Origin of the sequence: Halobacillus sp. Cin3 (genome assembly GCF_947311855.1) — a bacterium.
GTDB lineage: Bacteria > Bacillota > Bacilli > Bacillales > Halobacillaceae > Halobacillus > Halobacillus kuroshimensis.
Map to the genome: position 1 here is coordinate 288,358 of NZ_CAMZMV010000003.1, position 57,671 is coordinate 346,028.

Sequence of the window (57,671 nt, forward strand, 5' to 3'; positions counted from 1 at the left end):
AGGTCTGATTCAGAGCTGCTGTGGCTGGCAGGTGTCCAGCTTCATGATGTCCGTATTCTTAAGGAGTTGAACCGCTGGCAGAAGGTCGTGCCGGAGCATGTCTACCCGAATACCCGGCATGTCCTTGAGGAACTGAAGGCGCGTCTTGAAGAAGTCCGCTACAATGATGAGGATATCATTCTGACCATTAAAGGAAGGTCCATCACTTACGCGGATACCCAGCAGATTCTTGACCTCATCTATTATTATGGCAGTGAATACCCGGTGCACACCCTGGTCCAGATGCTCGCCGGCAAGCCGACGAACAAATTAAGGAGTCTCTATCTTCATGAAACACGCTGGTTTGGTCTGTTATCGAGCTGGCCTGAAAAGCATATTCAGCGGTTGTTCACCCAGCTGGAAAAGCAGGGCTGGCTGATGAAGCAGCAGAAGGGTTATGCAATCAGCGATTATGCAGAGGAAGTTATGTAGAACAACGTTTTTCATAAGAAAGACCTGCTTTTAAGGGCAGGTCTTTCTTTTCTGCATGCATCTGAATCGTAAGCGTTTACTTATGCTATAATTCATGTACAGCCAAGGTTCCGTCTTCCCTATTGTATTCATCACGAGGCACGGGGAGAACAGGAAAACGGATAGTTTAAAGGAGGCCGCATACAAATGAAATCCATCTACCACAAAGCACTCGGGGAGCAGTTCCATAACCTTCATCCCGAGCTGCAGAAAAAATACGGCTTAACGAGTAAGCAGAATCTTATGGTCCTTGGACAGGGCAGAATGACAGAAATCCGAGGAACTCCTGCGCTGGTAAGGCCATTGATGAGTGCGGGAGTGAAGGATCACCTTCTCTTCAGAGAGCGTGGAAAAGATGTGCCTTTTACACTCGAAAATTATGTGTATGAAGATGAAGAGGGTAGAGAAACCATCAGCTGGATCCGCCGCTTCTTTTTCCCTTATGCCATCCGCGGTTTTGATTCTGCTGCGAGATATGATGAAGAAAAACAGTGCCTTGTCGATCATCTTGGCCGTTCGGGCCTGGTGGAGGCAGAATTTGATCTTCACGTTACTCCAGAGGGCGGACTGTATATGGAGTCAAGAACGAATAACGTGGGAGGGGTGCTGGGCATGACCGGCCCTGTGACTTCCGTATATGAACATTATGAAGAAAAAGAAGGGGCGACACGGGTGCACGTCCATACAGAACATCCTGTTCTCGGAACGCTTTTAATGTATGAAGGGCTCGTTCACACAGAGTTCCTTCCGATAACGTTCCGCAATATACCACAGCGTGGAGTACTTGACTAAAGGAGGTCTCACTCTTGACCCAGGAACCGCCGAAAGGCAGTGAAGGCGTGCATACGGATTTTTCCGATCGGATGACTTATGGAGAATATTTACGTTTAGACCAGCTGCTTGATGCGCAGAAGCCGCTTTCTTCCCATCATGATGAAATGCTCTTTATTATGATCCATCAGGTGAGTGAAATATGGATGAAGCTGATGCTGCACGAACTTCAGGCAGCCATCCGGTCGATTCAACATGACGACATGCAGCCGGCTTTTAAAATGCTTGCCAGAGTCTCCAGTATTCAGAAGCAGATCATCCATGCATGGGATGTACTGGCGACGATGACTCCGTCAGAATACATGGAGTTCCGGGATCATCTCGGCCAGGCTTCGGGGTTTCAATCCTACCAGTACCGGATGATTGAGTTTGCCCTTGGGTACAAAACGAATGCCGTATTGAAGATTTACCGGAAAGATAAAGATCTTCACAATCGACTGGAAAAGGCCTATAAAAAGCCCAGCTTGTATGATGTTACACTTGAGCAGCTGTCCAAAGCAGGATTTGATCTCGATCCACAGGTGCTGAACAGAGATTATACCGATTTGTATAAGCAGAACCCTTCGGTTGAAGCCGCCTGGGCAATTGTCTACAAAGATGTGGATCGGTACTGGCATCTGTATCAGCTGGCTGAGAAGCTTGTGGACTTGGAGGACAGCCTCCAGCAGTGGCGTTTTCGTCATATGAAGACAGTGGAACGGATCATTGGCCATAAAAAAGGGACAGGAGGATCTTCAGGGGTCGGCTACTTGAAGAAAGTTTTGGAGCACCGCTTTTTCCCTGAGCTTTGGGACGTCCGCACCCACTTTTAATGTCAGAATAGACTGAATATATCTGATTAATTAAATGATTGTTACATTTGTGTTACAATAGGTTGTGTGACTAATAGATAAAGAGGGAAGAATTATGAGACAACCTATTTTATATATATCACTGCTGGTCGTTTTAGTTGTATCAGGATGCTCATTTATCGCAAAAGCTAATGAAAATGATTCTAAACAATCTGATGAAACAGAACCAATGTACGATATCGATATGAAGACGGAACTTGTGGAGCATAATGAATACCACATAACCATCCACTATCCGCAGACAACCAACAATCAATTGAATCAGACGATTGTCGATTACGTCAATCAACAGAAGGCCGGCTTTAAACAGGCCAGCTATCAGAATAAACAATCCGTGGAGGCTTCTGAATCACATGAGCTTCACGTGGACTTCGAGATGCTCTATCAGGATCACCGATTCTTCGTGGTCCGCTTTATAGAAACGATGGATGTAGGCGGAAACGAGGTTATCCAAAACCAGACCGTCATGAATTTTGATAAGAAGGACGGGCGCAGGCTTGAGCTGGACGAGCTGCTCAACAATGACCCGGAAGTGCTTGATGAACTGGCTGCATTGACAGAAGAAGCACTGAAAGAAGAAGTTTCCACCCGTTACAGCCTACCTCTTCACGTGAACAAGGGGACATTTGAAGATGTGGCCCTTACCAAAGAAGGGGTGAGGGTCTATCTTCAGGCGGAGGACGGCACGTTGGGATATGTGCTGGTCGAACTTGAAGAAGGGCAGGATCTCATTCGGAAAGAATTTGTAGAAGCTTTGGAATCCGCTTCCGACGTATCGGAACCATCCTCTTCGGAGCAGAAGCAAGACCGGGAAGGTCCCGTGGAGGCTGTTTCAACGGATGACCTTGGGGTGGAAACCGGAGAAAAGAGAGCTGCTCTCACTTTTGATGACGGTCCTCATCCAACATGGACAGTGGATATTCTCGACCTTCTGGAGAAGTATGACGCCAAAGGCTCGTTTTTCATGATTGGAAAACGGGTGTCCTATTACCCGGAAACGGCCCGGATGGTGGCTGAGCAGGGTCATGAAATCGGAAATCATACGTGGGATCACCCCCGCCTCGCCCGGTTAAACCCGGAAGAGGTGGATGAGCAGATTCTCGCTGCCCAGGACGTGATCAAGCAGGCTGCTGGAGTAGAAACAGCTGGATTGAGACTGCCGTTTGGCGAGGAGCCTCCAATGGCTTACAAAGGCGATTGGAATACGGTTCCATGGACGCTCTATTCTGAGGAGTGGAGCGAACAGGAGCCGGAGGAAATTGCGGAAGAGATCACTTCACAGGCAGAGGATGGTTCGGTAATTCTTCTCCATGAATTAGAGAGCCGGACCCCTGAAGTTGTGGAGCTTGTGCTGGAACAGTTAACTTCCCAAGGGTTTCAATTTGTGAAAGTCAGTGATCTTCAATCATAAAAAAGACGGGTAGATGGACATCGTGTTCGTCTACCCGTCTTTTTTATGTTTTCTAGTCCTCATTCAGCTCATCTTTGATGAAACGGCCCCATTGTTCGAATTCAACGAGAAAGCCGTCATGACCATAATCCGTAGGGATATGCCTGTGGAAGGCCTTCGGTGCCGCCGATGAAAAAGCGGAAATCAGCTCTTCTGGATACAGCAGGTCGTGTTCAAAACTGAACGTGATCAAGTCTGCTTTATACTGAGCGGCGGCCGTTTTCCATCCTCCCCGGTTCCTCCCGATGTCATGGTTATTCATTGCATCAAGCAGGTACAGGTAGCTGTTCGCGTCAAACCGTTCTTTGATTTTATCTCCCTGATAATCCAGATAGGATTGAATTTCATAGGTGTCTCCTCCATTGGACCGGTCAAACCTCTTTTCAAAAAGAGTGGGGCTTCTGTAAGTCACCATACCGGTCATGCGCGCAATCTCAAACCCCTGCAGGGACTCATTGGTCGTGTAGTTCCCGTCTTGGAACAAAGGGTCATTTTTGATAGCTTTCGCCCCGATATGATTGAAGGCGATGCCGTAATCACTCAAGTAGGGGGTCGCAGCCATAATCAGCAGCTTCTCCATAAAGTCAGGGTAGAGGAGCCCCCATTCATACGCCTGCATACCTCCAAGCGACCCTCCCGCAACAGCCTTGACCTGATGTATGCCCATCTTTTTTAAGGCCTCATACTGGGCGCGCACCATATCCCGGATGGTCACTTTAGGGAACTGCTGGCGGAATGGTCTGCCTGTATCAGGATTCATACTGGCGGGACCCGTAGACCCATGACAGCCTCCCAGAACATTGAACGTAATTACTTGGAACAGGGAGGTGTCGACTGGACACCCCTCACCGATTAATCCTGCCCACCAGCCGGGCTGCTCTTGGGTACCCACAGCTGCCTGGTTCCCGGTTAAAGCGTGGCAGACGATAATGACGGGAGCATGAGAGGGGCCGGTGCGTTCGTAAGCCAGCTCAACAGATTCCAGCCGGCCTCCGGATTCGAAATCGAAGGGTCCCAGTTCAATCGTCTCCAAAGCTGCTGTCTGGCTGGCGGGGTTTTTTAAAGACATGCTTTCATTCTCCTTTCTGGCCATTATACAGTGACGAGTGTATGAGATAAGTTGTGTCCTGATCGGATTGAAACGATCGTCTCGTAAAGACTGGCTCCGGATAGGATTTGTTCATTTTTCAGGGAAGAAGCAGCCTTGGACCAAATGACCAATGGATTCGCTGACTGGGCCAGATCCGTCTGGTTTTCTCCAAGGGTTTCAAAATAAAGAATATCGAAAGCTGGATCGTTCAGTTCCAGCATGTCTTCAGCCTTTGAAAAAGTAGTCACCTCAAAACCGAACCGCTCCAGTTTGGAGGCTTCCTCCTGCAGGCCTCCCGGCTGGTCAGGAATGATGCCGATCGTTTTCCTGCGGATGTTTCCATTGGACCGGTCGAGGGAGGAACGGAGAACGGTCTCCGCTGGATGAGGCTGTTCCTTATAAGGACGGCTGTATCCATTGGCCTTTTCTATGGCTTGGTCCAAGTCCCGTATAAGATCATCCACAGATTCCAGACCAACCGACAAGCGGACAAGTTCTTCGGATACACCGGACTTTTTCAAGTTTTCCTCATTCAACTGCTGGTGGGTGGTGGAGGCCGGATGGATGATCAATGATTTCGCATCCCCGACATTGGCCACATGGGACCAGAGGGTGGAATGGTCAATCAATTTACGACCGGCTTCACGTCCGCCTTTGATACCGAAGACAACCATGGATCCGGCTCCGCCTTTCAAATACTTCCCGGCAAGGTCATAAGTGGGGTGATCCGGCAGCCCGGGATAATTCACCCAATCCACGCCTTCATGGTTCTGCAGGTAGGCAGCAATTTCATATGCCTGCTCTGCATGCTTTTCGATTCTCAGGTGGAGCGTTTCGAGTCCCTGCAGGAGCAGGAACGCGTTCTGCGGGCTCAGGCAGGCACCGATATCTCTCAAAAGCTGAACACGGAGCTTAACCGCATAGCCGGCAGGTCCAGCATCAATACCGAAGCGGATGCCGTTGTAGCTTTCATCAGGCTCTGTAAAACCCGGGAATTTTTCGTGGTTCCAGTCGAACCGGCCGCTGTCTACGACAATACCGCCGATAGCTGTACCATGGCCCCCGATCCACTTCGTTGCGGAGTGGACGACGATATCTGCCCCCCAGGTGATCGGCTTGCATACATAAGGGGTGGCGAAGGTGTTGTCGACAATCAATGGAATGTGATGAGCGTGGGCAATATCCGCCACCGCTTCAAAGTCCAGTACATTCAGGCTTGGATTACCGATGGTTTCAGCGAAAATCGCTTTCGTTTCAGGCGTAATAGCTTCCTCGAAGGCATTAGGATCGTTCCCATCTACGAAAACAACGTTCACACCATAGCGGGGAAGAGTGTGCACGAATAAGTTATACGTACCTCCGTACAAGTTGGAAGAGGTGACGATGGTATCCCCGGCACCGGCAACGTTCAGGACGGCCATCGTAATTGCCGCCATCCCGGAAGCTGTAGCTACAGCGGCAGCACCGTCTTCCAGAAGGGCAACACGCTGCTCAAATACATCGACTGTCGGGTTTGTGATTCTGGAATAGATGTTCCCCGGTTCGGCCAGGGCAAATAGGTTCTGGGCATGATCGGTATCATTAAAAACATATGAAGTCGTCTGATAGATGGGAACGGCACGCGAGCCTGTTGCTGGATCAGCTTCCTGTCCACCGTGAAGCAGCTGTGTTTCATCACCATACACATGATTTGAATAGGTCATTGGTTCATTCCTCCTTATGATTTCCAGGACATCCTGATCCTCGGTGTAGAGGGAATAAGAAAAACCCTCTTCTGTAAGTAAGAAGAGGGTTTTTTATGTATGTTTACCTCCCCTTATCTTTCAGATCATCTGATCTGTAGGATGTAGCACCTTTTCAAGTTTTCCTTGAAGGTTGCCGGGCGTCTCAGGGCCTAGTCCCTCTGCCGCTCTCGATAAGAGTTTTCAATATTTAATTTATCTGACTTGTTTGAAATTATAAAGGGGTCCTGCTCTCTTGTCAATTCTCAGCTTGAAACAAGGGTGTTTAAATCTATATTAGGGCGGGAATGGATAATTAAGTCTATGTTGAAGGAGATGTTTTCATGAAGGAATATAGTGTAGTACCAAATAAAGATGTAACCGGCTGGTTCGTAAAGATTGAGGACGTAGCTCCGACAGATTTATTTGATGAGCGTGATACAGCTGTAGAAAAAGCTGAAGAAATCGCGAAGCAGAACAAACCGAGCCGCTTGTACATCCTTGACCAGAATCACGAAGTTGAAGAAGAGCGTACCTTTTAAAAAATCCCCGCCCAGGGGATTTTTTTATGGCTTCCTATGCTTGTTTTCCTGTGGCAGTAGTTTTTTTACGTGAAACCGATTATGATGGGACACAGGTTGAGAAAGAAAGGAAGGACCGGAATGAATCATACATATGACGTGATCATTACAGGAGCCAGGGCAGCTGGGGCGAGTCTGGCTGTCCTGCTCGGGAAAATGGGGAAGCGTGTTCTGTTGATCGATAAAGCCGCGTTTCCAAGTGACACACTATCCACTCACTTTATGTCCCATACCCGCTTCCTTGAGGAGCTGGGCATCCTTCATAAACTGGAAGAGACTGGTTTGAGGAAAGTGAGTCGGATGCGGACGTATATCGGCCAAAGCTTTATGGAAGGACCGAGAGCGGATTATACGATTATACCTAAACGTGATGTGCTCGACCCGCTTCTGATCGAGCAGGCCGAGGGGTTGAATTCCGTTACCTTCATGCCGCGTACGTCAGCAAGAGGTTTGATCAGGGAGGATGGGCGCGTTACCGGACTTCACCTTGAAACGGAAGGGAAAACGTGGGAGGCCTATGCCGCGTGGGTGGCCGGAGCAGATGGAAAGCACTCGAACATCGCTGCCTGGACGGGAGCAGAGAAGTACCGGGAAACGAAGCCACTCCGTCCTGTGTTATACGGCTATTACACAGGCGTGGAGCCGTTAAGCGAACCTGTAACGGAGATTTTCCTGCATGAAGGACGAATCGGCTTTGTTTTTCCAATGGAGGAAAACCGGAACTGTCTCGGTATTGAAATACACCCTGGGGAGTTTGCAGACATGATGAAAGCGCCACAGGAAACATTTGAACAAACGTTTAATCAATTTTACGGAATGAAGAAGAGGATGGAGGGGGCAGTTCTACAGGGAAAGATTATCGGAACCCCCGGAATGCCGAACTTTTTCAGGAATGCTTATGGAGAGGGCTGGGTCCTCCTTGGAGATGCTGGTCACAGCAAAGATCCAAGTACGGGGCTTGGAATCAATGATGCGTTTCTGCAGTCCTTCCTGCTGGCCGATGCTTTTCAGCAGATGGATGAAGGGGTGGATTGGGAAACGTCCCTGGATCGTTTTCAGAGTCGAAGGGATGAGCAGCTGCTGCCGGGATTTCAGCTGACATTGGATTATATCCAATCGCTCCGGAAGTGGACAGACAACGAAATGGCATTGTTTCAAACCATCGCGGCCAATCCTATGGCGTGGAATAAGCTGATGCCTCATATGGGACGGCATTTGAAAGAAGACACCAAAGATTTCCCTCTTTTTTATCAATCGGTGGAAGGGGAAGCTTCCTCCTTCGGTTTCAGGAAGGATTAACTTCCTTTGAAGGCGAAATGGTTAAGAGAGGTGATGAGAAGATGGAATGGTCGAAAACATCAGCTTTCGAAAAGCTGCAGGAAATTTATACAGATAAAGTGATGCAGGACGAAAAAAGAAGAATCTTTCAAATGGTGTACCGCCATCTGCATGGCCATCTTGACGATCTTGCTGTAGAAACAGGTCTGACAGAAAAAGCTGAAAAACAATTGAAGTTTTTTAAAGAATACACGTTTATGCCGGGCGATAATCTATTTCAGTCGATGCGCTGGGTCTTTTTGGTCGCCCGTGGAGAGAAACCGAAGGAAGCAGAAGAAACAAGGGAGCACTTGAACCGGATTTACCGTTCGTTGTATCAGCCGGCCGGCTTGAAGAATCCGGCCATTCCAGAGACTTTCTGGGAAACGCCTCTCGGTGTCGCCTGTCTGGTGGCAGAAGAAGGAGTCGAGGCGGTTTATCCGATTCTTGATGAAGTTCTTGAAGTCGAAAAAATATAGGATGAATGTGGTTTTCTGAAAAGGAAGCCCAAGAGAAGGGGAGGGTCAAGGATGGAACATTATGAAGTGACGATTATCGGTGCAGGCCTTGCAGGAATAACAGCCGCGCGCCGTCTGATGAAGCAGGGACGTACAAATATCCTGCTTGTCGATAAAGGGAAAAGTGTCGGGGGACGCCTCGCCACCCGCCGGATTGCAGGCGGCAGGGCGGACCACGGGGCCCAGTTTTTTACGGTCCGTACAGAAGAGCTTGAAGAAGAAGTCCAGGACTGGGTAGAGGCCGGATGGGTAAAGGAATGGTTCGGTGACGACCACCCGCGGTATACGGCTGTAGACGGAATGAATGCTTTTGCCAAGCAGCTTGCTGAGGGTATCCCCACCTTATTGGAAACAAGGGTCGAAAAATTATTGGAAAATGACGGGGGATACAGGGTCTACAGTGCAGACGGTTCTGAATGGCAGACGGACAGTCTGTATTTGACGATGCCTGTCCCCCAGGTTCTGGAGCTCTTCAGAAACAGTACCATGAGCATGCCTGAACCTGTGAAAAAACAATTGAAAGGCATCCTGTTTGAGCCAACGTATGTGGGGTTGTTTGAATTCAACAAGCCTACAGAGCTCCCTGAGCATGGCCATTTGGATCAAGACCTTCCCGAAGGTGTGGAACGGATTGTCGATCATAGTAAAAAAGGAATTTCTGAAGACGTGATCGTCAGTGTCTACATGACAGGAGACTGGTCCAGAAAATACTACGGCGAGGATTATGTCATGTCTCTGGTGAAAGAAAAGGCGGAGAACTATCTTCCTTGGGACGACCTGGAGTCGGAGCAGTTGAAGCGGTGGAGGTATGCCCAGGCAAGGAAAGTTGTGAAGGAGTCCTGTCTTGATGTGAATGGAGACGGCAGACTCATCGTCGGAGGAGATGCGTTTCTCCGCCCGAACGATACAGCCGGCCGGACCCGTTTTGAAAGTGCCTATTTGTCAGGGAAAGATGCCGCCGCGCATCTGCGCTGGTAGAAAAAGTTCGTCCTATCCAGTTAGAGTTGTGCGTATGTCATGTTGAGAGGGCACGTTCCGCTTATCGGTGGATGCTTGCCGGGGCACGGCCTCAGCTAACTTGATCAAAAAAAACCATTTCACCAAGTGGATCTTCGGCTCGCCCTTTTCCCGCAGGCGTCACTGCCGCCTGCTTGGGGAAAGTCCTATCCATGACCAAGTATTGGTGATCGCTCCTTTGGGGTCACTAGAAAAAAGGTTTCTCTACAAGCTGAAAGGTGTTCTCTATAGGAGAACACCTTTTTATGTGACTTTCGGTTCGTATTTCTTCATGCGTTTCATGCGAGCCATCGTATAAACGGCAAGTCCTGCCCAGATGAATGTAAAGGCAACGCCATGCACCGATGTGAATGGTTCGTCATAGAGGAATACTCCGATGAACAGCATAATCGTTGGCGCGAAATATTGTAAAAAACCCACCATGGAAAGTGGAATCCGTTTGGCCCCCGCTGAGAATAGAAGTAACGGGACAGCGGTAACGACTCCAGCGCCGAAGACAAGGAGTGCTGTGAGCGATCCCCATTCTACAGATGCCCACTGTCCGCTTTGCTGTTGGAGCAGGAAGAAAAGCGCAGCTGGTGTAACGATGAACGTTTCAATGGTCAGACCAAACATGGCGTTCAACGGCACCAGTTTTTTCAGCAGGCCGTATGTCCCGAAGCTGAAGGCCAGCAGCAGGGCAAGCCAGGGGACGGAGCCGAACTTTAGTGTCATATAAAGCACGCCTGTTCCAGCGAGAGCGAAAGCGAGCCACTGGGCTTTCGAGAAGCGTTCTTGAAGGAAAATCATGCCGAGCAGAATGCTGACCAGCGGATTAATGTAATAGCCGAGACTGGCTTCAACCACGTGATTGGTATTGACAGCAAGTATGTAGGTCACCCAGTTGATACTGATGGTCACAGATGCCAGTGTAATTCCGATCATCTGCCGCTTATTCGTTAAAATGCGGCGGCATTCCTTGAAAAACGCCTTCTGTTTTTGAAGAACCAAAATGATCAGCGTCATAAAGACAAACGACCAGACGATGCGGTGGGCAAGAATCTCATAGGCGGAAATTTCCTGAATCCATTTCCAGTAAATCGGAAGAATGCCCCATAAAATATAGGCCCCGGCTGTATAAATGATTCCTAGTTTTTGATCATTTTCCATCTCTGTCCTCCTTTCTACGAAAAAACTGATCGATGTACGTCCGAATCATTATAGCACCATTTTCAGAACAGGATGGAAGGAAAAGCCCTGAAGTGCATCCTTTTCACTTGAAATCGAAAAGAATGCACTTCAGGGCAACCAATGAAGAAGCGTGGGTTTTTAGATGATTGAAAAGAATAGGCCGGACACTGGTTTCTCCGTAGGATACGTGCGGCTGACCAGTGGATGCGGCCTCCGGTGATCTGGAAGCATGAGAAAAGCTTGTAGATAAACACAGGGTTTCTCTACAAGCGGTGACACGTTTGTCATTGATTATGGCGTATCCTGAGGCCGGTCTGCATCATCAAGGTTTTGAAACGGGAGTTCCGCATGGTTGTCGATCGCTATTCTCAGAAGAGGCTGGTCGGCTGGTCCTTCCATGACAGAACCATCATAGGAAAAGCGCGACCCATGACACGGGCAGTCCCAGGAGTGTTCCGCACTGTTCCATTCGACTTCACATCCAAGGTGGGTACAGGTGGTATCCAGGACGTGAAGCTGCCCCTCCTCATCTCTGAATGCACCAGCTCTCTGGCCTTTCCACTGGACAACCATTCCTTCTCCCTTCTTTAAACGGTTCGGTTTATCTTCCACCAGTTCGACTTTTCCTTCCACCAGGTGGGCGGCTACATCGAAGTTCTGGGAAATGAACTGCTTCATACTTGGATCTGACTTGAAACGGGATGGTTTGAAAAGCTCGTGGAACAAGGAGGTTTCCCCGCATACATAATCGGTAATCAGCTGGGCAGCCAGTGTTCCATTGGTCATGCCCCATTTTCGGAAACCGGTCGCAATAAAAATCCGGTCATTTTTCCGGGTGATCGGTCCGATATAAGGAACCTTATCGAGCGTCGTCAAATCCTGGGCAGACCATTGGAAGAGCTTCTTCCTGATGCCGAACGTCACGGCAGCAAACTCTTCGAGAGCCCGGTAATGGAAGCGGGTATCGATCCCCTGGCCGGTTTTATGACTTTCTCCACCGATGATGAGTACATTCTTTCCGTTGTACTCAGCCGTGCGGATCGAGCGTTTCGGTTCGTCGATGGACAGGTACATGCCCTCAGGAACTTCACGCTCGGGTTCGACAGCGATCACGTAGGATCTTTCCGCATACATGCGGGAAAAGTACAGGCCTTTTCCATCATAAAAAGGGAAATGGCTGCAGGAGACCATCTTCTCGCAGGACACGACGGACCCGCCGCCGGTTTTAATTTCAAGACGGTCTTTCTCAGTAACGTCGACCGCTTTCGTTTGTTCGTAAATTTCTCCTCCAAGTCTCACAAACTCCTCAACGATGGCTTTCAGATATTTCACTGGGTGGAACCGCGCCTGGTTTCTCATGCGAAGTGTTTTTTCAGCATCCATGCTGAAAGGGAGTTCATTCCCGGTACCGCCGGGAATGTCCAACTTCTGATAGGCTTCGTACTCCTTGTCCAGTTTCAATGCTCCTTTAGAGGTGGTTGCGAATAAAAAAGCGTCTTCTTCCGCCCAGTCACAGGCGATATTGTACTTATCGACCCATTCTTTCATCGTTTGGAGGGCCTTTGTCTGTGCCTGGTAATAGAGGGAGGCGGACTCCTCACCAAAGTGTTTAATCAACTCGTGATAGATTAATCCGTGCTGGGCCGTTACTTTGGCTGTCGTATGTCCGGAGGTGCCGTTGATCAATCGGTCCGCTTCCAGAAGAATGACTTTTCTCCCGGTTTTAGCCAGCAGATAAGCCGTCGTTATTCCGGTAATACCACCGCCGATGACAGCAACTTCCGCAGATGTATCTTCTTTTAACGGTTCATAGGAAGACAAGGATGTATCTTCTCTCCATAGTGGTTCAGGTTGTGTCCACTGTTCAAATTGTGTCATAGAAACCCTCCTGAGAGATGCTTTTCTTTCAGTGTTTCCTTTCCTTACCAAATCATGTATCTGGAAGAAGGATAAGTTTTCGACAATCCGCAGGAAAAAATGGAGGGGCAGGCTTGTACCTGCCCCCCCTGTATGGAAACTTTTGTAGTATAATCAGTAGGTATATGGAATCAGATTGAGGTGATAAACAGGATGGAAGTATTTGTGGCCCGACAGCCGATTTTGACGGTGGAGGATGATGTGTACGCCTATGAGCTTCTATACCGGAATAGTGAGGAAAACCGGTTTGTGCCCATGGATGAGAACAAGGCAACATCGGACGTGCTGATGAACAGTTTCGTTACAATCGGACTGGAACGGTTGTCCAATCATAAGCCCTGCTTTATTAATTTCACGGAGGATCTGTTGTTGGAAAAAATTCCGGCATACTTCGCCCCTGAAGAATTGGTCGTTGAGATTCTTGAGGATGTGTCATTCAGTTTCGAGATGATCCAGGTGTGCCGTGAGTTGAAATCAAAAGGGTACACCATTGCTCTTGACGACTTTATCGACCCGGAAAGAGCCTCTATTTTCGAGCTGCTTCATTACGTGGATATCATTAAGGTGGATATCCGTATGGTTACAGAAGAGAACCGCAGAAAGATCATGGCGCTTGCCGGAAATTACAACATCCGGCTGCTGGCTGAAAAAGTGGAAACCAGAGAGGAGCATGAGCGGTGCCTTCAGGAAGGTTTTGAACTTTTCCAGGGTTTTTATTACAGCAGACCTGACATCGTAAAAGGGGTGGACATTCCTTTTTTCACCTCCACATACGTTCAAATGCTGATGGAACTATCGACAGCGGATGAAGACATCGATATGGAACGCATTACGAAAATTCTCGAACAGGACCCGGCCCTCACCTATAAACTTCTCAGACTGATAAACACATCACGGCGCGAGTCGAAATTTCCAGTCCAGTCCATTAAACAGGCGGTTATGCTGCTTGGAACAGAATCCTTGAAGAAGTGGCTGTATGTGCTGTCTGTGGACCAGACCATTCCTGCAAAGTCTGCTCATACCAGGCTTATTGTGAAAACAAGTCTTGTACGAGCGAAGATGTGTGAACAGATGGCTGTGAAAATCTATACGAAGGAAAAAGCAGAGGGTTATTTCCTTACAGGATTTATGTCATTAATCGATGTTCTTACCCAGCGCCCTTCGCTGGAAACGATCGAACCGCTGCCGCTTGCAGAAGAGATTAAAGAAGCTTTTCGTGGAGAGAACAATACATACAGAAAACTTCTTGATATTGCTGTAAAGCTGGAAGCGGCTGATTTTGATTGGCTGGAGCGGCTGACTGATTTTCCTCTTACTCTTTCCCAGCTGTTTGAATGTTATGGTCGTGCGGCTGCATGGGCAGAGCGGCTCTTTCATGAATATTTCAATGAATATAAGGACGGAGACGATGTAGAAGAACAAGAGTCTCTGTGATGAATATAGTAGGTAAGGGGGGAGCCTTTTCCCTCCTTTTTTGATAAACTATTAATGTAAACGCTTACAGAAAAGGGAAGGGGAAGGGTTATGAAAAAGACACATATGGAAACAAAGATGATTCACAATGAGCAGGCAGGACATAATGAAACAGGGAGCCTGACCACCCCGATCTATCAAACCTCTACGTTTTCATTTGCTTCCGCTCAGGAAGGGGCGCGCAGGTTTGCCGGTGAGGAGCAGGGCTATATTTATTCCAGGCTGGGCAACCCAACCGTCGCCCAGTTTGAAGAACGAATGGCTGCTTTGGAAGGTGGCGGGAAGGGACTTGCCTTTGCATCCGGTATGGCGGCTGTGTCGGCTGTCCTAATTGCGCTTACAAAAGCCGGTGACCATATTGTCTGCTCCAATGGTCTGTATGGGTGTACGTACGGCCTGCTCAAGATGATGGAAGAGAAATATGGGATTACTCATGACTTCTGTTCCATGGAGACAGAGGAGGAACTGAAGCAGACGATAACAAATCGTACGGCCTGTATTTTCGTAGAAACGCCGATAAATCCAACGATGAAAGTCATAGATTTGGAGATGGTGTCACGGACAGCCTCTTTGTCCCGCATCCCGGTTGTTGTTGATAATACGTTCTGCACGCCTTATCTTCAAAGACCGCTCGAACTTGGATGCGACGTTGTCGTTCACAGTGCTACGAAATATATAGGAGGACACGGTGATGTCGTAGCCGGTGTCGTCGTAGGCGGTCACTCGTTTATGGAGAAGCTTGCTTCTTCCCAGCAGAAGGACATTGGCGGTATCTTATCTCCATTTGATGCGTGGCTGTTGATCAGAGGAATGAAAACGATGCACCTCCGCATGGATCGCCATAGTGCGAATGCGTCTGAAATAGCGGCTCGTCTGATTCGTCATCCGAGAGTGAAGCACGTATATTATCCGGGCTTTGCGGATGACAGGCAGACCGCGATTGTACAAAATCAAATGAAGACCGGAGGGGGAGTCATCGCATTTGAATTGAACGGAGGACGGGAAGAAGCGGAACAGTTCATCAACCGGTTGAACCTCATTAAGATTGCGGTCAGTCTGGGAGATGCCGAAACATTGATCCAGCATCCCGCTTCCATGACTCATGCGGTCGTTCCTGAAGAGCAGCGGAACGCCATGGGCATTCACGAATCGCTTATCCGTATATCCGTCGGACTCGAAGCCGTCGACGATATTTGGTATGATTTATATCAGTCCCTCTCGGAAGATTGATGAACGCGTCAAAGCCGTGACACCTGTCCGGCTTTTTTGTTTTGTTCGGCGTTTATCCTTTCCGGTGCAGGGAAAAGTAAAAGTAGCTTCATGAACAACCGTGAAACTATCTTTAACATTTATAAAATCATAAAGGACGGTGCCGTATGTTTAAAAAATTATTCGGTAAAAAAAATGAAGAAGAGCAGCTTACTGCTCCTGTCAGCGGAAAAGTTGTCGCGCTTGATGAGGTGGACGACCCTGTATTCAGCCAGCGTATGATGGGTGATGGTGTTGCCATTGAACCTGCAGATGGAAAAGTGGTCAGTCCTGTATCCGGAGAAATCGTTCAACTGTTCCCGACCAACCATGCCGTAGGGATCAAAACGAAGTCCGGTGTTGAAGTCCTTGTCCACATCGGTCTTGAAACTGTATCAATGGAAGGGGAAGGTTTCGAAGGTCACGTGAAAGCTGGAGACCAGGTGAAGGCTGGAGACCATTTGATCACATTTGATATGGATCTGGTTAAGGAAAAAGCGAAGAGCACGATTACTCCTGTCATCATTACCAACTATGACGATATCATCGACTCTTTTGAACCATCGTACAGTGATCATGCAGAAGCCGGTCAGTCTACAGTGGCTGTCTTAACGACGAAGTAATAGGAAAAGCCTAAAATACTCTGGTGTTTTAGGCTTTTTTCTTTTTTATGCAGAATACCTGAAGAAACAAAGCAAGCTTCAGGGAGAAGCATGGTTGTCGGCTCGTGCTCATCTGCTGGGATATGAATGGAAAATAGATAGAAAACGCTATATAATAGGTGGAAAGAATCAGGTGATAGGACGTATTTATACATAGAGGGGGATGACATTGACGGAGCGGGACGAGGAACTGAGAGAACTTGTAGAAGCGGAAGTACGTAATAACAAAGAGAGTGTGGAAAATGACCCTTACCGCCTCACGTACCACCATATGCCTGCAGCAGGATTGATGAATGATCCGAACGGATGGATCCAGTGGAACGGGACCTACCACTTGTTTTATCAGTGGATGCCTTTCCATACAGGCCACGGGGCCAAGTTCTGGGGACATCGGACATCCAGGGATCTTATCCACTGGACAGAGCAAAAGCCTGCGCTTACGCCGTCCGAATGGTTTGATAAGGACGGGGCATTCTCAGGGAGTGCTGTCGTATCGGATGATCAGCTGCATCTTTTCTATACAGGGAATATAGATGGTGATGGAGAGCCTGAGGAGGAGTATCAGTGCCTGGCCGTTTCGAGTGACGGAATGACCTTCACGAAAAAAGGTGTCGTCGCAGAGCGTCCTGAAGGGTATACCAGTCATTTCCGGGATCCGAAAGTGTGGCATCATGAGGGAAAGTGGTACATGGTTGTCGGGGCACAGACGGAAGCCAGGCAGGGGCAGGTGTTGTTATATCAATCACCGGACCTGGAAAACTGGGAGTTTATCGGACCTGCCGCAGGGAGTTTCCAAGGGCCGCTGAAAGCGTTCGGTTATATGTGGGAATGCCCGGATTTCTTTCATTTGAACGGCCGGGATGTATTGATTGTTTCTCCACAGGGGCTTGACCCGGATGGGATGGATTATGCCAACACTTATCAGAGTGGATTTTTCACCGGAAGTTTGGATTATGAGGCAGGAACCTTCGATCACGGCCCCTTTAAGGAACTGGACCGAGGATTTGAATTTTATGCTCCGCAGACGATGGAGGATGAGCAGGGGAGACGCCTCCTTGTCGGATGGATGGGAGTGCCTGATCAATGGGAGGAGGCTCACCCAACGATCGATAACCATTGGATCCATGCCCTGACCCTTCCGCGGGAATTGACATGGAGGGACGGACAGCTGATTCAGTCCCCGGTGGAGGAACTGCAGGAAATGAGAGGGCCGGTCCTTCTGCATTCGTCCATCACAATTGAAAATGATCAGAAAGCTGTGAGAGGCGTAGAAGGGCGGTCCATAGAGCTTAACCTTGAATTTGAAAAGCTCGGGGATCAGTTTGCGCTGGAATTCTACCAGTATGCCTCCTTCAGTTATAGAAATGGCATCCTTACCTTATCGCGTCCACGTCTGGATGAGCATTCCGAAACGGAATTCCGGAGAGTCCGTCTTGAGCGTCCGTTGGAAAGCTTACGTATCTTTGCGGATACATCAAGCCTGGAAATTTTCGTGAACGGGGGCGAGGAAGTGTTCACCTCACGGATTTTCCCTCAGCCGGAAGAAGAGCATATTTTGTTTACTTCTCTTGGGGAGAGCACCTTCTCCATTGAAAAGTGGAATTTGTCAGGATGGACGCTTGAGCAGGGGTGAGGCCCTGCCAAGCTTCCTGAACACTATTTTTGTATGGTAAGATAAGGATACGTAATTTGCACGAAGGGGTCATGTCTATGAGTCAATCTTCTAAGAAAATGAAAGCAAATGAACGGCGGGAGTACATCCTCACCCTGTTGAAGCAGCGGGGGATGCCGATTACGGGCAGTGCTCTAGCTGAAGAAATGAATGTAACGAGACAGGTAATTGTCGGCGACGTTTCCCTTTTGAAAGCGGGGAACGAACCGATTGTGGCTACCAGTCAAGGCTACATGTATATGTCAGAGGCGAAAGAAGATCTGGCTTATCAGCGGACCATTGTGTGTCAGCACGAAGGCAGCGAGACAGAAAATGAATTGAATATCCTGGTGGATCACGGTGTCCACGTCCGGGACGTCGTCGTAGAGCACCCGGTATACGGGGATTTGACCGCAAGGCTTCAAGTGGCAAACCGCCGGGATGTAAAGAAGTTCATTGAAAAAGTCCGTTCCACCAATGCTCCCTTTTTATTGGAGCTTACGGGCGGCATCCATACGCATACGATTGCTGCAGAGAGCAGGGAAGCACTGGATGAAGCAGAACAGGCTCTTAAAGAAGCAGGAATTCTCTTGGAGCATCAAGGGTAGACGTGTATGAGACAGGCATAAGGAGATGCGCCTGTCTTTTTTTATGGTATTTTTTACATGATTTCATTCCTTTCCCAACCTGTGTGAGGTGGAGAATATGATATATTGAGAGAAATGGTGTTCAATAAAAGGCAGGTGTATACATGGTAGACATATTTCCGATTTTATTAAGTATTATTCTTGGCTTAAACGTCCTTCTGGCTTTGGCGATCATCTTCCTTGAACGAAGGGATGCCAGTGCGACGTGGGCGTGGCTGATGGTGCTCTTATTCATTCCTATTGCAGGCTTCCTGCTGTACCTGATTTTCGGGAGACGCCTCAACCGGAAAGAAATCTTCACATGGGATAAAAAGAGCCGTCTCGGTCTTCTTACGGCTGTCCAGGAGCAGTTGACGGCCATTAAGGAAGGACATCTGGAAGTTCAGCATAAAGACATTATTCCTTATGAGGATCTTATATACATGCATCTGAAGAACAATGATGCCCTTCTCTCCCAGAACAATGCTGTGCAGATCTTTACGGATGGGCAGAAGAAATTCCAGGCTCTTCTTGAAGATATTGAACAGGCGGAAGATCATATCCATCTGCTCTATTACATCCTCCGGGACGATAACCTTGGGCAGCGGCTCGCCGATGCGTTGATTCGAAAGGCAAAAGCTGGTCTTGAAGTGAAGCTTCTTTATGATGACATGGGATCACGCCTTTTGAAGCGGGGCTACCTGAAGAAGATGAAGCAGGCCGGCATCCAGGTGGAGTCGTTTTTTCCTTCCTTTATTCCGAAGGTCAATTTAAAGATCAATTACCGCAACCATAGGAAACTTGCCATCATTGATGGAAAAATCGGCTATACGGGCGGGTTCAATATTGGGGATGAATACCTCGGGTTCAATAAACGGTTCGGCTACTGGCGCGATACTCATCTCCGTGTCGAGGGAGAGGCGGTAAACAATATGCAGACGCGTTTCATTCTCGATTGGAACCATGCCTCCCGCAGAGACATCGTTTATGAAGAACGCTACTACAAGGCAGAGCCGAAGGGTGATGTCGCCATGCAGATTGTTTCAAGTGGACCTGACTCGGAATGGGAGCAGATCAAACACGGCTATTTGAAGATGATCTTATCGGCGAAAAAATACGTGTATATCCAGACTCCGTACTTTATTCCAGATGACAGTCTCCTTGATGCGCTTCGTGTCGCCGTTCTTTCAGGCGTGGATGTCCGGATTATGATTCCGAACAAACCGGATCACCCTTTTGTCTACTGGGCGACGTATTCGAATATCGGTGATATGTTGAAGGCGGGGGCAACGGTTTATATTTATCAAAAAGGATTTCTCCATGCCAAGACGATTGTTGTGGACGATAAAATCGCTTCTGTCGGGACGGCCAATATTGATGTGCGCAGTTTCCGGCTCAATTTTGAAGTCAATGCATTTCTGTATCATCCTGACGCAGCGACAGAACTGTCCGACCGTTTTCATGAAGATATCATGGATTCTACTCAACTTACCCTGCCTCTTTATCAATCAAGGTCAACGTGGATTCGTTTCAAAGAAGCGATCTCCCGGCTGTTGTCGCCGATCTTATAACGTAAAAACCCCTGCACATCGTGTGCAGGGGTTTTTTGAGAGAGGTTGATTTGGTTTTACTATCGTCATAGAAAGGACGGAGGGACAGGTGACAGGCAAACAGGATAGGAGGGGGGGATCTCAGCTGTCTGCCTGCCACCGTCCGTTCGGTCGTTTCTTTATCTGTCCCTGTTTCTCAAAAAGGAGGTTAGTCTTTTTAAGACGCAGAGACTCCACTTTACTTTGGCTGGCTGCTGAAACAGCCCTGCCTGCTCACAGGCATAGGGGTTGGGTTCCGGTGAACGAGGCTTGACTGTTCCATATTTTCTGTTCGTATCCGTATTCTTCATATCTGTTCAATACTTACTGAGAGGTCAGTGTGAGCTGGACGGTGGTTGGGGTCCCGTCCCGATACACTTCAAGCTCTACAGTATCTCCGTTCTGTGCTTGGCTGTAGAGATACTGCCGTAGACGGATGAGCGAGTCTACTTTATTCCCGTCGATGGCGGTGATGACATCGTAGCGTTCCAGTCCTGCTTCCTGAGCAGGGGAATCTTGCTCGACGCCCTGGACAAGGACGCCGTGGGTGATATCAGTTGGTAAACCCAGTTCACTTTCCAGAACAGGATTTGGAATCTGGCTTACATCCTGCAGGGAAACACCCATATATGGGCGCTGTACTTCACCGTTGGTCTCTAAGTCTTCAATGACAGGTTTGGCTGCGTCCATAGGAATAGAAAAGCCAATACCCTCGACTTCGGCCTGGGCGATTTTCATAGAGTTGATACCAATGACTTCACCTTGAAGATTAATCAGCGCACCACCACTGTTGCCCGGGTTAATGGCTGCATCTGTTTGTATGACTTCGGTCTGCCAGTCGGCCTGGTCGTCACCATTGATGTCCACCGGAATATTCCGGTTCAATCCACTGATGATTCCCTTTGTGGCCGACCCTGCGAATTCCATGCCCAGTGGGTTGCCGATGGCTATGGCTGTCTGGCCGATCTCTACGTCATCGGCATTTCCTAAATCAGCAACTTTCTCGACATGTTCGCTATCTATTTGTAAAACGGCCAGGTCTGTCAACGGGTCGCTGCCTTTTAATTCGGCTTCTACTTTGCTCCCATCACTAAGGATGACTTCAAGGGCTGAAGCATTCTCAATAACATGATGGTTGGTGACGACAAATGCCTGATCACCTTCTTCTTTGTAAATGACCCCGGAACCTGTGCCGGCCTGTTGTGTTCCCTGAGCTGAACTTTGAATGTTGCTTATACCAACGACTGCCGGAGAAACCTCATTCACTGCTTGAGTGACATCTTCCTCGTTCTGTCCGATATTCACTTCATCAGCCTGTGCTGTCGGCTCTTCGGTGTTGACTTCAATCGAAATTCCTTTCCATTGGAAGACGGTCGTTACGATGAAAACAGCGATAATGGCACCGAGGACGCTGAAGGCCATCCCCGAACGTTTATACTGTTTTCTGCTTACATTCTTATCATCATCCAACATAGAGTAACGGCTGCCCCTTTCGTGAAGATTTGCTGGGATGTCTTTGGTGTTTCCCTCTGACAATTCTTATTATAGGAATGACTTATGGAATGACTTTGGAGAAAATGTGTAAAAAGTGTGTAATGGAAGAGGAAGTTTTGAAAATGTGAGAGAATAAAAAGAAAAAACCAGGAGGAAACGTGATGAATCGACTTATTGGATTGGTGGAAGATGATCCAAACATCAGGGATATAGTAGAAGCCTACTTAAAGAAAGAAGGCTATCAAGTGATCAGCGTGGAAACGGCAGAAGAGGCCTGGGGAATATTCGAAGCGTCTTCTCCGGACCTCTGGGTGCTGGATATTATGCTGCCAGGCATGGATGGGTATGAATTCTGCAAGAAAATCCGTCTGACCTCAGAAGTTCCGATTATCATCATTTCTGCCAAAGATGACGAAATCGATAAAATTCTCGGCCTTGAGCTCGGAGGTGACGATTATTTGACGAAACCCTTCAGCCCGCGGGAATTGGTCGCCAGGGTGAAACGACACTTGAAGCGGTGGGAAGCGATGAAGCCTCTTTCAGAAGAAAAGGTTGATGTGATAAAGGCCGGCGACCTTGAATTGAGTGAAGCCGAGAGGCGGGCCTATTTCAAGGGAACGGAAGTGGAAGTGACGACAAAGGAGTTTGAAATGCTCCGCATTCTGGCTTCTCAGGAAAATCGGGCTTTCTCAAGAGAAGAGCTTCTTATTAAAGTATGGGGCGATGATTATTATGGCAGCGACAGGGCCGTCGATGATCTAATCAAACGACTGCGGAAGAAGATGAAGGAACTGCCAATTGAAACAGTCTGGGGTCATGGCTACAGGTTGAGGGATCAGTCCTCATGAAACTTCTCTATCAATTGAACGCAGCCTTCACTGCGTTAATCATCATCGTCATGTCCATTACAGCTTTTTTCGTTTATTCCCTCTTAATGGATATGCTTATTCAGGATGAGCAGCGGCAGTTGAAAGGACGGGCGGAACTTTTAATCGATTTGATTAACGACCAGGATGAAGACCGTACCCCCGAATTATCTCAGTTGATTCAGGACCGCAATTATCCTATTTTATTGTTCGACAGCGACAATGGAGAAATCCTGTTCCGTACGATGCCGGCCGCTATTGCTGCTTCCTGGATGGAGCGGTATGAGGAAGAATTGGAAGGGGAGGAAGTGTGGGAGAGTGAAGGGGAGAAGTATGTGGTCTATGATTTCCCAGTCAATGCTGGAAACAGTCAGATTCTCGTGATGGCCACCCCGCTGAATGATCTGCAGGCGGTCCAGTCCGTATTTGCGATCCGGATGATCATGGTGTTTCTGATCGGCCTCCTCCTGGCCTTGATTGTCAGCTACATTTTAACATGGCGGCTCGTTACACCGTTGACGAAGCTGAAGCAGGAAGTGAAAAAAATCGAGAAACGCCGGTTCGATGATGTTAAACAGGTTCAGGCCTCCGGGGAGATCAAAGAAGTCGAGCAGAGCGTCCGGCATATGGCTGCGGAGCTTGCGCGTTACATCCATTCCCAGAAACAGTTTTTCCAGAATGCCTCCCATGAGCTGAAAACACCGCTCATGTCTATTCAAGGATACGCCGAAGGGATACGGGACGGTATTTTCCAGGGGGAAGCGGCGGAAAAAGGATTGAACGTGATGGTCAGTGAAACGGAACGACTGAAAAAAATCGTCAATGAAATGATTCTGCTTGCTAAGCTCGACAGCAGTGAGGATGTGTACCATCCTGAGCAGACAAACATCACTGATGTAGTCATACAAGCGAAAGACAGACTCATTCCACTTGCGAACGATAAGGATATGACCATTGCCTTGAAAGGCGGCGCTTCGTTTTATTCTTTTGTAGATCGAGAGCGTATACTACAAGCGGTCATCAACATATTAAGTAATGCTGTCCGTCACGGAACCCATCATGTGACTGTGGAAATCGAAACACAAGCCGAACAGATGAAAGTCAGAATCATGGATGATGGCACAGGGATTCCAGAGGCACTTCTCCCGCAGATGTTTGAGCGGTTCATCAAAGGGAAAGAAGGGGAAACGGGACTCGGTCTTGCTATCGCCCGGGCCATCATCGAGAGGAGCGGAGGAACCATCAAGGCCTATAACCGCGATGATCAACCAGGAGCCGTTTTTGAAATCCGTTTTCAAAGGAAAGACGAGCTCCTCTAACATGATATAATAAATCTCAGAGAACGATTCCACATGAAGGTGAGGAAAAAGATATGGATGCAAAACCTTGTATAGATTCACTGACCGTTAAAAATTCACATGTACTTCCTCCGGATACCAATACCCACGGAACCCTTTTCGGTGGAAAACTGATGGCTTACATTGATGACGTGGCGGCGATAGCTGCTGTCCGGCACTGCCGCAAACCGGTGGTCACCGCTTCCACTGACTCTGTCGACTTTCTTCAGCCGGTATTTGAGGGCGATACGATCTGCCTTGAAGCCTTTGTGACATGGGCGCATAATACATCCATGGAAGTATTCGTGAAAGCAACGACAGAAAACCTGCTTACAGGAGAACGGAAAGTATGCACCACCGCTTTTCTATCCATGGTGGCTGTTGATGAAAATAATGACCCGACACCAGTACCGCCGGTGTACCCCGAAACAGAGGAAGAACAGTGGCTTCATGACCACGCCCAAAAGCGTCATGAGCACCGGAAAAGCCGTCGGAAGGAATCCAAGGAACTCGCTGAAAAATTCGGTACGAGTCTTCCATGGCTAAGGAATTCCTAATACTTGACCAGGAGAAGCAGAGCTTCTCCTGGTTTTTTTATACCCGGATAGCCTTAACTTCGGCTGGATCCTGAAAAATAACGGGCTTTCCATCCTTTTTTGAAACGGAAACATCCAGCTTGGGAAGGAAGCCTTTCATTAGAAAGGCAGTAGTGGTGGACTCCGATTGTATGATAAAATAAAAAAGTTGAACTTATTCATGTTTTTTTCCTTTAAGGAAAGGGAATACGTGTGTTAAAACAGGAAAACATTTACATTTTATAGGAGTGATCAGTGTGCAGGAAGTCTTATCCTTTTTGAATGACTGGATGTGGGGGACCATCCTTGTCGCCGCCTTACTGGGTGTTGGCCTATGGTTCTCGATACGTTTGAAATTCGCACAGTTTCGTTACATACCCGAGATGTTCCGAGTCTTGTTTGATAAACGGGCAATCTCGGCAGAAGGAAAGAAAGGAACCTCTCCTTTCCAGGCCTTCGCTATTAGTACGGCATCCCGTGTCGGTACAGGGAACCTGGCAGGTGTCGCTGCGGCTATTACTGTCGGAGGACCTGGTGCGGTTTTCTGGATGTGGATTGTAGCTATCCTCGGAGGAGCTTCCAGTTTTATTGAAAGCACCCTGGCCCAGGTCTATAAGGTTCCGGATAAAAACCAATACCGAGGCGGACCGGCTTATTATATTGAAAAAGGATTAAAAAACCGGACGCTGGGAATTGTCTTTGCCGTTACCATCACTTTTACATACGGCCTCGTTTTCAGTTCTGTGCAGTCTAATACGATCAGGCTTGCCTTTGAAAACTCCTTTGATATTGATAAATGGCTGATGGGGGCCATTCTGACCGTTTTCGTAGCTTTAATTATTTTCGGTGGACTCAAGCGTATCGCCCAGGTGACGCAGTATATCATTCCGATAATGGCTATCTTCTATATCATTCTTGCCACGTACGTCCTTGTCGGCAATATTGCTCAAGTACCGGAAATGATTGGACAGATTTTCGCTGGGGCGTTCGGCTTCCGTGAAATCGCTGGTGGAACCTTCGGCGGTATGATTCTAATTGGAATTAAGCGCGGCCTGTTCTCCAACGAAGCCGGTATGGGTAGTGCGCCGAACGCAGCGGCCACTTCAGAAGTGACGCACCCGGTCAAGCAGGGACTGATTCAGACGCTTGGTGTGTTCACGGATACGCTTCTTATCTGTAGCGCTACAGCTGTCATCATCCTGTTTGCCGGAGGTTACGAAAATACTTCCCTTGATGGCATCCAGCTGACTCAGGAAGCTTTCGAATCCCAGCTTGGATCATGGGCAGCGGTATTTATCGCAATTGCCATTCTTCTATTTGCCTTTAGTTCGATTGTTGGAAACTATTATTATGGAGAAACGAACATCGAATTTATTAAAACGAGTAAAAGCAGCATTTTCATCTATCGTCTGGCGGTACTGGCTATGGTTATGTTCGGTGCTGTCGCTGAATTTGACCTTGTCTGGTCACTGGCGGATTTAACGATGGGAATCATGGCTTTAATCAACCTGTATGCCATTTTCCGGTTGTCATCGGTGGCCTATGCAGCTCTCAATGACTATGTGAAACAGAAAAAAGCCGGGAAAGACCCTGTCTTTTATCAAGATCACCTGCCCGGTGTAGAAGGAATGGAATACTGGAGAAGAGACCAGTCCTCTGAGAAAGAAGACGCATAAATCGATAGAAAAGCTGTTGACGGGTGACGCCCTGTCGGCAGCTTTTTTCTTCCCTTCCTGGATTCCATCCTGCACAGCAGAAGCGGCCGGTGTGATATGATGGGAGCAGATTCTTATTAAAGGAATGAGCGTAATGAGTTTAGTATCAGTCAATCAACTGAGTAAAAGTTATGGAGATAAAGATTTATTTGACGACCTATCCTTCACGATATCCAGCCAGCAGAGAATCGGTTTGATCGGTGTGAACGGGACCGGAAAATCGACCCTGCTGAAAATTCTTGCCGGAATGGAAACAGGGGATCAGGGCGATATGGATCATGCGAAGGATTTTACAGTGGAGTATCTGCCACAGGACCCTGAATTCAACCAAAGCCAGACGGTTCTGGAACATATTTATGATGGGGAAGCCGAAATTATGGTGCTGATGCGCAAATACGAGCAGGTCATGCTGGAACTTGCTGAAAATCCAGAGGACACCGGCGTCCAGGAGCGGATGCTCGACCTGCAGCAGAGAATGGATGAAAAAGGGGCGTGGGAAGCGAGCACTGTTGCCAAGACCGTCCTTTCCAAGCTCGGCGTCACGTACTTTGATAAAAAAGTATCGGAGTTGTCGGGCGGTCAGAAGAAGCGGGTAGCCATCGCCAAGGCGCTTATTCAGCCGGCCGATCTTCTGCTGCTTGATGAACCGACCAACCACTTGGATAATGAAACCATCGAGTGGCTGGAAGAACACCTTTCCTCCTACAAAGGGGCTCTTATGGTTGTGACGCACGACAGGTACTTCTTGAATAGAGTCACGAACCTGATCTATGAACTCGATCAAAGTAGTCTGTATACGTATGAGGGAAACTATGAAACCTTCCTTGAGAAAAAGGCTGAACGGGAAGAGTGGGAACTGCAGGCTGAACAAAAGCATAAAAATACCCTGCGTAAGGAACTAGCCTGGCTGAAAGCTGGAGTGAAAGCGAGATCCACAAAGCAGAAAGCACGTATTCAGCGGGTGGAAGCGATGAAAGAAGAGACCTTCCACACGAAAAAAGAAAATGTTGATATGGCTATCGGCTCATCGAGGCTTGGGAATCAGGTGATCGAGCTCAAGGGGGTCACCCACAGCTACGGCAGCCATAAACTGCTGGAGGACGTCGATTACTTAGTCGTTCCCGGAGAGCGCCTTGGGATCATCGGTCCCAACGGATCTGGAAAAACAACCCTCCTGAATATTATGGCGGAACGGATTGCACCGGACGCAGGAAATGTGCACACGGGCCAAACCGTGAAGATCGGATATTACACACAGGATCATGGAGAGCTCGATGAAAGCTTGAAAGTGATTGAATACATTAAAGAAGTGGCAGAAGTCATACGGACTGAAGACGGAACAGAGATTACCGCCGAGCAGATGCTCGAGCGTTTCCTATTCCCACGACCGCAGCAGTGGACTTACATTAAGAGGCTCTCCGGTGGAGAACGCCGGCGTCTTTATTTGCTGCGTGTCCTGATGAGTGAACCGAACGTTTTGTTTCTGGATGAGCCGACGAACGATTTGGATACAGAAACCCTGGGCGTTTTGGAAGACTATTTAGAGCAGTTCCCCGGTGTCGTCATTACGGTTTCTCACGATCGTTATTTCCTTGACCGCGTCGTAAACCAGCTGCTTGCGTTCGAACAGAGCGGAAGACTGCGTCGTTTCTATGGAAATTATTCCGAGTATCTGGAAGCTGCCAAAGAAGAGCAGACGGTTTTGAAGGAAAATAAACAGCCGTCCGCCCAGGAGGAAACGAGAAGAGGAAACCGTAAGCGGAAACTCTCCTATAAGGAAAAACAGGAATGGGAGACCATTGAAGACGATATTGCCGCTTTGGAAGAGAAGATCGAAGAGTTGAATGACCAGCTGGCTCAAGAGGCTGCCAATTATGACAAGGTCAGGGACCTTACCGCTCAACAGGAAGAAGCGGAGGCGGAGCTGGAGCAGAAAATGGAACGCTGGGAAGAGCTCTCCCTCATAGTTGAAGGGCTTGAATAATGCTCGGAGAAAGAGGCTGGAACCTTGAAAGAACGTTCGCCTTCTTTTTCATAGATGCAGGGCAGTGGTCCATCCGACCCTGCCCCGCTTCCTTTCATATGTTTTGTAGTCATCAATTTTTTGTGGAATAATGAATACGGATACACTGTTTAAATATAGGAGGTAGACAGATGAAAATGCCAAGTATGGATAAACTTGAAAAATATGCAGAACTGGCGCTTCGTACAGGCGTCAATCTACAAAACGATCAGCTTTTAATGATCAATTCCACCATTGAAGGGGCGGAATTCACACGCATTGTCGCCCGTAAAGCTTTTGAAATGGGAGCCAAGGATGTACATATTAACTGGGGAGACGATGAGCTGACTCGCATGGCTTATGAGCACGCGGATCAGGAAACACTCTCCCACGTACCGGAATGGCAGCAGGAAAAATACACGTATTTCGCAGAGCAGGGAGCAGCCATCCTTTCCATCCGTTCCACGGACCCGGACCTTTTGAAAGGGATTGATGCTGGAAAAGTGGCTTCTGCTGCTAAAGCACGCTCAGAGGCGATGTCCACATTCCGTAACTACACGATGAATGACCGGATACAATGGTCGATCATCAGTATTCCTCTTCCAAAGTGGGCGCAGAAGATTTTCCCAGGGGAAGAGGAAGATACAGCCGTGGAGAAATTGTGGGAGCAGATTTTCAGCATCGTCCGTGTTGATCAGGACGATCCGGTGGAAGCTTGGAAGAAGCATAATGATACGCTTATTACGGCTCGTGAATATTTGAATAAGAAACAGTATCAGAAGCTGATTTATAAAGCACCGGGAACTGAACTTGAAGTGGCTCTTCCAAAAGGACATGTCTGGAAAGGCGGACCGGCCAAAACGGCGGAAGGTAAGATTTCATTTAATCCGAACATGCCGACAGAGGAAGTTTTCACAGCTCCTCACAAATACGGTGTCGATGGGAAAGTGGCGAGTACGAAGCCGTTGAACTACGGTGGGAACGTCATTAATAACTTCTCTCTCACTTTCAAAGAAGGAAAAGTGGTGGACTTTACGGCGGAAGAAGGAAGCGAAACCCTTCAACACCTGCTGGATACGGACGAAGGTTCCCGTCACCTTGGTGAACTGGCTCTTGTGCCTCATGAGTCACCGATTTCTCAATCCGGACTGATTTTCTATAACACCCTTTATGATGAGAACGCATCCTGTCACCTTGCGCTTGGAAAAGCGTATCCGAATAACGTTCAGGGCGGTTCCGACATGAATGAGGAAGAACTTGATCAAAACGGTGTGAACCACAGCCTGACCCACGTGGACTTCATGATGGGATCCGGGGAACTGGATATCGACGGCGTGCTTGAAGACGGTACAACCGAAGCCGTCATGAGAAAAGGCAGCTGGGCGATTACTTTTGAATAATGAATAAGACGACAGCCGGGACCCCCCGGCTGTTTTTTTTGTTTCTTCCCATCCCAACGAAGAAAAGGAAGAAACAGGTAGATATCTTCGATTCTTCCTGTGCACATAAAAGATCCATAATAGGTAAAGAGATGATCTCAGAATAACTTTTTATTAGGTAGTGTTTTTGAATCGGCTGTTTTCTTTTTAAACATCGATCGATAAGGGGAAAGAATAAAAAAAGGAGGTGGCCGATCTGATCTATGATGCTGCTGTTGTGGGTGCTGGTTTCGGAGGGCTGGCAGCTGCTGCGGATTTAACCTATAGAGGGTATAAAGTCGTTGTTTTTGAAGCGTCCAACGAACTGGGCGGAAGCGCGGGTAAATTCGAGAGGAGCGGGTATCGTTTTCAATCCGGTGCTACAGTTGGGATGGGTTTTGAGCCCGGAGGTGTACTGGACAACTTATTTGAACGGCTGGGGTTGGAAAAACCGCCAATGAAAAAGCTGGATATTATTATGGATGTCCACCTTCCGGATCGTACCATTCATTATTATCGTGACCGGCATGAATGGTATAAAGAGATGTCCCGGGTTTTTGAAGGACCCGGGAGCACTTTTGAGAATTTCTACGATGAAGTTTTCAAAGTAGGGCAGCTGGTGGATCAGCTGACAGACAAGCTTCCGGTGTTTCCTCCAAGGACAATGGGGGACTATGCTTACCTTCTGACGCTTGTGAATGAAAATTCTCTCCGGCTGCTTCCCTATATGACACAAACCGTGGAGGACCGGCTTAAAAAACATGGACTGGATCAGCACCGCATGTTTAGGACGTTTTTAAATGGTGAATTAATGGACAGTGTACAGACGAGTGTAGAAAAATGTCCTGCCTTTTTAGGGTTTGCTGCTCTTCAAACGTTTCATAAAGGTGCTTTTGCCGTCCACGGTGGTCTTGCTGAAGCTGCTGCTAAACTGGCTGCATATATTCGGGAGCATGACGGGACCATTCTTATGAGGCACCCGGTTCACTCCATCGAAAAAGGAGAGGCAGGGTTTATCCTTCATTCCAAAAGAAGGTCTACATTTCAGGCCCGTCAGGTCATCCTGAACAATTCTGTTCACAACCTTCACGACACGTTAACAGAGGATCTCAGCTCGCAGTCTTATATTCGCCCCCGGAAAGAAACAGCAAAAAAAGCCTGGGGGGCGTATATTATTCACGGCGGTGTAGACGCAGACGTTTTCCAAAATACGGACGTGCTGTACCATCAGTTTATCGATCCCCATCATCCGGATGACCTCCATAATGGCGGACAGTTCCTATTGTCATTATCGGACCCTGAAGATCGTTTGATGGCTCCGGAAGGGAAACGGTCGTTTACCCTGTCAACCCATACCGACATCACTCCCTGGTGGGAGTCCGACCATTATGAAGCCGAAAAGCGTTGGATGAAGGAGAAGCTGATACGGACCGTGGAACACTATTTTGGAGGGTTCACCGATCAGCTTGATGTTGTCCTGCCGGGTACACCCGTCACTTTTGAAAAATGGCTGCGCCGTAAAGATGGAAAGGTAGGCGGTTATGCACCTGATGGGAAATACAGCTGGTTGTCCAGTTACTCGATAAGAACCGGCATCCCTGATCTGTATCAGTGCGGGGATACCGTTTTTCCGGGTGCCGGAACGCTCGGCGTAACGCTTTCAGGATTAATGGCCGCAAAACAGGCCGCAAAAGGACTAAAATGAAAAACGTTGGGAATACAAAGAACAGCATACGAAAAAGGAGAGGGTCCTATGGTGGGCGACGGATATGAGATGAACATCTTCGGAGCAAACCCCAACCGTCACGATGAATGCTCACGCTGTGGAAAGCCGCTCGTTTCCAAGGCAGAGGAAGACATCAATCTTTGCAGGGAATGTCAGCGCCGGCAGGAAGACCACAAAGTGGAGGAACGGGATTGAAAGGTCACAATAGTGACCTTTTCATCTGCGGGATAAAAGATTTTTCTTTACACCATAATAGGGGTAATGTTAGAGTCAGTTATTGTGCTTTCCCCCGAGAAAGTAACACCATTGTCAAAAGGAGATCAAAATGGATAAACAATCGAAAGGCCGGATAGACTGGCCTGTATTTGCAATCAGTGGAGGCTTATTGACACTCTTCGTGATTATTGCTCTTATCGACATTTCGTTTATAGAAACAGTTGTAAGTGAAAGTTTTGCCTGGTCAGCCACTTATTTTGGTGCGTTCTGGCAGGTATTGATGCTGGCGACCTTCTTCGTCGGTATATGGCTTGGATTTTCTAAATATGGAAAAATAAAAATGGGTAATATGGATAAACCGGAAATCGGTTTGTATAAATGGCTTTCAATTATCATGGCTACACTACTGGCCGGCGGAGGCGTCTTCTGGGCTGCCGCTGAGCCGATGTGGCACTTCCTTACTGCACCTCCGTCTCAATCCGGAGTAGAAGCGGGCACAGAGGCGGCAATTGATCCTGCTCTTGCTCAGAGCTTCATGCACTGGGGATTTCTTGCTTGGGCGATATTAGGTACGATCAGTGCCGTTGTTATGATGTACGGACACTATCAAAAAGGGATGCCTATGAAGCCGAGGACCCTGCTTTACCCAATCTTTGGTGAAAAGCTTCGGAACAGCTTCTTCGGAACGATTATTGATGCGTTTGCTGTAATTGCCGTTGCAGCAGGGACAATCGGTCCGATCGGATTCCTTGGTCTTCAGGCCAGCTATGGTCTTCAGGAAATCTTCGGCATTCCAAATTCATTCAGTACACAGTTTACAATCATTCTTGTTGTCGTCCTGGTCTCTACGATCTCAGCTGTGTCCGGTTTGTATAAAGGGATTCAGATGCTGAGTAGTTTCAATGTCCGCCTTGCTCTTGGACTTATGATTTTCATCGTCATCTTTGGACCTGGCGGCTTTATTATTGACCACTTTGTCTCCGGATTCGGTTATTACGTGGACCAATTCATTCCTATGAGTACGTACCGCGGGGATGAAGGCTGGTTATCTCTATGGACCGTCTTCTTCTGGGGCTGGTTTATCGGATATGGTCCAATGATGGCCATTCTTGTCAGCCGGATTTCCAGAGGACGGACCATTCGCGAAATCATTGTCGCGGTTTCTGTGTTTGCTCCGGTTATTTCAACGTTCTGGTTTACTGTCCTTGGTGGATCCGGAATATTCTTCGAATTGGAGAATCCGGGATCGGTTTCAAACGCTTTGAATGAGGCAGGAAACCCGGCAGCGATGTTTGCAATTACCGGACAGTTCCCACTGGCGGAAATTGTGTCGCCGCTGTTCTTGATTCTGACGATTCTATTCGTTGTCACAACGTCTGACTCCATGTCCTACACCATTGCTATGGCCGTGACAGGAGAAGGTAACCCGCAGACATGGCTCCGTGTATTCTGGGCTGTGCTTATGGGAGCGATTGCTGTCATTCTTCTGATTACAGGAGACAGCGGAATTACACAGCTGCAGAACTTTATCGTGGTGACTGCCGTTCCTGTGTCCCTCCTTCTGCTTCCTATGATCTGGCTGGCGCCGAAAGTGGCGAAGATCATGGCTGTGGAACAACGAATTTCAAAAAAATAAAGATAAAAAAGGTGGACGTCTTTTGACGTCCACCTTTTTTGGCTGTAGAAAAGCCTTTGTTAACCAGATAGAGTTGTCATTTTGTCTTGTGAAGGGTCACTTTCCGCTTATCGGTGGATGAATGCCGCGGGCACGCCCTCAGCTAACTTGGTCAGGAAGGCCGCTCCACGTGCCGTCGTTAGAATATAGAGGAGATAAGCGGGTTCGCAGGTTCAAAAGAACGGCATGGGCTGCGCTGTTGCCGCTTGCGTGGAAAAGAAAAAGGAAAGGAACAGGCGCTGATGACGGCTCCCTGCCGGAATATGAAAAAGATTGTCCTCCATCCAGCAAGGGTGAGCGGGGTGAAGGAGAGTCTTTTTCGATGTTAAAGAACGCCCAAGGAGCGGTGCCCCTTCCACTCCTGCGGAAGAACGAGTGGTCCGAGATCGCCGAGCGTGGGTTTTGCGAGGAAGCTCGGGCGCTCGTCCGCGGAAAGGGAAGGGGCTTTCGCTCCTGGCGGGAAGAAAGAAAAAAGCTTGTAAAGAAACAGAGGTTTCTCTACAAGCTGAAGGTGGACGTCCTTTGACGTCCACCTTTTTTTACTGCAAAATTACAGGTTTCTCAGCACAGCGCGTACCGGACTGCCGTCTGCTTGAGTCATTTTCAAAGGGAAGGCCATAAGTTCATAGATGCCCGGCTGGATGTTTTCCAGGACGAGACCTTCAAGAATGAGCAGATCATGGGCGCACAGACTGTGATGGGCAGGGAGGTCCTTGCTCGTCTCCGGATCAACAGAAGGGGTATCGACGCCGATCAGGTCAATGCCTTGTTCGGCCAGGTAAGCAGCCAGGTCACTCCCGATCACTGAATAGGAAGCAGGGAAAGCGGAACGGTCAGGCCAGCTGTTTGTGCGAAAGAGGATTTTATCCACTTCTGTCAAATCGATATCCATCACTTGTTCTTTATGAATGACTTCCGGTCGGTCCAAATGAACGACCACCGCTTTTCCTGCGAAACGTTCGACAGGCAGGTCTGCTATCCGGGCTCCTGAGGAATCATAATGGAAAGGGGCATCGACATGTGTTCCGATGTGACAACTGCCTTTAAACTGACCTACGTTGACAGATCCGGTGTCTTCCATTGCATAAGTGACTTCGTACGTAAAAGGTTCATCCCCCGGCCATGGCGGGGTTTCTGCATCCAGTCTCATACTGATATCCATCCACTTCATCGGTATCCTCCTAAGCAATAATATCCCGTTCATTTTTAAATGACTTATGCTTTTCTTTCTGCATGATTTCTTTTAAAATCCTGACAACATTAAAAACATCCTCATAGGAGGTGTAAAAAGCTACCGGGGCGAGCCGGATGACATTCGGGGATCGATAATCGGGAATGACCCCTTCGCTTTTCAGTGCTTTACAAAGACTGGCTGCTTCTTCATGAACGAGGCAGACGTGACCGCCCCGGCGCTCCTTCTCTACAGGGTTACGCAGGGTGAACCCGAAGCCTTTCAGTTCCTGATGAACTAAATCCATGAACAACTGGGTGAGGACCAGTGACTTTTTTCTGATTCCCTCGATACCTGCTTCCAAAAACATTTCCAGAGATCCAAGAAGCGGAGCAGAGCTTAAAATATGCGGAGTTCCAATCTGGAAAGCACCGGCACTGGAAGAGGGGGTCAGCTCGTGGTCCATATCAAACTGCTTTTCTTTATCAGAACTGAACCAGCCGGCAAGTCCGGGATGAGTCCCGAGATGCCGGCGGTTCACGTATAATCCACCTGTACCACCGGGACCGCTGTTCAAGTATTTATACGTACACCAGACAGCGAAATCCACCTCCCATTCATCCAGCTGATGGGGAACAGCGCCGATGGAATGAGCAAGATCAAACAATACAAGAATTCCATGCTTGTGCGCCTCGTGGGTGAGGGTTTTCATATCAAGAAGCTGCCCGCTTCTGTACAAAACGGAAGGGAGCAGAAGAAGAGCTACGTCATCCTTCATCTGGGCAATAATGTCCTCTTCTTTCAGTGTATACCCATCAGCGCTGGCGATTTGTATGAAATGCTCTTCAGGGTCAAGGTGGTGGAGCGCCATCTGACTCTTGACAGCGTATATATCGGAGGGGAAGTTTAGTTCGTCCCCGATAATTTTTGTCCGCCCTTTTTCCGGATTGTAAAAAGTCGCAAGCAGCTGATGGAGGTTTGTCGTAATGGACCCTGTGTTAATGACCTGTTCCGGAGAAGCCCCCAGGAGAGGAGCTGTCATCCGTCCGAGCTTTTCCGACATGTAGTACCACGGTTCATCAGCTTGTGTCCACCCTTCGATGCCGTGCTCTTTCCAGTCATTAAGAGATTGCTGCAGAGCGGATTCGGAACGCCTGGACAACAGTCCAAGAGAGTTGCCGTCCATGTAAATGCTGTCTTCTTTGAGGAAGAATTCCGATTTATACTCGTTCAGTTCATCATTTTTATCCCATTTTCTCACATCATCCAGGGTAATCATTCCATTCCTCCTTTTATCTGTTCAGGTAACGGTGTTTGATTAATACAGCTTTTATCATGGAATACGTAAACGTGTCCGGAAGCTCTTCTTTCAACGGCTTCAGCTTTTTCTCCTCGAGCTTGTGATATTGTTGGAGGACCTGCTCCTCTTGTTCTTCATCAAACCAGTAGTCCCACGAAATATCTTCCCCTTCCTGCACACAGCGGAACAGGTGGTTTTCAATCGTCTGCGGACTCATGCCGCGCTGATCTGCAATGTCCCGGATAGAGTGGCTGCCGCTTTTCCACAATTCAAACGTTACGATGTGGCTGGGCCTGTCATCAAATGGATCTCTCGGTTCCGGCCGGCGTGACGGGATAGGGGCTGACTCGGTTTGTTCGGACCACGGCCGGATCACTTCCAGGAATGTCTCGCCGTACTGCTCGTACTTCCGCTCTCCCACCCCTTTCATCTGAAGCATCTCTTCTTTTGTCCGCGGCAGGTGATTGGAAAATTCTTTCAAGGTGGCATCAGAAAAAATGACGTAAGGCGGGAGCCCGGCTTCATCAGCCAGCTGTTTCCTTAAGTGACGCAGTTCTTCAAAATACTGCACATGATATTCAGACGACTGTTGGACGGCTGCGGTTTCCACGAGCATTTCTACAGGTTTTTCCCCTTTGAGGACAGCTGCTGCCTCTGAGGTGAGCTGGAGGGAAGGGTATTTCCCTGATCCTGCCGTTAAATAGCCTTCAGCCGTCAGGAAGTGAATAAACTGGGTCAATTCCTTCTCGGTAATTTTCGGCATGATCCCGTAGGTGGAAAGCTTGTGAAAACCGAACTGCTTCACCTTTTGGTCGCGGGAGCCCTTCAGCACTTTGGCTGTCAGACCTGCCCCGAATCCGCCTCCCATGCGTTTTACACAGGACAGCACCATCTGGGCTTCTTTCGTGCGGTCTTCCACTTCCCCATTATGTGTACAGTTGGAGCACTTTCCGCAGCGTTCATAGGGGACAGGGTCGTTGAAGTACTCCAAGATATACTTCTGCAGGCACGTATGGGTGTGGCAGTAATTCGTCATCGCCTGCAGTTTGGCATACTCTTCTTTCTTTTTTTCTTCAGAAGGCGACTGGTCGATCAGGAACTTCTGCAGATTAATGTCTTTGCTCGCAAAAAGAAGGATACAGTCTCCGGGTTCGCCATCCCTTCCTGCACGTCCTGCTTCCTGGTAATAGGATTCTATATTCATCGGCATGGCGTAATGGATGACATAGCGGACGTTGGATTTATCGATGCCCATCCCGAACGCATTAGTCGCCACCATCACTTTCGTCTCGTCCTGTACAAAATCCATCTGTGCCTGTTTCCGCTGATGCTCAGTCATACCGGCATGATACCTGCCTGCTGCGTAGCCCTTTTTCTCGAGAACATAGTGCAGCTGGTCGGCTTCTTTCCGGGTGGCGGTATAGATGATACCGGACTCATTGGGAACCTGGCTCATGTATTCTGTAATAAACTCCCGTTTGTCTCTTCCTTTAACGATACGAAAAGCCAGGTTTTCCCTTGCGAACCCTGTGTTAATCACATGGCCGTTTTCGACATGGATCAGCTGTTTGATGTCGGCCACGACCTCCTGGGTGGCTGTCGCTGTCAAAGCCATGAGTACAGGGAGGTTCGGAATTTTATTAAGCGTCGGGACGATGGAACGGTAGCTCGGTCGGAAATCGTGTCCCCACTGGGATATACAATGGGCCTCATCGAAAGCGATAAGAGAAAGAGGGATCCGGCTTACAGCGGAGAGAAAGGAAGGAGTTTCAAATCGTTCCGGTGCGACGTAAATGAAGGAGTAGCGTCCTTTTTCCATATCTCTCAGTCTTGTCCGCTGCTCTTCTGCAGTAAGGGAGCTGTTTATGTAGGTGGCAGCCACCCCGTAGGAAAGCAGGGCATCGACCTGATCTTTCATTAACGAAATCAATGGCGATATGACGACAGCCGTTCCTTCAAGTGCAAGGCCGGGGATCTGATAGCACAGCGACTTTCCGCCCCCGGTCGGCATGACGGCGAGAGTGTTCTGCCCGTTCATCACCTGTTCAATCGCTTCCTCCTGTCCCGGCCGGAAGGAAGAATATCCGTAATACTGCATTAAAATTTTTTCGGCCTGTTCCATCATGTGAATCATCCTTTAATGTAATCGTTCTCCTCACATCTTACCATGTTTCACGTGAAAATATAGGGGAAAACTAACCAGGATCAATCTTCAAAAAAGGAGTCGGTTTCATCATGAAAGCTGTCATAATTGAACAGTACGGAGGTCGGGAGCAGCTCGTTGAGAAAGAAGTTCCAAACCCCGTACCTGAGAGCAAGCAGGTGGTTGTGGAAGTCCGTGCGACCTCCATTAACCCGATTGATTGGAAATTGCGTGAAGGGTACTTGAAAGATGCAGTTCCTTTCGAATTCCCGATTATTCTTGGATGGGATGCCGCAGGGGTCATTACCGAAGTAGGAGAAGATGTGAAGGATTTTTCACCGGGGGACCGGGTATTCGCAAGACCGGATACGACACGGTTCGGAACATATGCCCAGTATACAGCGGTGGATGAACACCTGCTGGCACCGCTGCCTGAAGGAGTGACCTTCGAGGAAGCGGCGGCTGTTCCTCTGGCCGGCCTTACAGCATGGCAGTGCCTTGTTGATTTTTCCGATATTAAAGAAGGGGATCGTGTGCTTATCCATGCGGGATCAGGCGGAGTGGGCCATTACGCTGTCCAAATTGCCAAACATCTCGGAGCATACGTTGCGGCCACCGCAAGCGGCAAAAACCGGGAATGGGTAGAGAAGCTGGGAGTGGACCGCTTCATTGATTATAAAGAGGAGGATTTCTCTGAAGTCCTTCAGGATTTTGACATCGTTGTCGACACGCTTGGCGGAGACATTCAGGAAAAAAGCTTTCAGGTCCTGAAAGAGGGAGGAAAGCTTCCGTCAGTCGTCCAGCCACCAGATGAAACGAAAGCGGTCGAGAAAAACATCAAGACTGGTTTTGTCTGGCTGGAACCGAGTGGAGAACAGCTCTCCAAGCTGGGTAAGATGATGGAGGAAGGTACTTTGAAGTCTGTGATCGGCCATGAACTGCCGTTCTCTCAGGAAGGACTTCGGGAGGCTCATGAAATCAGTGAAAGCCACCATGCCAAAGGTAAAATCGTCATTACAATGAAATAAGGGTGTGTCCCCAGGAAACCTCGAAATTTGAGGAATTCTGGGGCTTTTTGTTAAATGTACTAATTTTCTTACAATTTCGGCCTAATCTTTGTTAACTTAGGGTAAAGGATAGTTATTACATAGGAAACGGAGGAGAGGTCGTGTTAACCAATTATAAAACGGGTGTCTACTTTGATGAAATGATGAAGGAAGATGGACAGCCTAAAAATCATTACCAATGGTTTTATCAATTGGTCCATCAATTTAATGAACGAGAGCTGATGAATAAACATGAAACCGCTCAGTTGAATTTTCTCAGGCAGGGGATCACCTTTACGGTTTACAGTCATACCGGAGGGACAGAACGAACGATGCCCTTTGACTTTGTGCCGATCATTATCCCGCGCGGAGATTGGGAAAAGATCGAGAAGGGCATGAAACAGCGGATGACGGCGCTCAACCACTTTCTCGATGACATTTATCATGAACAGCGTATTGTGGAAGCCGGTGTGATTCCGAGGGATCTGATTGAAAACAACCCGTACTATTATGATAAGCAGATCGGCGGGGTGCGCGTGCCGCTGAATAATCATATCTTCCTTGCCGGGGTGGACCTGATCCGGGATGAGCACGGAGAGTACCGGGTGCTGGAGGATAACCTGCGCAATCCATCAGGCATGTCCTATGTGTTTCAAAACCGGTATGTTATGAGGCAGGTCTATCCGGAATTGTTCAACCAGCATTCCATTGAGACACTGGAACATCAATTATCTGAACTTCACCAGTCCTTAATCACACAGGTGCCGTTGAATGCGGAACCCGGAAAGAAACCGACAGCTGTTCTGCTGACCCCGGGCATCTATAATTCTGCGTATTATGATCATGTCTTCCTTGCTCAGCAGATGGGCATCGAGCTTGTGGAAGGCCGTGACCTGGTGGTGAAGGATGATATGGTTTATATGAAAACGACCCGCGGTCTGCAGAGAGTGGATATCATCTACCGCCGGATTGATGACGATTTCCTCGATCCTGAAGCCTTTCGTCCCGACTCCATGCTCGGTGTGAGCGGATTATTGAGAGCGTATAAGAAAGGGAATGTGTCGATTTTGAACGGGATTGGCAACGGCGTGGCTGATGATAAGGCCATGTATGTGTATGTTCCGGACATGATCCGCTTCTATCTCGATGAGGATCCGATCATTCCCAATGTGGAAACATATTTTCTCAGTGACCCGGAGCGTCTGGATTATGTACTGGAGAATATCGACCAGCTGGTAATTAAAAATGTCGGTGCTTCCGGTGGATACGATATGCTTATCGGTCCACAGTCCGATGAAAGCGAACAGGAAATCTTCAAGAAAAAGATAGTGGAGAAGCCGAGCCAGTATATTGCCCAGCCGACCATTAAATTATCCAGAGCTCCTGCGTATCAGGAGGGACGCTTCTATCCCTGTCATGTGGACCTCCGCGTCTTTGTCATGAGCGGTGAGCAGATGAACGTCCTTCCAGGCGGACTTTCCAGGGTAGCCTTGAAGGAAGGATCGCTCGTCGTAAACTCTTCCCAGGGCGGAGGCGGCAAGGATACATGGATTCTTTCAGAAAGTGGTGATCAACATGCTTAGCCGGGTAGCGGATTCTCTGTATTGGATGTCCAGAAATATCGAGAGGGCTGAGAACAATGCCCGGGTATTGAAAGTACAGCTGATTCATATGCTGGAAGCTTCCAGCAAAGAGGCACTGGACAAGGAATGGGAGGAAATTCTGGATCTCTGTGCTTCTACAGCGGATTACTACAGCTTTTATGAACGGATGGATCGGGAAACGATGATCCAGTATTTGACGATCAGTCCGCTCAACGTCAATTCCCTGATGAACACGATGAATTACGCCCGGGAAAACGCAAGGGCGACAAGGGACATCCTTCCCGAAGAATTATGGGAAGTGCTGAATCAGTTCCACCTCGATCAAAAAGACTGGCAGGAGCTGCCGAACACCAGGGATCATACCCAGCAGTATTTAAACCGGGTGATCCAGACATCCATGACCTCCCAGGGAGTGATTGAATCAAGCATGAGCCGTGGTACGCCTTATTCATTCATCAAAATCGGAAAATGGCTGGAGCGTGCTGAAAAAATGGCGCGCATCCTGAACGTTACCTGTGAGAAAAACCGTAAGGAAACCGACGGGGGCACTCATCATTATTACCACTGGCTGACAGCTCTCCATTTTCTGAATGGGTATGATGCCTATATTAAAGAACATCCACCGACGATGGAACCGAAGAATGTGTTGAGCTTCCTCATTAAGGAACGGAATTTCCCGCGCTCGATTCAGTACTGTATGGATCATGTCCTTGAGGCTGTAACCAATTTGGAGGATGGGAAAGTCTCACACTACTCGGAAAACCTGTTTCAAATGCTGGAAGTGATTCAAAATGAAATCGAAGAATCATCGATTGAAGATATAGGCATGGAAGAACTGATGCAGTTCCTTGACCACTTCCAGGACCGCTGTATGACATTAAGCCGGATGTTTTCGGAAACCTACTACTTAATCGAACCTGTTCGGGTGAAATAGAGAACAATCAGGAGGAATACCCAGTGAAGTTTCAAATCGAACATACCAATACCTTCTATTATGATAATTTCGTGGACCAGAGCATGAATCATATCCGGCTTAAACCGAGAACCGATGAATGTCAGCGTCTGCTTGCCTACCGGACGGAAATTACGCCGTCCTCCATGACAAAGGAACATATCGATTTGTGGGGAAACCATGTGGAAACATTTTTTATTCCGGAAAAACATGAACACCTTACTCTCAAAACGATTTCCACCGTCAGTATCCAAAAAAGTCCATTCATCCGTATGATCGAATGCTCGGATGAGATGCAGTCGATTTTCCATTCAGAATTGTTCCGGCATCATTACCTGGCTTATATAAATGAAACACCCTATACCTTTTTATATAAAGAACAGATTGAAGAATTCAAGGAGATTCTGGGGCCGATGCAGGACCCTGTCCGGTATTCCCTGCGATTGATGGAGTACATTCACGAGTCGTTCCGTTATGATACAAGTACGACCCAGGTGAGTACGAAAGCGTATGAGTCCTGGCCGTTTCGTGCAGGTGTCTGTCAGGATTATGCCCATATTATGATTGGCGTCCTTCGTTCCCAGGGGATTCCGGCCCGTTACGTAAGTGGGTATTTATATGTAGGGGAAGACTCTGCCTTAGTCGGAGATGCCGCTACACACGCCTGGGTGGAAGTCATGATTCCGGGTATTGGCTGGGTCGGTCTTGACCCGACCAACAATGTAGAAGCTCTTGAGCAGCATATCCGTATCGGTACGGGAAGGGACTATGCAGATGTCAGCCCGCTGCAGGGAGTTTATCGTGGGGGCGGCCAGAACCTGGACGTGAAAGTCAGCGTCACGCTCATTGATCAGTAATAAAAAATCCCTCTTTCATGAAAGAGGGATTTTCTAATACCTAAGATTTCTGGTAACTCTCTGTCGTTCTCGTCTGACCTTTGAAGGTTTGATACAGCCAGCCGGCAAGACCGCCGATAATGGCCGGGAACACCCAGCTAAGGTTCAGCTCATAAAAGGGAAGGCGGCTGATAAACGGGGTAACAGCGGAGACATCGGCCCCGAATGCTGCCAGTCCATCATAAAGCCCGATGAAAGCTGTCAGAATGATTGCTCCACGGTACACATAGGAAGAGTGGTTGAACAGCCGGCTCATGAACGTCAGACCGACAAGGACGATCGTAATAGGGTAGACGAACACTAAGACGGGTACAGAATAGGAAATGATCTGGTTTAATCCGATGTTGGAAATAGCGAGACTCACGATGGTCACGAGTACAATGACGGAATGATACGACAGCTTCCCGACACGCTTCGAGAAAAACTGTCCACAGGCAACGGTCAGTCCAACACAGGTGGTTAGACAGGCCAAACCGACAATAACACCAAGAAGAACGGTACCCGTATCTCCAAACATGATCTGGGCGGCCCCGGATAGGATCGCACTTCCGTTATCATACGTACCTTCTACGGCCATTTTAGCTCCAATCCAGCCGATAGCCACATAAACGGATGTCAGCCCGGCAGCTGTGACAAGCCCGGCTTTTAATGTGGAGAGCGTCACCTGCCTGGGCTCTGTAACACCGCGTTCCCTGAATGATGATACGACAAGTATTCCAAAAGCGAGGGAAGCGATGGCATCCATGGTCAGGTACCCTTCGACAAAGCCGGTAAAGAATGGCTGGGACGCATACTTTTCGCCTGCCGGCTGTATGGGACCGTCAAGGGCGAAGAAGCTGCCGATCACAAGGGCGACGATGGCCAAAAATAGGGCAGGTGTCAAAAATTGACCGATTCGATCCACTAATTTGGAAGGATTGCGGCTCAATAAATACACGAGCAGGAAAAAGACGATGGTAAAGATAAAGAGCGTCAGGGATTCTCCGTTTACAAAAGGCGCTACACCTGTTTCAAATGCGACGTTGGCTGCTCTTGGTATGGCGAAGAAAGGCCCGATCACTAAATACACCATGGAAGTAAAAAGAATTCCGAACAGAGGGTGCACGCGTCCGGCCAGCTGGACCGCGCCGTTTTGAACAAGGGAGATGGCAGCCACTGTGATGATGGGAATACCGACTCCCGTTATGACGAACCCTAGAATAGCAGGTGTATAAGACGTTCCTGATTCAATTCCTAACGTAACAGGGTAGATTAAATTGCCGGCGCCGAAAAATAAGGCAAATAGTGTAAATCCGATAAACAGCGTATCTCTGGCTCTCATAAAGCAGCTTCCTCCTCATGGGTGTCTATATATTCTGCGTAAAAAAAATCGCTCCTATCCAGACATGAACACAGCTTGTCTGGAAGTGACGATAGGCGTGGGATCCATCAAAAATTTTAAGAAATTTCAATTAGCACCGGAGTAATGTTATCAGGGTGGGAATACCATGTCAACCCTTTTGTCTGAAAATTTAAACGGTTAAGATTACCAGGAAGAGAATGTCATGATATTTTTATAAAACTGATAAGATAAGTTAGTTTACAGAAGGAAAACCGGGTTATAGAATATGGCTATACATCAATCACGGCTGTTGATAAACATAGAAGATAAGGAGACTACTACATGATCGATTCGCTGTTACTGCAATTGACCCTGGTTGGCTTTCTCGGCGTCGGCTCTCAATGGGTGGCATGGCGCTTCCGCCTGCCGGCTATCGTAGTCATGTCCATCGCCGGACTGCTGGCTGGACCTGTATTTAATTTAATGAACCCGGAACAGGATTTTGGAGATCTTTATAAACCGATAATCTCCCTGGCTGTTGCGGTGATTTTGTTTGAAGGCAGTTTGAATCTTGACTTCAAGGAAGTTCGTGGACTGGGGAGACCGGTGTTCCGGATTGTTACGTTCGGCGCATTCTTCAGCTGGATTCTCGGGTCCTTTGCTGCCCATTATGTTGCCGGGCTGTCCTGGGCGGTGGCCTTTACGATCGGCGGTTTGTTTATTGTAACCGGACCGACCGTGATCCTCCCGCTTCTCAGGCAGGCGAAACTGAAACCCAGACCCGCTAAGATTCTTAAATGGGAAGGGATTATCGTCGATCCGATCGGAGCGCTTCTTGCGGTTTTCGCGTTTGAAATCATTGTGTTTTTAACTGTCAATGACCCATCGGCCCTGCTTATGTTCTTTTTAGCTTCAGCTTTCGCAGTCTTTCTTGGCTGGCTGTGCGGAAAAGGCGTAGGATGGATGTTCGAAACCGGCTACGTGCCGGAGTTTTTAAAGTCGCCTGTCGTATTCGCGGTTGTCATTGCCTGCTTTACAGGAGCAGATGAAGTCATGCATGAGACAGGTCTTCTCTCTGTTACTGCGATGGGGATGACTCTTGCCAATATGCACATTTCATCCATTGCGGACATGAGGCACTTTAAGGAGAATATCTCCCTGCTGTTAATTTCAACAATCTTTATTATGCTGACAGCTTCCTTAACGGTGGATACACTGGTGGAGATCTTTAATATCCGGATTATCGGTTTTGTTCTTCTGATGTTATTCATCGTTCGGCCGTTGTCGATCTTCCTGTCGACAATCGGAACGGATTTATCAAAATCAGAAAAACTGCTCGTGGGCTGGATTGCTCCAAGGGGTATTGTAGCCCTTACGGTTGCCAGTTACTTTGCGAGTATCCTGCTTGAAGGTGGATATGAAGATGCATCCATACTGATCTCCCTTACCTTCGCCCTTGTCTTTACGACAGTTGTGGCTCATGGATTTTCCATCGGCTGGCTTGCTAAAAAACTCGGCTTGTCTATGGAAGGACCGCCGGGGGTGTTGATTGCAGGTGGAAGTGCGTTCACAACAGGCCTGGCAAAAACGCTGGAGGAACTGAAAATTCCAGTGCTTCTTACGGACTCTTCCTGGCAGCGACTGTCACGGGCGCGTTCCAGAGGGATTGCCTCTTATCACGGGGAGATCCTTTCTGAACAGACGGAATATTATCTCGACATGACGCCTTATGAATACCTCGTGGCGGCAACAGAACTGGATTCCTATAATGCACTGGTCTGTACGACATTCGTGCCGGAATTCGGCAGGAACAACTCTTTCCAATTGAGCCTCTCCAATAAGGAAGGGGATAATTTGGAAGATCTTGTTCATACAATTGGAGGCCGTGTTCTGTTTGAAGAAGGAGCTTCGTGGGAAGAACTGAACGCCCGGGTTGAAAATGGGTATGTGTTCAGAAAAACAACCCTGACGGCTCAATATTCTTTTGATGATTATCGAAAAAATATGGATGAACATGCGATGCTGCTATTCGCCAAACGGACATCCGGTAAAGTTGAATTCTTCACACCTGGGGTGGAGTTCCGTCCTGAAAATGGGGATGTGATCGTTTCCTTAATGCCTCCGAGCAAGGAATTCGAAAAAATTCAGGAAAAGCTCGAAGGTCAGAGGAAGAACCAGGAAGAGAAAAAATCATAAAGCAGCAAAGTCTAAGGAGAAGCCGGTTCCGGCTTCTCCTTTATTTGTAGAGAAATCCAATGTTGTCTCGTGTCTTCAGAAGCTCTGACCCATCCCCTTCCCCGAACGAACGTCCAAGTCTCACAGGGAAAACCTCCATGTGGGTTCTTAGACGTCTTTTTTTCCGAAGGATTGTTCTTTAGAAATTGAAAAATACCAAACCGACAGGGACAGATAGTGAAGAGGTTTTCGTACGCTGGTGTTTTCTCCATTACCTGTACGTGAGCGGTTTTTATGCTACTTTAAGAATCTTTTCTTCTTACTATTTTGAACGGAACCAGGCTGGCGACGAGGAGTGTTCGGTGGTGACGCCTGCGGGAACAGCACGAGTCGAAGATCCACTTGGTCAAGTGGTTTCCTTGACCAAGTTAGCTGAGGCCGTGCCCGCGGCAAGCATCCACCGATAAGCGGAACGTGGCCTTCTACACAACATTATATCTACTTTTTTCAAAGTCAAAGGAGAAACCGATATCGGCTTCTCCTTCTTATTATGCTTCTGCAAGCTTCTTATTTAATACCTTCAACTCTTCTTCCATCCGGGCGAGCTGCTGTTCAGCATTTTGGATATTCCCACCGGCGGCTTCCAGTTTATCCAGATCGCCTTGGATTCGTACATAGTCTGATTTTAAGAAGGCGATTTGGTCACGAATTTCCTGTTCAGTCACAGGATCACTCCTTTTCATCTTGTTCTCCATTTATTGACAACGTATAATGGAAAAACGATATTATATTCAGAATTTTAACAAAAAATAGTTTAGAGTTAAAGGGGAAGGGGTAATAATTGATGATCATTCATAATGACGAAAGTCCTAAAGAGTTCTTGTCCAAGGTGGAACCACTCCTCTTGGAAAAAGAAGCTGAAAACAACCTGCCTTTAGGTGTTCTGGAGCGTTTCGTGCTTGGAAGGGAAGAAGGATCCTGTTATACCCTCCGTATTACGGAAGGGGACAAGACGGAATACATGGCTTTACGCACACCCCCTCATTTGTGGATTCTGCCGAGCGTACGAGGAGATGCCACTCCTTACATTAAAGCAGCAGCCCGTCATTTCTATAACCATGAATACGAAGTGCCGGGTGTCATCGGAGATGAAAAATCGACCGCCGTATTTGTAAAAGAATGGACGCAGCTGACTGCTGTCACACCTCAGGTTCATGTACAGCAGGGCGTCCATCGTCTTGATGAATTGAATGACATTCCTCAAAGCAGCGGGAAACTCCAGGCCGCAGACATGTCCCACCACTCCATGGTAAAAGAATGGATGACCCAGTTTGGAAAAGAAACGAACGAACCCCTTGTCGTGGAAAGAGCGGAGGAGCTGACCGACAGCCTCATTCGTGACCAGCGCTTATTCCTATGGCTGGTGGACGGAACACCGGTTTCGATGGCAGGCCGGGCCAGAACAACGAAAAACGGGGCAACCATCAACGCTGTTTTTACACCGGACTCCTTTAAAAAAAGGGGTTACGCCACCCAGGCGGTCTGGCACTTAACGAAAGATCTTCTTCAGCAGGGATACAGCTTCTGCTCGTTATACACAGATCTCGCCAATCCTACCTCAAACTCCATTTATAGAAAAATCGGGTATAACAAAATCAGTGACTCCATCGTTTATCATTTTCACAAAAATTAAAAATAAATGTTATATATTGTAAATGTAAGCGGTAAAGAGGAGGATTCTCTATCTAGAACGAGCTATCCGCATCATAAAGGACCTTCACCCATGCATTTCCATCTGAGGGCTTGATTTGGTTAATCAGTACAAAATATTCTGTTCATACTGATTTGAGTGAATTTTATGGTTCCGGTATGATGTTTAGTAATTGGCCTGAAAACTACTACATTCGATCTATTTAGGAGGATTACATACTTGAAGGTTTTTAAGGCAGTAGACAAAATCATATTAAAAATTGAAGAATTCATATTAAGCTACGCAGTCATTATTATTGCTTTAATGGTTGTAGGCAAGGCTTTGAGCCGGGCTCTTTTCAGCTATTCGCCGCCCTTCGCTGATGAAGTCAGTCAAATTGCCATTGTCGTAGCCACCTTTATGGGGATCAGTTATGCCGCGCGTAAAGGACGGCATATCAGCATGTCCGCCTTTTATGATCTGGCCCCTTTTAAGGTGAGGAAATTCCTTTCTATTCTCATTCCCTTCGGCACAGCAGCCGTGCTGTTTGTCCTAGCTTATTATTCTAGCCTTTATGTACAGGATGTGTATGAGTCAGGAAGAGTGACGTCAGCACTGGAAATGCCGGCCTATTACCTCTACATCTTCATTCCAATCGGGTTTCTGCTGGGAGGCATCCAGTTCCTTAGAAACATGTGGATCAACATTACGAACCGGGATGAAGTGTACTTGGGAACCGATGTCAAGGACTACAACGACGATGATACAAATGATCTGGAAGGAACGCATTTATAAAAATCGGATACAAGAAAGGATAACGATATGATCGCGACTATGCTCATTATCATGGTGGTGCTTTTATTCTTAAACTTTCCCATGATGATTCCGCTGATGGCAGCCCCATTAGTCATCATGTTTATTTATTTCCCAACATTGGACCCCATGATCCTCATGCAGCAATTCTCTACAGGAATCGAACCATACGTATTACTAGCTGTTCCCTTATTCATTTTTGCCGCTGATATTATGACAACAGGAAAGACATCGAACCGCCTTCTGGATTTCATTGGCTCATTCATCGGCCATATCCGTGGAGGATACGCTGTAACAACAGCGGCGGCCTGTACGCTTTTTGGCGCGATATCAGGGTCCACACAGGCTACAGTAGTCGCCATCGGTAAGCCGATGAGAGAGCGGCTTCTGAAAATCGGTTATAAAGATCCATCAGCCATCGCTTTAATTATCAATTCCAGTGACGTCGCACTCCTTGTGCCGCCAAGTATTGGAATGATCATATACGGTCTCGTTTCCGGCACTTCTGTCGGTGACTTGTTCATCGCTGGGATCATTCCCGGGATCATCGTATTCATCAGCTTTGCGGTCTACAGCATCATCTACGCTAAAATGGCCGATATTCCGCTGGCAGGAAAGGCGAGCTGGAGCGAAAGGTGGACGATGACAAGAAAAGCGATTCTGCCGCTCGGATTTCCAATTGTCGTCATCGGCGGTATTTATACAGGGCTCTTCAGTCCTACAGAAGCAGCGGGGGTTTCGGTGCTGTACGCCTTTATTCTCGAGGTGTTCATTTATCGTTCCGTACATATCAAAGAGCTTCCGAAAATCGCCAGGTCCACAGGTCTTGTTACTTCAGCCGTTTTTGTTCTTGTAGCGGGTGGACAGGCTTTTACATGGGTCATTTCCTTTGCCCGGATCCCGCAGATGATTACGGAAACCGTTCTTGGAACCGATCCTAGTGCGATCTATGTCCTATTGATGGTCACGCTCTTCTTCTTTATCGGTTGTATGTTTGTCGACCCGATCGTCGTCATTCTCATTCTGACGCCGATTTTCTACCCGGCTGCGATGAGTGCCGGTATAGATCCGGTCCACCTCGGAGTGGTCATCACATTCCAGGCGGCTCTGGGATCAGCTACGCCGCCGTTTGGAGTGGATATCTTCACGGCCAGTGCGGTCTTCAATAAACCCTACCTGGAGGTGATCAAGGGGACACCGCCGTATATTCTTATTTTGTTTGCTATCTCAGGTTTACTTATATTTTTTGACGAACTGTCACTCTTCCTTCTTTAGGGAGAGGAGAGTTTAAATACAAAGGGAGGTCATTATCATTCGAAAAAAGAATGGATTAGCAGTTCTAATTTTAGGATTGATCAGCTTGGTGCTGTCTGCCTGTGGAGGCGGTGAAGAAAGCAGCGGTGACAATGGGGGAGATGGACAGACCTACAATTGGAAATTCGTAACAGAGGAAGTGGAAGGGCAGGTCCAGTATGAATACGCCCAGGAGTTCGCCAAGCGCATGAATGAAAAATCCGACGGTGCTGTTAATATCGACGTGTATGAATTCGGAGGACTCGGTAGTGAAACAAACCAGGTCGAGCAGCTGCAGAGCGGTACCGTGGAAATGGCTGTCATGTCTCCAGGGTTCACAGGGAACATGGTGAAAGAAGGACAGATCTTTGCGCTCCAATTCCTTTTTCCTGAAAGTGTAGAAAAGACACAGAACATCCTCAACGACAGTGAAGCCTTGAATACAGATCTGCGCGAGCTTTACGAAGAACACAGCATTTCTCCGCTTTCCTTCTGGTCTGAAGGTGCGATGCAGTGGACAGCAAGCAAGGAGATTTCCGAACCTGCGGATTTCGAAAACTTCAAGATGCGTACACAGACGTCTCCATTGATCCTGAAGTCTTATGAGGCGTATGGCGCTGATCCGACACCAATGAGTTGGTCTGAGCTTTACACAGCCCTTGACCGTGGCACAGTGGAAGGACAGGAGAACCCGATCTTCTTCATTGGGGATGCCTCCTTCAACGAAGTACAGGACTATATGACGATGTCGAATCACAACAACTACGTAGCGATGACTACTGTGAACACAGACTGGTATGCCGGCCTTGACGAAGAAATGAAAACGATGGTGGATGAAACAGTAACAGAGATGCAGGGTTGGGTATTTGAAGAACAGAAGAAGCAGAACGAAGAATACTTAGAAACCATTAAGAACGATACGGAAAACCCGACAGAGATTGTAGAACTTTCCGACGAACAGCGTGAAGCATTTAAAGAAAAGGCTGAACCTGTCCGCGACTTCTACCGCAGCGAAGTATCCACAGTAGATGGTAAAGTTCTTGATAAGCTGATTGAAGAAATCAATGCTGCAGAATAATGAAAAAGCCCCGCTGTGATGCGGGGCTTTTATTATTGCGGCGACTGCCACGGTTCGGTCTGTCTTCTTAAGTCGATCACCGTCAGTACCATCACGACTAAAAAAAGGAAGCTGGAAATTTTGAACAGGGCAGCTGTGTTTACAAATTGATAGATAAACCCGAGAACGAGAGCACTTGCGCCGATGCCGAGGTCAATGGAGGAGTAGTACATCCCGTTGGCTATCCCGCTTCGCTCGATGGAGGTCTTGGAGATGACCCAGGCCTGGAGTGCCGGCATCATGGATCCATAGCCGGCACCGAATAAGGCTCCCGCGATAATAAGGTCCAGATTCGAATCGGCTGATGCCAGTACCCACATCGCAATGAAGGAAATGACCGAACATACAATAATCAAGTTCCATGGACCACGCTTATCAAAATACCGCCCGGTAACCGGACGGGAGACGGTAGCGAGGACGGCATTGAAAAAGTAAAAAAGAAAGGTTCCGTCAAGACCTTGTTCGTTCCCGAAGATGACGATATAGGTGACGACCGCCCCGTATCCAAAAGTGTTGAGTATCGTGACGAGAGCCGGGTACCAGCTTCGCTTTTCGATCAAAGCATCCTTGAAGGAGAATCGAGGCGGATTTTTTTGGTTTTCATACACCTGCTCAGGCGTGGTGAAGCGTGTGACAGAAAATAAAAGAAGCGCAATGATTCCAAGTGCTGCGGAAATCCATACGAGTAGAGAGAATGAATAGTTCTGATACAAGTAAATACCGAGACTTGGAGCCATGATCATTCCGACAGTAACGGATAAACCGAAATAGCCCATCCCCTCACCTACACGGCGTCTTGGGACGATGTCAACAGCAGCGGTTCCGTTGACCGTCGTCGACCATCCCCATGCAAGCCCGTGGATGAAGCGGATGACCAGCAGGAAGAAGACGACCTGTGTCACAGGATACATCATAGTCAGAAGGAGCAGGGCACCGGCACCGATGAGGATGAGCAGTTTCCGTGCCCGGGTCATCAGCAGGTGACCGATAAACGGACGAATCACGATCGCTGCAAAAGCGAAGGTGGTCGTAATCAAGCCGACTTCAAGGGTACTGCCGCCAATCGACTCGATATACGGGGGGAGGTTGGGAAGCAGCATCTGGAAGCTCATGAACGTAAACAAGTTGGCGAGAATGAGAAAAATAAAAGGACGGGTCCATAATCTTGGTTTATGCATAGAAAATCCCTCGCTTCGATGATATGGAATGAAAAAAGGAGACCCCCTATTGAAAACAATAGCGGGTCAAAGCGTTTGTATAATCAGCTGTGATCAGCTGTTCTCCGGTCAAGCCACTCCTGATAGAAGTGACGGACAATTGTCTTGATAACGGCATAGGTGGGAATAGCAAATAATAGTCCAAGGAACCCGGCAAGACTTCCAGCTGCGAGAATCAAGGTAATGATGGTGAGCGGATGGATGCTCAATGCTTTACCCATGACGTTTGGCGAAACAAAATTCCCTTCCAGCTGCTGAGCGATAATCGTAATGACAGCCACCCACACAGCCAGGATGGGATCTTCGAACAATCCGACAAGGATGGCTGGTACCACGGCCAGGAAGGGGCCGACGAATGGGATAACATTCATCACCATGGCAAATAAAGACAGTGTCAGAGCGTATGGAAGATCGATGATTAAATAACCGACAAGCAGCAGCAGACCGACAACAATACTGACCGTCAGCTGACCGAGAATGAAGGAATGAAGCGTATGATCGATGTCGTGAGCCAGTTTAGCAAAACTTTTCCCCGCTCTTTTTCCTAAAAACTGCCTGATGAACGGGATAAGTTTGTCGCCATCCTTCAGCATGAAGAAAAGGAAAAACGGGATCAGCACAAGGGCGAATACAAAGCTGATCAACTGGCTTACGACGTTGATGACCACCGTGGAGGCATCCTGCAGGTAAGATTCCAGGTTGTTGGCCACATTATCGATGGTCGCATTGAACTGACTTGGTATAATGTCCTGATTCTGCTGCCAGTATGTTACGCCTTCGCCAATCATTTCAGCCATATCCGGAATGTTATCTACGAGCCGGGTGAACTGCTCCTGGGCGATAGGAGCAATGAACTGGGTGATGATGTAACCGAGAACAATGAACAGTAGGAAGATGATGACAATTCCGAGGATTCTCGGCACCTTGTAGTGTTCCAGAAGCTTTAGTAATGGCCGGGATAAATAAAACAGAATCCCGCCGCCGATTAAAGGAAAGGCGATGGCTCCGACATAGGTCATGATCGGATCAAAGAAAAACTGAATTTGATGCAGCAGTAAAATCAACAGAGCAAGCAGGATGGCAGTTACGATGGCTTGAAACCATTTTTTTTGGACCACAGATAAGACACACCTTTTTATGTAGAATGAAGAAAAGCTGGATGCTCCAGCTTTCAGACGTTCGTGCATATTCGTTATAATAAGGATACCAAATTTCGGGGGGGAAGCAATAGATTTACTTTTCCTGTATGAAAGTTTAACCCGAAAGAGACATGGGAGGAGCATCAATGATGAAAAAAGAACTGTTGGAGCGTTTTGTTTCTTATGCGAAAATGAATACCCAATCCGATGAAACCACCGATCGTACTCCTTCAACGAAAGGACAGTGGGAGCTTGCTCATAAGCTTGTCGCAGAACTTGAAGCCATCGGGATGAGTGAAGTCCGTGTGGATGACCATGCTTATGTGATGGCAACTCTTCCTTCAAATACGGAAAAAGATGTGCCGGTGATCGGCTTTCTCGCTCACCTGGATACAGCCACCGATTTTACCGGCGAACATGTAAGTCCTCAAATTGTTGAAAACTACGACGGAGGGGCGATCCCTTTGAATGAAGAGGTGGAGCTTCGCCCGGAAGATTTTCCTGAGCTTTCTGCCTATAAAGGGCAGACGTTGATTACAACGGATGGAACGACCCTGCTTGGGGCCGATAATAAAGCAGGCATTGCCGAAATTATGACAGCTGTGAATCATCTGATTCAACATCCCGAAATCAAGCACGGGAAAATCCGCGTGGCGTTTACGCCGGATGAAGAAATCGGCAGAGGTCCCCACAAATTTGACGTCGATCGCTTTGGCGCTTCCTACGCTTACACCGTGGACGGAGGTCCGCTCGGTGAACTTCAGTATGAAAGTTTCAATGCAGCAGGCGCCAAGCTCATATTTAACGGAAACAGTGTGCATCCGGGGACGGCAAAAAATAAACTCGTCAACGCGGTAAAGCTTGCTCTGGAATTCCAAAATCAGCTTCCAGCCCAAGAAGCACCTGAACATACAGAAGGGTATGAAGGTTTTTACCATCTCCTTGGCCTGCAAGGGAATGTGGATCGGGCTGAGCTTTCCTATATTGTGAGGGATCACGATAAAGAAAAGTTTGAGGAGAAAAAGCAGCGGTTACATGAACTGGCTGCTGAAATGAATGAACGCCTTGGAGAAAAACGGGTGACTGTGGAGATGGAGGATCAGTATTACAACATGGGGGACAAAATCAAACCGGTCCGCCATATTGTTGATATCGTTGAAGAAGCGATGCAGAACAAAGGTGTCAAGCCCGTCATTCAACCGATCCGCGGAGGGACGGATGGGTCACAGCTCTCCTACATGGGACTTCCTACGCCGAATATTTTCACCGGGGGAGAAAACTTCCACGGAAAGTATGAGTACATATCTCTGGAGAGTATGGAAAAAGCGGCAGAGGTCATCGTCGAAACCACCCGTTTATTTGAAGAGAAAGCCTGATGGACGCGTGTTATCCCGAATGTATCAAACGATTGATGAACGACGTATAAGGATTCCGTCCCGTCCCCATACTAAAGTGATTCCATAATGTGGGCGGGAATGATTGACAAAAAAAGGCTTCATGCTATGATTAAGAAAGATATAGCATTCCTAAAGGGGAGTAGCTGATACAATAAAGTCGTCATTTCGGGAGTCATCCCCGGCTTTATTGGCAACGTACGTTGTTAGCGAGACCTTTACCCACAGTGGTAAAGGTCTATGTAATGGCCCGGACCACTTTGGTCGGGGCCATTTTTTAATGGCAGCTTGTATAAATGAGGAGAGTGAAACTGTGGATGTTCAATTGTTGATTGAGTATGGCTGGGTTTTGATTGTACTTGTCGGTCTGGAAGGTATTCTAGCCGCAGACAACGCTCTTGTTCTGGCCATTATGGTGAAGCACCTGCCGGAAGAAAAGCGTAAAAAAGCCCTGTTTTATGGACTGCTTGGTGCGTTCATTTTAAGATTTGGTTCTTTATTCATTATATCTTTCCTTGTCGATGTCTGGCAGGTGCAGGCTCTTGGTGCCGCCTACCTCTTATTCATCTCGATCAAACACCTCGTTGATAAATGGAGGTCCAGCGGAGAGGAAGAGGAAGAAGAGGAAGACACAGGTTCAGGACGGGGCAAAGGCTTCTGGATGACTGTATTGAAGGTCGAGCTTGCAGACCTTGCTTTTGCAGTGGATTCGATTCTGGCTGCTGTCGCCCTTGCGGTTGCTCTTCCAGAAACGGATCTTCCCAATGTCGGAAGTCTGGATGGGGGACAGTTTGGTGTCATCCTGGCAGGAGGGATGATCGGAATTATCATCATGCGTTTTGCTGCCAACGTATTCGTCAATCTGCTTCAATCCCGTCCGGGTCTTGAAATCGCCGCCTTTGTCATTGTGGGATGGGTCGGTGTAAAGCTTGTCGTATCAACGCTTGCCCACCCGAATATTCAAATCCTCGATGAACACTTTGCTCATTCGACGGTATGGAAAATTATATTCTATTTTGTTCTTGTTCTAATTGCAGTGCTCGGCTGGTTCCTTTCCGGTAAAAAGGAAGAAAAGCAAGCCTGAGTTTAAAGCGAAAGAGCCCGGCATTGAGGAGAAAACCCGTACTATGTGCGCACACAGTACGGGTTTTCATGTATCACTCAGTTGAAGAACGGCACTTTCCGCACCCGTTCATGGGCCGTGGAAGTGTCGTTTGGTTTATTGAAAATAAAAAGAACGATACAATATAGAAAAGGGGGAATGAACGGTGGGAAAAGCTGTAGAGAATACATCCGATCAATTCCGTTATGTGAAAAACCGGATTGATATGCTGCACCAGGTTGTTGAGAGCATGGATCCAGAAGAACTCGATCGGGAAGATTTTCAGCGTGTCCATCAAATGGTGGAGCAGCTGCATATAAAAATGGATCGCTTCAAGAAAGACTGGGACGCCCCGGAGTCATAATGTCCATCAACTTTTCCAGGATGACCCAGCAGGAAGCCGAGGAAATGGCGGCGTGGCATTATCCGCCGCCGTATGATTTTTACGATATGACCGCAGATGAAGAAGATTATCATGAGTTTATCGACCCTCATCGAAGAAGCCCGCATACGTACAGCGCCTATAAGGAAGGCGCGCTGATCGGCTTCTTCACCATTCATCCGACTGATGAAGAAACGGTGGATGTGGGCCTTGGACTCCGCCCCGATCTAACAGGAAAGGGGAAAGGAGATTCCTTCGTGGCAGCTGGTTTGTGTTTTGCGGAGCGCCACTACGAAGCCCGTTTTTTTACATTGAGCGTTGCTGAGTTCAATCAGCGGGCAGTCGAAGTATACCGAAGAGCCGGATTCAAAGAAACGCACCGGTTTATGCAGAAGACAAATGGAGGTACGTATCCATTCATTGCTATGAAAAAATAAAAAGGAGGTTGTTCTGCTTTGGCATTACATCATTTTCATTTAAAAGCAGACTGGCCGGGCGGCCGCAACGAAGTCGGCCGGATCGAATCAGATAAATTGAAAACAGAAATCTCCATCCCTAAAGAAATGGACGGACCGGATGTAGGAACAAACCCGGATGAAATGCTTCTGGGAGCGGCGGCGACCTGTTACATCATTACGCTGGCCGCTATGATTGAAAGAGCGGATCTGCCGCTTCAGGAAATGGATATGACTTCGGAAGGTCAGGTCGATGTGACCGACGGAGTCTTCACCTACAAGAAAATCATTCACCGTCCCCGCGTCATGTTGAAGCGGGAGGCAGATGAGAAGGACCTGCAAAAACTTCAGCGCCTTGTTGAAAAAGCTGAAAAGTCCTGCATGATCTCACGAGCGATTGCAGGAAACGTAGCGTTGGAGCTGGACTCAGATGTAACCATTGCTTCCTGACTGACAGGAAGGGAAGAAAAAAAGCGGTCTGTATGGCATTTCATACAGGCCGCTTTTCGTTTCTAATGAATCCGCCTTGTCGGGAAGAGAGAACCACTATACATCCACCATGGTTCCATGAGCCTTCCGCCTTTACGTTTCCATAAGGTAAACACGGGCTTCATAAGGCTTCAACGGGAAGCTGGATACGTTGTTATGAAGGTTTACAATTGTATTGGACAACATCAGCTGACTGGAGCTGAGCGGTTCCTCCGCCTGAAAGTCAGCTGCTTGATCGGTCAGATTGACGATGACAATGGCTTTTTTATTGTCCAGCGTCCTTGTATAAGCATAAATCTGCTCATCTTCTGGAAGAAGCAGATCATAAATGCCGTACGTAAACACATCCTGCTCCTTTTTCATAGCAATCATTTTTTTGTAATAGTTCAAAATGGAATGAGGGTCCTGTTCTTGATCGGCTACGTTGATGGACGTGTAGTTCGGGTTGATTTTCATCCACGGGTTTCCAGTTGTAAAACCGGCCTGTGCTTCACGGCTCCACTGCATCGGTGTACGGCTGTTGTCCCGGGATGTGTTCCAGAGAATGTTCATGATGTCCTCATGAGCCATGCCTTTTGCTTTTTTGTTCTGATATAAGTTTTTCGCAGCCACATCATCATAATCTTCAATGGAAGGGAAGGCCATATTCGTCATGCCGATTTCCTGACCTTGATAAATGTAAGGTGTCCCCTGCATAAAGAAATACATCGTTGCAATCGCCGTCGC

The 57,671-nt window shown here is 48.0% G+C and carries 51 protein-coding genes, 1 pseudogene and 1 riboswitch (2 of these 53 only partly in view); of the genes and pseudogenes, 39 read left to right on the forward strand and 13 right to left on the reverse strand.

Annotation, left to right across the window (positions count from 1 at the left end; all coding sequences use genetic code 11):
• The 4 genes from QMA39_RS12120 to QMA39_RS12135 all read left to right on the forward strand — a co-directional run.
• Window positions 1-471, forward strand: partial view of an RQC-minor-2 family DNA-binding protein gene (locus QMA39_RS12120; protein ID WP_281658890.1) — the final stretch only. It extends 1,056 nt beyond the left edge of the window; the window shows 471 of its 1,527 coding nt (coding positions 1,057-1,527); its start codon lies off the left edge, out of view; its stop codon occupies window positions 469-471.
• Between the two features lie 186 nt (window positions 472-657).
• Window positions 658-1,302, forward strand: a complete 645-nt coding sequence (locus tag QMA39_RS12125) for a DUF4166 domain-containing protein (protein ID WP_206934458.1) — start codon at window positions 658-660, stop codon at window positions 1,300-1,302.
• Between the two features lie 14 nt (window positions 1,303-1,316).
• The gene (kynA, locus tag QMA39_RS12130) at window positions 1,317-2,153 is read left to right on the forward strand and encodes a tryptophan 2,3-dioxygenase (RefSeq protein WP_206934456.1); all 837 of its coding nucleotides are present in this window, start codon (window positions 1,317-1,319) and stop codon (window positions 2,151-2,153) included.
• A 94-nt stretch (window positions 2,154-2,247) separates the two neighbouring features.
• Window positions 2,248-3,603, forward strand: a complete 1,356-nt coding sequence (locus QMA39_RS12135) for a polysaccharide deacetylase family protein (RefSeq protein ID WP_281658891.1) — start codon at window positions 2,248-2,250, stop codon at window positions 3,601-3,603.
• Between the two features lie 52 nt (window positions 3,604-3,655).
• Here QMA39_RS12135 and QMA39_RS12140 read toward each other — a convergent pair whose 3' ends face one another.
• Entirely contained in the window at window positions 3,656-4,711 is a 1,056-nt protein-coding gene (locus QMA39_RS12140) for a homoserine O-acetyltransferase (protein ID WP_281658892.1), read from the reverse strand.
• Window positions 4,712-4,734: 23 nt separating this feature from the next.
• A complete protein-coding gene (locus QMA39_RS12145; protein WP_281658893.1) occupies window positions 4,735-6,435 on the reverse strand; it encodes an O-acetylhomoserine aminocarboxypropyltransferase/cysteine synthase family protein in 1,701 nt (566 codons plus the stop codon).
• A 110-nt stretch (window positions 6,436-6,545) separates the two neighbouring features.
• A riboswitch (SAM riboswitch) is annotated at window positions 6,546-6,654 on the reverse strand.
• Window positions 6,655-6,797: 143 nt separating this feature from the next.
• Between QMA39_RS12145 and QMA39_RS12150 the strand changes: the two genes are divergently transcribed.
• The 4 genes from QMA39_RS12150 (at window position 6,798) to QMA39_RS12165 (ending at window position 9,847) form a co-directional block, all read left to right on the forward strand.
• Complete coding sequence (locus QMA39_RS12150; RefSeq protein WP_027953364.1) at window positions 6,798-6,995, forward strand: DUF2188 domain-containing protein; 198 nt, start codon at window positions 6,798-6,800, stop codon at window positions 6,993-6,995.
• A gap of 120 nt (window positions 6,996-7,115) precedes the next feature.
• Entirely contained in the window at window positions 7,116-8,333 is a 1,218-nt protein-coding gene (locus tag QMA39_RS12155; RefSeq protein ID WP_281658894.1) for an NAD(P)/FAD-dependent oxidoreductase, read from the forward strand.
• 41 nt (window positions 8,334-8,374) lie between these two features.
• Complete coding sequence (locus tag QMA39_RS12160; RefSeq protein ID WP_027953362.1) at window positions 8,375-8,830, forward strand: hypothetical protein; 456 nt, start codon at window positions 8,375-8,377, stop codon at window positions 8,828-8,830.
• Window positions 8,831-8,881: 51 nt separating this feature from the next.
• Window positions 8,882-9,847, forward strand: coding sequence for an FAD-dependent oxidoreductase (locus QMA39_RS12165; RefSeq protein ID WP_281658895.1), 966 nt, complete (start codon window positions 8,882-8,884; stop codon window positions 9,845-9,847).
• A gap of 282 nt (window positions 9,848-10,129) precedes the next feature.
• Here the strand turns inward: QMA39_RS12165 and rarD are convergent, their stop codons facing one another.
• Complete coding sequence (gene rarD / locus QMA39_RS12170; RefSeq protein ID WP_206934443.1) at window positions 10,130-11,035, reverse strand: EamA family transporter RarD; 906 nt, start codon at window positions 11,033-11,035, stop codon at window positions 10,130-10,132.
• Between the two features lie 312 nt (window positions 11,036-11,347).
• Window positions 11,348-12,934: an FAD-dependent oxidoreductase gene (locus QMA39_RS12175; RefSeq protein ID WP_281658896.1), complete on the reverse strand. Its 1,587-nt coding sequence runs from the start codon at window positions 12,932-12,934 to the stop codon at window positions 11,348-11,350.
• Window positions 12,935-13,126: 192 nt separating this feature from the next.
• On the opposite strand from QMA39_RS12175, the gene QMA39_RS12180 reads away from it, so the two are divergent.
• The 6 genes from QMA39_RS12180 to cls all read left to right on the forward strand — a co-directional run bounded on the left by QMA39_RS12180 (window position 13,127) and on the right by cls (window position 20,204).
• On the forward strand, window positions 13,127-14,407 hold the full coding sequence (locus tag QMA39_RS12180) for an EAL domain-containing protein (protein ID WP_281658897.1): 1,281 nt from the start codon (window positions 13,127-13,129) through the stop codon (window positions 14,405-14,407).
• A gap of 90 nt (window positions 14,408-14,497) precedes the next feature.
• Window positions 14,498-15,676 (forward strand): methionine gamma-lyase, encoded by a 1,179-nt coding sequence (gene megL / locus QMA39_RS12185; protein WP_281658898.1) that lies wholly within the window; start codon window positions 14,498-14,500, stop codon window positions 15,674-15,676.
• Between the two features lie 146 nt (window positions 15,677-15,822).
• The gene (locus tag QMA39_RS12190; RefSeq protein WP_281658899.1) at window positions 15,823-16,317 is read left to right on the forward strand and encodes a PTS glucose transporter subunit IIA; all 495 of its coding nucleotides are present in this window, start codon (window positions 15,823-15,825) and stop codon (window positions 16,315-16,317) included.
• Window positions 16,318-16,519: 202 nt separating this feature from the next.
• The gene (locus QMA39_RS12195; protein WP_281658900.1) at window positions 16,520-17,989 is read left to right on the forward strand and encodes a sucrose-6-phosphate hydrolase; all 1,470 of its coding nucleotides are present in this window, start codon (window positions 16,520-16,522) and stop codon (window positions 17,987-17,989) included.
• 77 nt (window positions 17,990-18,066) lie between these two features.
• Window positions 18,067-18,615: a transcription repressor NadR gene (locus QMA39_RS12200; protein WP_027953356.1), complete on the forward strand. Its 549-nt coding sequence runs from the start codon at window positions 18,067-18,069 to the stop codon at window positions 18,613-18,615.
• 143 nt (window positions 18,616-18,758) lie between these two features.
• Window positions 18,759-20,204, forward strand: coding sequence for a cardiolipin synthase (cls, locus tag QMA39_RS12205; protein ID WP_027953355.1), 1,446 nt, complete (start codon window positions 18,759-18,761; stop codon window positions 20,202-20,204).
• A 342-nt stretch (window positions 20,205-20,546) separates the two neighbouring features.
• Here cls and QMA39_RS12210 read toward each other — a convergent pair whose 3' ends face one another.
• Window positions 20,547-21,695 (reverse strand): trypsin-like peptidase domain-containing protein, encoded by a 1,149-nt coding sequence (locus tag QMA39_RS12210; RefSeq protein ID WP_027953354.1) that lies wholly within the window; start codon window positions 21,693-21,695, stop codon window positions 20,547-20,549.
• A gap of 182 nt (window positions 21,696-21,877) precedes the next feature.
• On the opposite strand from QMA39_RS12210, the gene QMA39_RS12215 reads away from it, so the two are divergent.
• The 11 genes and pseudogenes from QMA39_RS12215 (at window position 21,878) to QMA39_RS12265 (ending at window position 33,772) form a co-directional block, all read left to right on the forward strand.
• Window positions 21,878-22,564, forward strand: coding sequence for a response regulator transcription factor (locus tag QMA39_RS12215; RefSeq protein WP_027953353.1), 687 nt, complete (start codon window positions 21,878-21,880; stop codon window positions 22,562-22,564).
• Window positions 22,561-23,901, forward strand: a complete 1,341-nt coding sequence (locus QMA39_RS12220) for a HAMP domain-containing sensor histidine kinase (protein WP_281658901.1) — start codon at window positions 22,561-22,563, stop codon at window positions 23,899-23,901. The genes QMA39_RS12215 and QMA39_RS12220 overlap by 4 nt, the downstream gene beginning before the upstream one ends.
• A 53-nt stretch (window positions 23,902-23,954) precedes the next feature.
• Complete coding sequence (locus tag QMA39_RS12225; RefSeq protein ID WP_027953351.1) at window positions 23,955-24,476, forward strand: acyl-CoA thioesterase; 522 nt, start codon at window positions 23,955-23,957, stop codon at window positions 24,474-24,476.
• A gap of 266 nt (window positions 24,477-24,742) precedes the next feature.
• Window positions 24,743-26,170: an alanine/glycine:cation symporter family protein gene (locus tag QMA39_RS12230; RefSeq protein WP_035531044.1), complete on the forward strand. Its 1,428-nt coding sequence runs from the start codon at window positions 24,743-24,745 to the stop codon at window positions 26,168-26,170.
• 133 nt (window positions 26,171-26,303) lie between these two features.
• Window positions 26,304-28,193 (forward strand): ABC-F family ATP-binding cassette domain-containing protein, encoded by a 1,890-nt coding sequence (locus QMA39_RS12235; protein WP_281658902.1) that lies wholly within the window; start codon window positions 26,304-26,306, stop codon window positions 28,191-28,193.
• Window positions 28,194-28,363: 170 nt separating this feature from the next.
• Window positions 28,364-29,611: an aminopeptidase gene (locus QMA39_RS12240; RefSeq protein WP_027953348.1), complete on the forward strand. Its 1,248-nt coding sequence runs from the start codon at window positions 28,364-28,366 to the stop codon at window positions 29,609-29,611.
• A gap of 226 nt (window positions 29,612-29,837) precedes the next feature.
• On the forward strand, window positions 29,838-31,334 hold the full coding sequence (locus tag QMA39_RS12245) for an NAD(P)/FAD-dependent oxidoreductase (protein ID WP_281658903.1): 1,497 nt from the start codon (window positions 29,838-29,840) through the stop codon (window positions 31,332-31,334).
• Window positions 31,335-31,382: 48 nt separating this feature from the next.
• Window positions 31,383-31,550, forward strand: coding sequence for a hypothetical protein (locus QMA39_RS12250; protein ID WP_169516174.1), 168 nt, complete (start codon window positions 31,383-31,385; stop codon window positions 31,548-31,550).
• A 130-nt stretch (window positions 31,551-31,680) separates the two neighbouring features.
• Complete coding sequence (locus QMA39_RS12255) at window positions 31,681-33,207, forward strand: BCCT family transporter (protein ID WP_027953346.1); 1,527 nt, start codon at window positions 31,681-31,683, stop codon at window positions 33,205-33,207.
• Window positions 33,208-33,410: 203 nt separating this feature from the next.
• A pseudogene (locus QMA39_RS12260) lies at window positions 33,411-33,575 on the forward strand (IS5/IS1182 family transposase); the annotation flags it as partial.
• Complete coding sequence (locus QMA39_RS12265; protein WP_281658904.1) at window positions 33,569-33,772, forward strand: hypothetical protein; 204 nt, start codon at window positions 33,569-33,571, stop codon at window positions 33,770-33,772. The pseudogene QMA39_RS12260 and the gene QMA39_RS12265, both read left to right, overlap by 7 nt.
• A 24-nt stretch (window positions 33,773-33,796) precedes the next feature.
• Here QMA39_RS12265 and kynB read toward each other — a convergent pair whose 3' ends face one another.
• From kynB to recQ, 3 genes are read right to left on the reverse strand one after another with little or no spacing between them, the layout of a single operon-like run.
• A complete protein-coding gene (gene kynB / locus QMA39_RS12270) occupies window positions 33,797-34,417 on the reverse strand; it encodes an arylformamidase (protein ID WP_281658905.1) in 621 nt (206 codons plus the stop codon).
• Window positions 34,418-34,427: 10 nt separating this feature from the next.
• Window positions 34,428-35,696, reverse strand: coding sequence for a kynureninase (gene kynU / locus QMA39_RS12275; RefSeq protein ID WP_281658906.1), 1,269 nt, complete (start codon window positions 35,694-35,696; stop codon window positions 34,428-34,430).
• 13 nt (window positions 35,697-35,709) lie between these two features.
• Window positions 35,710-37,842, reverse strand: a complete 2,133-nt coding sequence (gene recQ, locus QMA39_RS12280) for a DNA helicase RecQ (protein ID WP_281658907.1) — start codon at window positions 37,840-37,842, stop codon at window positions 35,710-35,712.
• Window positions 37,843-37,952: 110 nt separating this feature from the next.
• On the opposite strand from recQ, the gene QMA39_RS12285 reads away from it, so the two are divergent.
• The 4 genes from QMA39_RS12285 (at window position 37,953) to QMA39_RS12300 (ending at window position 42,319) form a co-directional block, all read left to right on the forward strand.
• Window positions 37,953-38,888, forward strand: a complete 936-nt coding sequence (locus QMA39_RS12285) for an NADP-dependent oxidoreductase (protein WP_281658908.1) — start codon at window positions 37,953-37,955, stop codon at window positions 38,886-38,888.
• Between the two features lie 140 nt (window positions 38,889-39,028).
• The gene (locus QMA39_RS12290) at window positions 39,029-40,489 is read left to right on the forward strand and encodes a circularly permuted type 2 ATP-grasp protein (RefSeq protein WP_281658909.1); all 1,461 of its coding nucleotides are present in this window, start codon (window positions 39,029-39,031) and stop codon (window positions 40,487-40,489) included.
• On the forward strand, window positions 40,482-41,444 hold the full coding sequence (locus QMA39_RS12295; RefSeq protein ID WP_281658910.1) for an alpha-E domain-containing protein: 963 nt from the start codon (window positions 40,482-40,484) through the stop codon (window positions 41,442-41,444). Before QMA39_RS12290 ends, QMA39_RS12295 begins: the two co-directional genes overlap by 8 nt.
• Before the next feature lie 23 nt (window positions 41,445-41,467).
• A complete protein-coding gene (locus tag QMA39_RS12300) occupies window positions 41,468-42,319 on the forward strand; it encodes a transglutaminase family protein (RefSeq protein WP_027953339.1) in 852 nt (283 codons plus the stop codon).
• A gap of 40 nt (window positions 42,320-42,359) precedes the next feature.
• On the opposite strand, the gene brnQ is transcribed toward QMA39_RS12300, so the two are convergent.
• Window positions 42,360-43,679 (reverse strand): branched-chain amino acid transport system II carrier protein, encoded by a 1,320-nt coding sequence (brnQ, locus tag QMA39_RS12305; protein ID WP_281658911.1) that lies wholly within the window; start codon window positions 43,677-43,679, stop codon window positions 42,360-42,362.
• Window positions 43,680-44,021: 342 nt separating this feature from the next.
• Here brnQ and QMA39_RS12310 point away from each other — a divergent pair, with 342 nt between their 5' ends.
• Window positions 44,022-45,875 (forward strand): sodium:proton antiporter, encoded by a 1,854-nt coding sequence (locus QMA39_RS12310; protein ID WP_281658912.1) that lies wholly within the window; start codon window positions 44,022-44,024, stop codon window positions 45,873-45,875.
• A gap of 527 nt (window positions 45,876-46,402) precedes the next feature.
• Here QMA39_RS12310 and QMA39_RS12315 read toward each other — a convergent pair.
• Window positions 46,403-46,579 carry an SE1832 family protein gene (locus QMA39_RS12315; RefSeq protein ID WP_281658913.1) on the reverse strand — a complete coding sequence of 59 codons (177 nt, stop codon included), beginning with the start codon at window positions 46,577-46,579 and terminating at the stop codon, window positions 46,403-46,405.
• A 119-nt stretch (window positions 46,580-46,698) separates the two neighbouring features.
• On the opposite strand from QMA39_RS12315, the gene QMA39_RS12320 reads away from it, so the two are divergent.
• From QMA39_RS12320 to QMA39_RS12335, 4 genes are all read left to right on the forward strand, one after another.
• Window positions 46,699-47,547 carry a GNAT family N-acetyltransferase gene (locus QMA39_RS12320; protein ID WP_281658914.1) on the forward strand — a complete coding sequence of 283 codons (849 nt, stop codon included), beginning with the start codon at window positions 46,699-46,701 and terminating at the stop codon, window positions 47,545-47,547.
• Window positions 47,548-47,784: 237 nt separating this feature from the next.
• Window positions 47,785-48,339: a TRAP transporter small permease gene (locus tag QMA39_RS12325; protein ID WP_281658915.1), complete on the forward strand. Its 555-nt coding sequence runs from the start codon at window positions 47,785-47,787 to the stop codon at window positions 48,337-48,339.
• 27 nt (window positions 48,340-48,366) lie between these two features.
• A complete protein-coding gene (locus tag QMA39_RS12330) occupies window positions 48,367-49,632 on the forward strand; it encodes a TRAP transporter large permease (protein ID WP_027953334.1) in 1,266 nt (421 codons plus the stop codon).
• A gap of 85 nt (window positions 49,633-49,717) precedes the next feature.
• Window positions 49,718-50,728: a DctP family TRAP transporter solute-binding subunit gene (locus QMA39_RS12335; RefSeq protein ID WP_281658916.1), complete on the forward strand. Its 1,011-nt coding sequence runs from the start codon at window positions 49,718-49,720 to the stop codon at window positions 50,726-50,728.
• A gap of 32 nt (window positions 50,729-50,760) precedes the next feature.
• Here the strand turns inward: QMA39_RS12335 and QMA39_RS12340 are convergent, their stop codons facing one another.
• Entirely contained in the window at window positions 50,761-51,945 is a 1,185-nt protein-coding gene (locus QMA39_RS12340) for an MFS transporter (protein WP_281658917.1), read from the reverse strand.
• 83 nt (window positions 51,946-52,028) lie between these two features.
• Window positions 52,029-53,102, reverse strand: coding sequence for an AI-2E family transporter (locus QMA39_RS12345; protein ID WP_027953331.1), 1,074 nt, complete (start codon window positions 53,100-53,102; stop codon window positions 52,029-52,031).
• A gap of 170 nt (window positions 53,103-53,272) precedes the next feature.
• On the opposite strand from QMA39_RS12345, the gene pepT reads away from it, so the two are divergent.
• The 5 genes from pepT (at window position 53,273) to QMA39_RS12370 (ending at window position 56,906) form a co-directional block, all read left to right on the forward strand.
• Window positions 53,273-54,499, forward strand: a complete 1,227-nt coding sequence (gene pepT / locus QMA39_RS12350) for a peptidase T (protein ID WP_281658986.1) — start codon at window positions 53,273-53,275, stop codon at window positions 54,497-54,499.
• Window positions 54,500-54,830: 331 nt separating this feature from the next.
• Window positions 54,831-55,601 carry a TerC family protein gene (locus QMA39_RS12355; protein WP_281658918.1) on the forward strand — a complete coding sequence of 257 codons (771 nt, stop codon included), beginning with the start codon at window positions 54,831-54,833 and terminating at the stop codon, window positions 55,599-55,601.
• A gap of 184 nt (window positions 55,602-55,785) precedes the next feature.
• The gene (locus tag QMA39_RS12360; protein WP_281658919.1) at window positions 55,786-55,983 is read left to right on the forward strand and encodes an SE1561 family protein; all 198 of its coding nucleotides are present in this window, start codon (window positions 55,786-55,788) and stop codon (window positions 55,981-55,983) included.
• Window positions 55,983-56,438, forward strand: a complete 456-nt coding sequence (locus QMA39_RS12365) for a GNAT family N-acetyltransferase (protein WP_281658920.1) — start codon at window positions 55,983-55,985, stop codon at window positions 56,436-56,438. The genes QMA39_RS12360 and QMA39_RS12365 overlap by 1 nt, the downstream gene beginning before the upstream one ends.
• Window positions 56,439-56,456: 18 nt before the next feature.
• Entirely contained in the window at window positions 56,457-56,906 is a 450-nt protein-coding gene (locus QMA39_RS12370) for an OsmC family protein (RefSeq protein WP_281658921.1), read from the forward strand.
• 132 nt (window positions 56,907-57,038) lie between these two features.
• Here the strand turns inward: QMA39_RS12370 and QMA39_RS12375 are convergent, their stop codons facing one another.
• On the reverse strand, window positions 57,039-57,671 hold the final stretch of the coding sequence (locus QMA39_RS12375) for an alpha-glucosidase (RefSeq protein ID WP_281658922.1). Its footprint extends 1,029 nt past the window's final position; only the last 633 of its 1,662 coding nucleotides appear in the window; its start codon lies beyond the right edge, outside the window; it ends in the stop codon at window positions 57,039-57,041.

Excerpts from the sequence above, each read along its gene's own strand:
- QMA39_RS12235 (WP_281658902.1), top strand. The coding sequence starts at position 26,304 with ATGAGTTTAGTATCAGTCAATCAACTGAGTAAAAGTTATGGAGATAAA.
- QMA39_RS12215 (WP_027953353.1), top strand. The coding sequence starts at position 21,878 with ATGAATCGACTTATTGGATTGGTGGAAGATGATCCAAACATCAGGGAT.
- cls (WP_027953355.1), top strand. The coding sequence starts at position 18,759 with ATGGTAGACATATTTCCGATTTTATTAAGTATTATTCTTGGCTTAAAC.
- QMA39_RS12125 (WP_206934458.1), top strand. The coding sequence starts at position 658 with ATGAAATCCATCTACCACAAAGCACTCGGGGAGCAGTTCCATAACCTT.
- QMA39_RS12310 (WP_281658912.1), top strand. The coding sequence starts at position 44,022 with ATGATCGATTCGCTGTTACTGCAATTGACCCTGGTTGGCTTTCTCGGC.
- QMA39_RS12180 (WP_281658897.1), top strand. The coding sequence starts at position 13,127 with ATGGAAGTATTTGTGGCCCGACAGCCGATTTTGACGGTGGAGGATGAT.
- QMA39_RS12160 (WP_027953362.1), top strand. The coding sequence starts at position 8,375 with ATGGAATGGTCGAAAACATCAGCTTTCGAAAAGCTGCAGGAAATTTAT.
- QMA39_RS12220 (WP_281658901.1), top strand. The coding sequence starts at position 22,561 with ATGAAACTTCTCTATCAATTGAACGCAGCCTTCACTGCGTTAATCATC.
- megL (WP_281658898.1), top strand. The coding sequence starts at position 14,498 with ATGAAAAAGACACATATGGAAACAAAGATGATTCACAATGAGCAGGCA.
- QMA39_RS12340 (WP_281658917.1), bottom strand. The coding sequence starts at position 51,945 with ATGCATAAACCAAGATTATGGACCCGTCCTTTTATTTTTCTCATTCTC.
- QMA39_RS12285 (WP_281658908.1), top strand. The coding sequence starts at position 37,953 with ATGAAAGCTGTCATAATTGAACAGTACGGAGGTCGGGAGCAGCTCGTT.
- QMA39_RS12150 (WP_027953364.1), top strand. The coding sequence starts at position 6,798 with ATGAAGGAATATAGTGTAGTACCAAATAAAGATGTAACCGGCTGGTTC.
- rarD (WP_206934443.1), bottom strand. The coding sequence starts at position 11,035 with ATGGAAAATGATCAAAAACTAGGAATCATTTATACAGCCGGGGCCTAT.
- QMA39_RS12225 (WP_027953351.1), top strand. The coding sequence starts at position 23,955 with ATGGATGCAAAACCTTGTATAGATTCACTGACCGTTAAAAATTCACAT.
- QMA39_RS12365 (WP_281658920.1), top strand. The coding sequence starts at position 55,983 with ATGTCCATCAACTTTTCCAGGATGACCCAGCAGGAAGCCGAGGAAATG.
- QMA39_RS12145 (WP_281658893.1), bottom strand. The coding sequence starts at position 6,435 with ATGACCTATTCAAATCATGTGTATGGTGATGAAACACAGCTGCTTCAC.
- pepT (WP_281658986.1), top strand. The coding sequence starts at position 53,273 with ATGAAAAAAGAACTGTTGGAGCGTTTTGTTTCTTATGCGAAAATGAAT.
- QMA39_RS12240 (WP_027953348.1), top strand. The coding sequence starts at position 28,364 with ATGAAAATGCCAAGTATGGATAAACTTGAAAAATATGCAGAACTGGCG.
- QMA39_RS12295 (WP_281658910.1), top strand. The coding sequence starts at position 40,482 with ATGCTTAGCCGGGTAGCGGATTCTCTGTATTGGATGTCCAGAAATATC.
- QMA39_RS12200 (WP_027953356.1), top strand. The coding sequence starts at position 18,067 with ATGAGTCAATCTTCTAAGAAAATGAAAGCAAATGAACGGCGGGAGTAC.
- QMA39_RS12255 (WP_027953346.1), top strand. The coding sequence starts at position 31,681 with ATGGATAAACAATCGAAAGGCCGGATAGACTGGCCTGTATTTGCAATC.
- QMA39_RS12320 (WP_281658914.1), top strand. The coding sequence starts at position 46,699 with ATGATCATTCATAATGACGAAAGTCCTAAAGAGTTCTTGTCCAAGGTG.
- recQ (WP_281658907.1), bottom strand. The coding sequence starts at position 37,842 with ATGATGGAACAGGCCGAAAAAATTTTAATGCAGTATTACGGATATTCT.
- QMA39_RS12165 (WP_281658895.1), top strand. The coding sequence starts at position 8,882 with ATGGAACATTATGAAGTGACGATTATCGGTGCAGGCCTTGCAGGAATA.
- QMA39_RS12265 (WP_281658904.1), top strand. The coding sequence starts at position 33,569 with ATGTTAAAGAACGCCCAAGGAGCGGTGCCCCTTCCACTCCTGCGGAAG.
- kynB (WP_281658905.1), bottom strand. The coding sequence starts at position 34,417 with ATGAAGTGGATGGATATCAGTATGAGACTGGATGCAGAAACCCCGCCA.
- QMA39_RS12210 (WP_027953354.1), bottom strand. The coding sequence starts at position 21,695 with ATGTTGGATGATGATAAGAATGTAAGCAGAAAACAGTATAAACGTTCG.
- kynU (WP_281658906.1), bottom strand. The coding sequence starts at position 35,696 with ATGATTACCCTGGATGATGTGAGAAAATGGGATAAAAATGATGAACTG.
- QMA39_RS12195 (WP_281658900.1), top strand. The coding sequence starts at position 16,520 with ATGACATTGACGGAGCGGGACGAGGAACTGAGAGAACTTGTAGAAGCG.
- QMA39_RS12330 (WP_027953334.1), top strand. The coding sequence starts at position 48,367 with ATGATCGCGACTATGCTCATTATCATGGTGGTGCTTTTATTCTTAAAC.
- QMA39_RS12190 (WP_281658899.1), top strand. The coding sequence starts at position 15,823 with ATGTTTAAAAAATTATTCGGTAAAAAAAATGAAGAAGAGCAGCTTACT.
- QMA39_RS12135 (WP_281658891.1), top strand. The coding sequence starts at position 2,248 with ATGAGACAACCTATTTTATATATATCACTGCTGGTCGTTTTAGTTGTA.
- QMA39_RS12175 (WP_281658896.1), bottom strand. The coding sequence starts at position 12,934 with ATGACACAATTTGAACAGTGGACACAACCTGAACCACTATGGAGAGAA.
- brnQ (WP_281658911.1), bottom strand. The coding sequence starts at position 43,679 with ATGAGAGCCAGAGATACGCTGTTTATCGGATTTACACTATTTGCCTTA.
- QMA39_RS12250 (WP_169516174.1), top strand. The coding sequence starts at position 31,383 with ATGGTGGGCGACGGATATGAGATGAACATCTTCGGAGCAAACCCCAAC.
- QMA39_RS12155 (WP_281658894.1), top strand. The coding sequence starts at position 7,116 with ATGAATCATACATATGACGTGATCATTACAGGAGCCAGGGCAGCTGGG.
- QMA39_RS12140 (WP_281658892.1), bottom strand. The coding sequence starts at position 4,711 with ATGTCTTTAAAAAACCCCGCCAGCCAGACAGCAGCTTTGGAGACGATT.